48 protein-coding genes (1 of these 48 running past the window's edge) are annotated in these 57,671 nt (G+C 72.1%); 30 read left to right on the top strand and 18 right to left on the bottom strand.

Translation table 11 applies throughout. From position 1 onward, the window contains the following. Positions 1-323: 323 nt before the first annotated feature. Complete coding sequence (locus BCL76_RS37310; protein ID WP_109783956.1) at positions 324-1,316, bottom strand: hypothetical protein; 993 nt, start codon at positions 1,314-1,316, stop codon at positions 324-326. A 256-nt stretch (positions 1,317-1,572) separates the two neighbouring features. Here BCL76_RS37310 and groES point away from each other — a divergent pair, with 256 nt between their 5' ends. Further along, positions 1,573-1,881, top strand: coding sequence for a co-chaperone GroES (gene groES / locus BCL76_RS37315; RefSeq protein WP_030011064.1), 309 nt, complete (start codon positions 1,573-1,575; stop codon positions 1,879-1,881). Positions 1,882-1,993: 112 nt separating this feature from the next. Further along, the gene (gene groL / locus BCL76_RS37320) at positions 1,994-3,622 is read left to right on the top strand and encodes a chaperonin GroEL (RefSeq protein WP_109783957.1); all 1,629 of its coding nucleotides are present in this window, start codon (positions 1,994-1,996) and stop codon (positions 3,620-3,622) included. A gap of 106 nt (positions 3,623-3,728) precedes the next feature. On the opposite strand, the gene BCL76_RS37325 is transcribed toward groL, so the two are convergent. From BCL76_RS37325 to BCL76_RS37335, 3 genes are all read right to left on the bottom strand, one after another. Further along, entirely contained in the window at positions 3,729-4,439 is a 711-nt protein-coding gene (locus tag BCL76_RS37325) for an ester cyclase (RefSeq protein ID WP_109783958.1), read from the bottom strand. Between the two features lie 96 nt (positions 4,440-4,535). Next, a complete protein-coding gene (locus BCL76_RS37330) occupies positions 4,536-5,309 on the bottom strand; it encodes an SDR family NAD(P)-dependent oxidoreductase (protein ID WP_109783959.1) in 774 nt (257 codons plus the stop codon). 31 nt (positions 5,310-5,340) lie between these two features. Next, positions 5,341-6,027, bottom strand: coding sequence for an MOSC domain-containing protein (locus BCL76_RS37335; protein WP_109783994.1), 687 nt, complete (start codon positions 6,025-6,027; stop codon positions 5,341-5,343). Positions 6,028-6,115: 88 nt separating this feature from the next. On the opposite strand from BCL76_RS37335, the gene BCL76_RS37340 reads away from it, so the two are divergent. Then, positions 6,116-7,015: a LysR family transcriptional regulator gene (locus BCL76_RS37340; protein WP_030712844.1), complete on the top strand. Its 900-nt coding sequence runs from the start codon at positions 6,116-6,118 to the stop codon at positions 7,013-7,015. Between the two features lie 144 nt (positions 7,016-7,159). On the opposite strand, the gene BCL76_RS37345 is transcribed toward BCL76_RS37340, so the two are convergent. Further along, positions 7,160-7,486, bottom strand: a complete 327-nt coding sequence (locus tag BCL76_RS37345) for a WhiB family transcriptional regulator (protein ID WP_030011164.1) — start codon at positions 7,484-7,486, stop codon at positions 7,160-7,162. A 380-nt stretch (positions 7,487-7,866) separates the two neighbouring features. Between BCL76_RS37345 and BCL76_RS37350 the strand changes: the two genes are divergently transcribed. From BCL76_RS37350 to BCL76_RS37365, 4 genes are all read left to right on the top strand, one after another. Beyond that, complete coding sequence (locus BCL76_RS37350) at positions 7,867-8,478, top strand: response regulator transcription factor (RefSeq protein WP_003948568.1); 612 nt, start codon at positions 7,867-7,869, stop codon at positions 8,476-8,478. Between the two features lie 360 nt (positions 8,479-8,838). Next, positions 8,839-9,468 (top strand): sigma-70 family RNA polymerase sigma factor, encoded by a 630-nt coding sequence (locus BCL76_RS37355; RefSeq protein WP_109783960.1) that lies wholly within the window; start codon positions 8,839-8,841, stop codon positions 9,466-9,468. A 202-nt stretch (positions 9,469-9,670) separates the two neighbouring features. Continuing rightward, entirely contained in the window at positions 9,671-11,170 is a 1,500-nt protein-coding gene (guaB, locus tag BCL76_RS37360; RefSeq protein ID WP_030767408.1) for an IMP dehydrogenase, read from the top strand. Between the two features lie 161 nt (positions 11,171-11,331). Beyond that, a complete protein-coding gene (locus tag BCL76_RS37365; protein ID WP_030767410.1) occupies positions 11,332-12,456 on the top strand; it encodes a GuaB3 family IMP dehydrogenase-related protein in 1,125 nt (374 codons plus the stop codon). 101 nt (positions 12,457-12,557) lie between these two features. Here BCL76_RS37365 and BCL76_RS37370 read toward each other — a convergent pair whose 3' ends face one another. Further along, positions 12,558-13,028: a hypothetical protein gene (locus BCL76_RS37370; protein WP_109783961.1), complete on the bottom strand. Its 471-nt coding sequence runs from the start codon at positions 13,026-13,028 to the stop codon at positions 12,558-12,560. A 112-nt stretch (positions 13,029-13,140) separates the two neighbouring features. Continuing rightward, a complete protein-coding gene (locus BCL76_RS37375; protein WP_109783962.1) occupies positions 13,141-14,370 on the bottom strand; it encodes a nucleotide sugar dehydrogenase in 1,230 nt (409 codons plus the stop codon). Positions 14,371-14,600: 230 nt separating this feature from the next. Here BCL76_RS37375 and BCL76_RS37380 point away from each other — a divergent pair, with 230 nt between their 5' ends. From BCL76_RS37380 to BCL76_RS37410, 7 genes are all read left to right on the top strand, one after another. Continuing rightward, entirely contained in the window at positions 14,601-16,307 is a 1,707-nt protein-coding gene (locus BCL76_RS37380; protein WP_109783963.1) for a glycerol-3-phosphate dehydrogenase/oxidase, read from the top strand. A 161-nt stretch (positions 16,308-16,468) separates the two neighbouring features. After that, positions 16,469-19,048, top strand: coding sequence for a serine/threonine protein kinase (locus BCL76_RS37385; protein WP_146228513.1), 2,580 nt, complete (start codon positions 16,469-16,471; stop codon positions 19,046-19,048). A 78-nt stretch (positions 19,049-19,126) separates the two neighbouring features. Continuing rightward, positions 19,127-21,700, top strand: coding sequence for a protein kinase (locus BCL76_RS37390; protein WP_109783964.1), 2,574 nt, complete (start codon positions 19,127-19,129; stop codon positions 21,698-21,700). 125 nt (positions 21,701-21,825) lie between these two features. Further along, complete coding sequence (locus BCL76_RS37395; RefSeq protein WP_109783965.1) at positions 21,826-23,454, top strand: serine/threonine-protein kinase; 1,629 nt, start codon at positions 21,826-21,828, stop codon at positions 23,452-23,454. A gap of 103 nt (positions 23,455-23,557) precedes the next feature. Beyond that, positions 23,558-25,189, top strand: coding sequence for a succinic semialdehyde dehydrogenase (locus tag BCL76_RS37400; protein ID WP_109783966.1), 1,632 nt, complete (start codon positions 23,558-23,560; stop codon positions 25,187-25,189). 11 nt (positions 25,190-25,200) lie between these two features. Beyond that, complete coding sequence (locus tag BCL76_RS37405; RefSeq protein ID WP_109783967.1) at positions 25,201-27,006, top strand: GMC oxidoreductase; 1,806 nt, start codon at positions 25,201-25,203, stop codon at positions 27,004-27,006. A gap of 166 nt (positions 27,007-27,172) precedes the next feature. Continuing rightward, positions 27,173-28,846, top strand: coding sequence for an LPXTG cell wall anchor domain-containing protein (locus tag BCL76_RS37410; RefSeq protein ID WP_146228514.1), 1,674 nt, complete (start codon positions 27,173-27,175; stop codon positions 28,844-28,846). 277 nt (positions 28,847-29,123) lie between these two features. On the opposite strand, the gene BCL76_RS37415 is transcribed toward BCL76_RS37410, so the two are convergent. The 3 genes from BCL76_RS37415 to BCL76_RS37425 all read right to left on the bottom strand — a co-directional run bounded on the left by BCL76_RS37415 (position 29,124) and on the right by BCL76_RS37425 (position 30,041). Next, a complete protein-coding gene (locus BCL76_RS37415; RefSeq protein ID WP_030763088.1) occupies positions 29,124-29,387 on the bottom strand; it encodes a chorismate mutase in 264 nt (87 codons plus the stop codon). Positions 29,388-29,568: 181 nt separating this feature from the next. Continuing rightward, complete coding sequence (locus BCL76_RS37420) at positions 29,569-29,820, bottom strand: DUF7848 domain-containing protein (RefSeq protein WP_258310140.1); 252 nt, start codon at positions 29,818-29,820, stop codon at positions 29,569-29,571. Positions 29,821-29,843: 23 nt separating this feature from the next. Beyond that, the gene (locus tag BCL76_RS37425; RefSeq protein ID WP_146228515.1) at positions 29,844-30,041 is read right to left on the bottom strand and encodes a hypothetical protein; all 198 of its coding nucleotides are present in this window, start codon (positions 30,039-30,041) and stop codon (positions 29,844-29,846) included. Positions 30,042-30,186: 145 nt separating this feature from the next. Here BCL76_RS37425 and BCL76_RS37430 point away from each other — a divergent pair, with 145 nt between their 5' ends. From BCL76_RS37430 to BCL76_RS37455, 6 genes are all read left to right on the top strand, one after another. Further along, a complete protein-coding gene (locus tag BCL76_RS37430) occupies positions 30,187-30,945 on the top strand; it encodes a DUF6879 family protein (RefSeq protein ID WP_109783970.1) in 759 nt (252 codons plus the stop codon). Next, positions 30,942-31,790, top strand: coding sequence for a helix-turn-helix domain-containing protein (locus tag BCL76_RS37435; RefSeq protein WP_109783971.1), 849 nt, complete (start codon positions 30,942-30,944; stop codon positions 31,788-31,790). The genes BCL76_RS37430 and BCL76_RS37435 overlap by 4 nt, the downstream gene beginning before the upstream one ends. Before the next feature lie 116 nt (positions 31,791-31,906). After that, positions 31,907-33,493, top strand: coding sequence for a glutamine-hydrolyzing GMP synthase (guaA, locus tag BCL76_RS37440; RefSeq protein WP_030763091.1), 1,587 nt, complete (start codon positions 31,907-31,909; stop codon positions 33,491-33,493). Between the two features lie 128 nt (positions 33,494-33,621). Next, positions 33,622-34,383: a class II aldolase/adducin family protein gene (locus BCL76_RS37445; RefSeq protein ID WP_109783972.1), complete on the top strand. Its 762-nt coding sequence runs from the start codon at positions 33,622-33,624 to the stop codon at positions 34,381-34,383. A gap of 101 nt (positions 34,384-34,484) precedes the next feature. Further along, positions 34,485-35,741, top strand: a complete 1,257-nt coding sequence (locus tag BCL76_RS37450; RefSeq protein WP_109783973.1) for a hypothetical protein — start codon at positions 34,485-34,487, stop codon at positions 35,739-35,741. 18 nt (positions 35,742-35,759) lie between these two features. Next, positions 35,760-36,275 carry a TQO small subunit DoxD gene (locus tag BCL76_RS37455; protein WP_109783974.1) on the top strand — a complete coding sequence of 172 codons (516 nt, stop codon included), beginning with the start codon at positions 35,760-35,762 and terminating at the stop codon, positions 36,273-36,275. Here BCL76_RS37455 and BCL76_RS37460 read toward each other — a convergent pair. After that, positions 36,221-36,445: a hypothetical protein gene (locus tag BCL76_RS37460; RefSeq protein WP_030763106.1), complete on the bottom strand. Its 225-nt coding sequence runs from the start codon at positions 36,443-36,445 to the stop codon at positions 36,221-36,223. The two genes, BCL76_RS37455 and BCL76_RS37460, sit on opposite strands and share 55 nt — an antisense overlap. After that, positions 36,432-37,757: a PspC domain-containing protein gene (locus BCL76_RS37465; RefSeq protein ID WP_109783975.1), complete on the bottom strand. Its 1,326-nt coding sequence runs from the start codon at positions 37,755-37,757 to the stop codon at positions 36,432-36,434. The genes BCL76_RS37460 and BCL76_RS37465 overlap by 14 nt, the downstream gene beginning before the upstream one ends. 131 nt (positions 37,758-37,888) lie before the next feature. On the opposite strand from BCL76_RS37465, the gene BCL76_RS37470 reads away from it, so the two are divergent. The 4 genes from BCL76_RS37470 (at position 37,889) to BCL76_RS37485 (ending at position 42,328) form a co-directional block, all read left to right on the top strand. Continuing rightward, positions 37,889-39,184, top strand: a complete 1,296-nt coding sequence (locus tag BCL76_RS37470) for an ATP-binding protein (RefSeq protein ID WP_109783976.1) — start codon at positions 37,889-37,891, stop codon at positions 39,182-39,184. Next, positions 39,181-39,879: a LuxR C-terminal-related transcriptional regulator gene (locus BCL76_RS37475; protein WP_109783977.1), complete on the top strand. Its 699-nt coding sequence runs from the start codon at positions 39,181-39,183 to the stop codon at positions 39,877-39,879. Before BCL76_RS37470 ends, BCL76_RS37475 begins: the two co-directional genes overlap by 4 nt. Before the next feature lie 92 nt (positions 39,880-39,971). After that, positions 39,972-41,075 (top strand): alpha/beta hydrolase, encoded by a 1,104-nt coding sequence (locus BCL76_RS37480; RefSeq protein ID WP_109783978.1) that lies wholly within the window; start codon positions 39,972-39,974, stop codon positions 41,073-41,075. 152 nt (positions 41,076-41,227) lie between these two features. Continuing rightward, positions 41,228-42,328: a hypothetical protein gene (locus BCL76_RS37485; RefSeq protein ID WP_109783979.1), complete on the top strand. Its 1,101-nt coding sequence runs from the start codon at positions 41,228-41,230 to the stop codon at positions 42,326-42,328. A 4-nt stretch (positions 42,329-42,332) separates the two neighbouring features. On the opposite strand, the gene BCL76_RS37490 is transcribed toward BCL76_RS37485, so the two are convergent. Further along, positions 42,333-43,403 (bottom strand): C40 family peptidase, encoded by a 1,071-nt coding sequence (locus BCL76_RS37490; RefSeq protein WP_109783980.1) that lies wholly within the window; start codon positions 43,401-43,403, stop codon positions 42,333-42,335. Between the two features lie 143 nt (positions 43,404-43,546). Beyond that, positions 43,547-43,900: a hypothetical protein gene (locus BCL76_RS37495; protein ID WP_030763123.1), complete on the bottom strand. Its 354-nt coding sequence runs from the start codon at positions 43,898-43,900 to the stop codon at positions 43,547-43,549. A gap of 255 nt (positions 43,901-44,155) precedes the next feature. Here BCL76_RS37495 and BCL76_RS37500 point away from each other — a divergent pair, with 255 nt between their 5' ends. Continuing rightward, positions 44,156-44,506, top strand: a complete 351-nt coding sequence (locus BCL76_RS37500; RefSeq protein ID WP_037883516.1) for an ArsR/SmtB family transcription factor — start codon at positions 44,156-44,158, stop codon at positions 44,504-44,506. Then, positions 44,490-47,012, top strand: a complete 2,523-nt coding sequence (gene pcrA / locus BCL76_RS37505; RefSeq protein ID WP_109783981.1) for a DNA helicase PcrA — start codon at positions 44,490-44,492, stop codon at positions 47,010-47,012. The genes BCL76_RS37500 and pcrA overlap by 17 nt, the downstream gene beginning before the upstream one ends. 74 nt (positions 47,013-47,086) lie before the next feature. Here the strand turns inward: pcrA and BCL76_RS37510 are convergent, their stop codons facing one another. Then, complete coding sequence (locus BCL76_RS37510) at positions 47,087-48,697, bottom strand: M23 family metallopeptidase (protein WP_258310141.1); 1,611 nt, start codon at positions 48,695-48,697, stop codon at positions 47,087-47,089. 221 nt (positions 48,698-48,918) lie between these two features. Next, positions 48,919-49,698 carry an esterase/lipase family protein gene (locus BCL76_RS37515; RefSeq protein ID WP_109783982.1) on the bottom strand — a complete coding sequence of 260 codons (780 nt, stop codon included), beginning with the start codon at positions 49,696-49,698 and terminating at the stop codon, positions 48,919-48,921. A gap of 174 nt (positions 49,699-49,872) precedes the next feature. On the opposite strand from BCL76_RS37515, the gene BCL76_RS37520 reads away from it, so the two are divergent. Beyond that, the gene (locus BCL76_RS37520; protein ID WP_030712743.1) at positions 49,873-50,274 is read left to right on the top strand and encodes a cobalamin B12-binding domain-containing protein; all 402 of its coding nucleotides are present in this window, start codon (positions 49,873-49,875) and stop codon (positions 50,272-50,274) included. A gap of 347 nt (positions 50,275-50,621) precedes the next feature. Here the strand turns inward: BCL76_RS37520 and BCL76_RS37525 are convergent, their stop codons facing one another. Continuing rightward, a complete protein-coding gene (locus tag BCL76_RS37525) occupies positions 50,622-52,205 on the bottom strand; it encodes a DUF5691 domain-containing protein (protein WP_109783983.1) in 1,584 nt (527 codons plus the stop codon). Between the two features lie 275 nt (positions 52,206-52,480). Next, positions 52,481-53,824, bottom strand: a complete 1,344-nt coding sequence (locus tag BCL76_RS37530) for an SWIM zinc finger family protein (protein WP_109783984.1) — start codon at positions 53,822-53,824, stop codon at positions 52,481-52,483. A gap of 134 nt (positions 53,825-53,958) precedes the next feature. Here BCL76_RS37530 and BCL76_RS37535 point away from each other — a divergent pair, with 134 nt between their 5' ends. The 3 genes from BCL76_RS37535 to BCL76_RS37545 all read left to right on the top strand — a co-directional run. After that, positions 53,959-55,065 carry an ATP-binding protein gene (locus BCL76_RS37535; RefSeq protein ID WP_030712728.1) on the top strand — a complete coding sequence of 369 codons (1,107 nt, stop codon included), beginning with the start codon at positions 53,959-53,961 and terminating at the stop codon, positions 55,063-55,065. Continuing rightward, on the top strand, positions 55,062-57,332 hold the full coding sequence (locus BCL76_RS37540; protein WP_109783985.1) for a DUF5682 family protein: 2,271 nt from the start codon (positions 55,062-55,064) through the stop codon (positions 57,330-57,332). The genes BCL76_RS37535 and BCL76_RS37540 overlap by 4 nt, the downstream gene beginning before the upstream one ends. Positions 57,333-57,513: 181 nt before the next feature. Beyond that, a protein-coding gene (locus BCL76_RS37545) for a VWA domain-containing protein (RefSeq protein ID WP_109783998.1) crosses the window boundary here: on the top strand, positions 57,514-57,671 show its start. It continues 955 nt past the right edge of the window; the window shows 158 of its 1,113 coding nt (coding positions 1-158); its start codon is at positions 57,514-57,516; the stop codon falls past the right edge of the window.

Consider the following 57,671-nt stretch of genomic DNA (forward strand, 5'->3'; position numbering starts at 1 on the left):
CCTCGGGCCGTCGCTGTCGTAGCCCTGCCGTGGGGCGGGGACACGGAGGAGGGTCCCCGCAGGACGAGGCGCGACCATGGCCGTCTTGCCGTGACAGGCCAGCACGCGCCGAGCCGAGGAGATCCTCCTGCGGGGCCCCGCCCCACACCACCAGCCCCGCCGGCGTTTGAGGCGGCCGCCCAGCAGGGGCACCCTGCACCGCACACCGCCGACTACCCCGCAGGGGCACGGCAGCCCGAGCAGTACCGCACACCGCCGAGCACCCCGCAGGGACACCGCCGAGCACCCCGCAGGGACACCGCAGGGACACCGCAGGGACACCGTCAACGCGACGGCAACGGGCCCCATGAGTTGGGGTCGGTGGGGCCGTTGTCCGCCGGGGCGGTTCGGCGGCGGGCGAGGGCGTCGCGGGTGGCCGCCGTCAGGGCCCAGGCCGGGAACGCGAAGGCGGTCAGCCCCAGGCCTATCGGCGCGAGCGAGCCGGCGATGTCCATCTGCACCGCGTGTTCGGCCGACGGGCCGCTGACGCGGCTCCGCACCGGCTCCTTCGGTCGGTCGTCGAACGAGCCGTCGATCTTGATCCCGCCGAGGGTGAACGAGCCGTCGGAGGCGGTGAAGTCCCCCGTGCACTTCATCGTCCGGTCCCCGTCGGAATCGGGCTCCCCCCATACACAGCGCTCGGCGCGGAAGGTGCCCTCGACCCCGGTCAGTTGGGTGATCAGCCGCGGTACGGCCACATGGCACATGAAGATCCCGCCGGCGATGCTGACGGCGATCGGGACGGCGTGGATCCAGCGCACCCCGGAGTTCGTCCTCGTCGTACCCGGGACGGCGGCGGGCACCGCGGGGCTCGCGGCCGGCGTCGTATCGGCCCCCCGGCGGCGTCTTCGGCGGGCCAGGAGGTCTCGGGTGACCGCGAACAGGACCCACAGGGGGTACGCGAAGCCGATCAGGCCGATGCCCAGCAGGGTTGCCAACGACATGAGACCCGGCCGCACGGCCTCGTCGGCCGACGGTCCGTCGACCCGGGAGGCCACCGGCCCGGCCGGATCGGTCTCGAACAGGCCCTCGGCCGCGATCGGGTAAATGGTGAACGACCCGTCGGCGGCGGTGAAGGAACCGGCGCACGCCCGTTTCCGGACCCCGTCCCAGTCCTCCTGCCCCTCGCACCGCTCCGCGCGGAAGCTGCCCTCCACCCCCGTCAGCTTGGTCATCAGCCGGGGTGCGGCCAACGAGAACGCGGAGATCCCGATCGCCAGGCCCAGGGTGATCGATATGAGGTCGCGCCAGCGGAGCTGTGCGTTTCGCCAGGTCATGGGCTGGAGACTAGCGATCCGCGACGTCTCTGAGCCTCGTCGGGTGGCGTTGCGAAGCCGGTCCGCGCAACGCGGGATGGCAAGAATTGGCACTCCGCTTGACCGAGTGCTAATCGCCGGAATAGTCTCGCACCTGGCACTCACCCCTGGTGAGTGCCAACACAGCGACAGGCAGATCCGGCACCCGCGACGACGGATCGACCTGGTCGCCACCTCAGACAGTTAACCCCGGATCTCCGAAGGGGGAGGTCGGATCGTGACGACCGCCAGCTCCAAGGTTGCCATCAAGCCGCTTGAGGACCGCATTGTGGTCCAGCCGCTCGACGCCGAGCAGACCACGGCCTCCGGCCTGGTCATCCCGGACACCGCGAAGGAGAAGCCCCAGGAGGGCGTCGTCCTCGCGGTGGGCCCGGGTCGCTTCGAGGACGGCCAGCGTCTCCCGCTGGACGTCACCGTCGGCGACATCGTGCTCTACAGCAAGTACGGCGGCACCGAAGTGAAGTACAGCGGCGAGGAGTACCTCGTCCTCTCGGCTCGCGACGTGCTCGCGATCGTCGAGAAGTAATTCTCTTCATCAGTACTGCTTTGAGCTGCGCCCCTGGTCACCCCGCTGATTGCCGGGCGGCGAGGGGCGTAGCTCGTTAAACCCGAGTTTTCGAGAGGGCTGAACCGCTCCCATGGCGAAGATCCTGAAGTTCGACGAGGACGCCCGTCGCGCCCTCGAGCGCGGCGTCAACAAGCTTGCCGACACGGTCAAGGTGACGATCGGCCCCAAGGGCCGCAACGTCGTCATCGACAAGAAGTTCGGCGCCCCCACCATCACCAACGACGGTGTCACCATCGCCCGCGAGGTCGAGCTGGACGACCCGTACGAGAACCTGGGCGCGCAGCTCGTGAAGGAGGTGGCGACCAAGACCAACGACATCGCGGGTGACGGCACCACCACCGCCACCGTGCTGGCCCAGGCGCTGGTCCGCGAGGGTTTGCGCAACGTCGCCGCGGGTGCTTCCCCGGCCGCCCTGAAGAAGGGCATCGACGCCGCGGTCAAGGCCGTGTCCGAGGAGCTCCTCGCGACCGCCCGCCCGATCGAGGACAAGTCCGACATCGCCGCCGTGGCCGCGCTCTCCGCGCAGGACCAGCAGGTCGGCGAGCTCATCGCCGAGGCGATGGACAAGGTCGGCAAGGACGGTGTCATCACCGTCGAGGAGTCCAACACCTTCGGCCTGGAGCTGGAGTTCACCGAGGGCATGGCCTTCGACAAGGGCTACCTCTCGCCGTACATGGTCTCCGACCAGGAGCGTATGGAGGCCGTTCTCGACGACCCGTACATCCTGATCAACCAGGGCAAGATCGCCTCGATCCAGGACCTCCTGCCGCTGCTGGAGAAGGTCATCCAGGCCGGCGCCTCCAAGCCGCTGCTGATCATCGCCGAGGACGTCGAGGGCGAGGCGCTCTCCACCCTCGTCGTCAACAAGATCCGCGGCACCTTCAACGCGGTCGCCGTCAAGGCCCCGGGCTTCGGCGACCGTCGCAAGGCGATGCTCCAGGACATGGCCACCCTCACCGGTGCCACCGTCATCGCCGAAGAGGTCGGCCTCAAGCTCGACCAGGCCGGTCTGGACGTGCTGGGCACCGCGCGCCGCGTGACCATCTCCAAGGACGACACCACCATCGTCGACGGTGGCGGCTCCTCCGAAGAGGTCCTCGGTCGCGTCAACCAGATCAAGGCCGAGATCGAGTCGACCGACTCGGACTGGGACCGCGAGAAGCTGCAGGAGCGCCTGGCGAAGCTCGCCGGTGGCGTCTGCGTCATCAAGGTCGGCGCCGCCACCGAGGTGGAGCTCAAGGAGAAGAAGCACCGTCTCGAGGACGCCATCTCGGCGACCCGCGCCGCGGTCGAGGAGGGCATCGTCTCCGGCGGTGGCTCCGCTCTCGTCCACGCGGTGAAGGTCCTCGAGGGCAACCTCGGCCTGTCGGGCGACGAGGCCACCGGTGTCGCGGTCGTGCGCCGCGCCGCCGTCGAGCCGCTGCGCTGGATCGCCGAGAACGCCGGTCTCGAGGGTTACGTCATCACCTCGAAGGTCGCCGAGCTCGACAAGGGCCAGGGCTTCAACGCCGCCACCGGCGAGTACGGCGACCTGGTCAAGGCCGGCGTCATCGACCCGGTGAAGGTCACCCGCTCCGCGCTGGAGAACGCCGCTTCCATCGCCTCGCTGCTGCTCACGACCGAGACCCTGGTCGTCGAGAAGCCGGCCGAGGACGAGGGCGACGCCGGTCACGGCCACGGTCACGGCCACAGCCACTGATCGCACGCACCACGCGAGGAAGGCCCCGTTCCGCAACTGCGGAACGGGGCCTTCCCGTTGGCTTCGCCGTGGTCGGCCTTCCCGGGTGTCGTCCCGTGGCGGGGCCTCAGGTCCCGTACGGCCGACCCGTTCCGCCCATCTGCTGCTGCAGGGCACCGGGGTTGTAGTGCCACCAGCCCTCGACGATCTCTCCGTCCAGGCACCGGAAGGTGGTGCTCCCGGACATCTCGTACGTCTTCCCGGTCGGTGCGACCCCCATGAACGGGCCCTTGTGGGTGCCGCGCCAGTTCCACACCGTCGTCACCATGTCGCCCTCGGCCAGCTGGGCCGTCGGCTCGAAGGACATGTCGAAGGCGGCGCGCCACGTCTCCATGTCCGACCGCATGGCATCGCGTCCGATGACGGTGGACTCCGCCTTGCTGACGTCGTGGTCGATGTAGTTCGTCGCGAAGCACTCGTCGAGGACGCCCATCTTCCCGCCCATGGCCGCTTCTTCGAACACCCGCCGGGCGAGCTGCTTGTTGAGGTGCTCGTCGCGGACCACGTCGAGGTTCATGAACTTCGGCATGCCTTCGCAGAGTGCCACCATCTCCTGGAACATCCGGTCCGTCTCGGGGAGCCCGGAGTTCTTCATGGCCTCCTCGTACGAGGCGAACTCCACCATGTCGACGTAGTGGTTCCGGGCCTCGCGGTCCTGGCCGATCATCGTGTGCGTGGCGGTGCGCCTACCGCTGGTCTGCTCCGCCCAGCGGTCGATGAGCGCGTTCATCTCGTCGAACCGCCTGGTCTCGTAATCGATCACTTGTACGAATGTCATCGCGTCGCCTCCCGCGCTGGATGGGACAGGTCCAGTTTAGGGAGATTTCACCCGCTCGGCCGCTTGGTTCGGGGCCCGCCGGGGTACCCTGCGGCGCTACTGGGGACCGTACTTGCGGCCCGTGCGCGAGGACATCCCGCCCAGCAGCCCGCGCGGCGTCAGCTTCACCACGCCCATCAGCGCCTTGTACCGCGGGTCCGGGATCGACACCGTCTTCCCGCGGGCCAGGTCGGCCAGGGCCGTGGCCACCAGCTTGTCGGCGTCCAGCCACATCCAGCCGGGGATGTTGTCCGTACCCATGCCGGCCCGCTGGTGGAACTCCGTCCTGACGAAGCCGGGGCACAGCGCCATCAGCCGTACCCCGGATCCGCTCAGGTCCCGCGCCGCGCCCTGGGTGAACTGCACGACCCAGGCCTTGCTCGCCCCGTAGGTGCCGCGCGGTACGAAGGCGGCCACCGAGGCCACGTTGATCACGCCGCCGCGGCCGCGTGAGCGCATCGACTCCGTGGCCGCCGAGGTCAGCCGCAGGACCGCCTCGATGTGCACCTTCAGCATGGTCAGCTCGTCGGCCATGGAGACCTCGAGGTAGCGGCCCTTGTTGCCGAAGCCCGCGTTGTTGACCAGCAGGTCCACCGGGTGGGTGCGGTCGCCGAGGCGCTGCTCGACCGCCGTGATGCCCGCCTCCGTGGAGAGGTCGGCGACCAGTACGTCGGCCTCGATGCCGTGTCGGTCGTGCAGTTCGGTGGCCTGCTCGCCGAGCCGTTTCGTATCGCGTGCCACCAGCACGAGATTGTGTCCTTGGGCGGCCAGCCGCCGGGCGAAGGCGGCGCCGATGCCCGCCGTGGATCCCGTGATCAACGCAGTCGTCATAGGCGCAACCTAGCTTCCCCCGATGACGGCGCTACCTCACCCCGGCCCCCGCCCCGTACTTCTCCACGTACAGGCGCACCCGCTCGTGGGCCTCCGGCTCCATCGCCTCGCCCGCGGCCGAGGTGAGCGGCAGCAGGGTCCGTTCGGTGGTGAAGGCGCGGAACCACAGCTGCACCGTCACCTCGTGGTCCGGCCGGTGGATGATCTCGATCGGGTCGCCGGGGGAGATCGAACCCTCCTCGATCACCCGCAGGTACGCGCCCGGCCGGGCCTCCTGCGTGAACCGCTTGACCCAGCCGGTCTCGCCCATGGCTCCCTGGAAGGTCCGGCACGGGATGCGGGCCGAGGCCACTTCGAGGACGAGGTCCGCCCCGACCCGCCAGCGGTCGCCGATCCGCGCGGTGTTCAGGTCGATGCCGGTGGTGGTGAGGTTCTCGCCGAAGAGTCCGCCGGGCAGCTCGCGACCCAGCACGTGCTCCCACAGGTCCAGGTCCTCGCGGGCGTACGCGTAGACGGCCTGGTGGTCTCCGCCGTGGTGGCGCCGGTCGCAGACGGCGTCGCCCTCCAGGCCGCTACCGAGGCCGGTGGCCTTGGAGCCGGGGGCGAGGACGTGGACCGGTCCGGGGACGGGGCGCTTGCCGATGCCCGTCACCCCGCCCTCCGCGTCCGTGTAGTCGACGGCCGTGGCGCGGCCGAGGTTCACAGAGATCAAGTGCATGGAGCCCATGGGACCACGCTAACCGAGCCACCCCAAAGTGACATCGGGAGATTTTCCCGGAAATCAAAGTAGGGCTTATGCTCGAAGGGTGATCGAAGCACGCCATCTCCGGGTTCTGCGCGCCGTCGCCGGGACCGGGTCCTTCTCCGCCGCCGCCCGTGAGCTCGGCTGCACCCAGCCCGCCGTCTCCCAGCAGATGAAGGCGCTGGAGCAGTCGGCCGGTACCCCGCTGCTCATCCGCACCGGCCGCGAGATGCGCCTGACCCAGGCGGGCGAGGCCCTGGTGCGCCATGCCGCGGGGATCCTGGCCGGGCTGACCGCCGCCGAGGAGGAGGTCGCGGCCATCGCCGGGCTGCGCGCGGGCCGGGTCCGGCTCGTGTCCTTCCCCAGTGGCAGCTCGACGCTGGTGCCGACCGCGCTCGCGGCGATGCGCGCCGAGCACCCGGGGACCCGTATCTCGCTGGTCGAGGCGGAGCCGCCGCGGTCGGTGGAGATGCTGCGCGAGGGCGACTGCGACCTGGCGCTGGCCTTCCGCTACGGCGGCGCGTCCCATTCCGCCGCGGAGTGGGACGACCTCGTGGTGCGGCCGCTGTTGACCGACCGGCTCGTCGGGCTGGTCCCGGAGGGGCACCGGCTGGCCGGGGCGGAGCGCGTGGGCATGGCGGAGCTGGCGGACGAGCCGTGGATCGCGGGCTGTCCGCGCTGCCGCCGCCATCTGGTGGAGGTGTGCGAGGGCGTGGGCTTCACCCCGCGCATCGACTTCGCCACCGACGACTACCCGGCCGTGGTCGGCCTGGTCGGCGCGGGGCTGGGCGTGGCGGTGCTGCCGGAGCTCGCGGTGGAGTCCGTACGGGCCAAGGGCGTGAGCACGGTGGCGGTCGAGCCGGCCGTCGAGCGGGAGGTCGTGGCGCTGACCCTGCCCGACCTGGCCCGGGTGCCGGCCGTGGCCGCGACCTTGGCCGAGTTGGAGCGGGCGGCCGCGCGCTGACCCGCGTCCGCCCCCGGCGGCGGCCGGGGGCGTACACGTCGGACGACCGGATACGGCCGAACGGGTGAAACGCGGGCCGGGCGGCGACACGCCCGGGCGTGCTGGTGATTCGAAGAAACGTTCCTTCGGACGCTTCGTCGGCTCTCAGTTCGGCGCGATCGGTCCGATCGCACTCGACGCGGGGATCAGGCGGTGCCGGGCGCGGCCCATCAGTTCCTCGCGCTCGTCCTCGGTGAGGCCGCCCCACACCCCGTAGGGCTCTCGGACGGCGAGTGCGTGCGCGGCGCATTCCGAACGCACCGGGCATCTCATGCAGACCTCTTTAGCCGAGGCCTCGCGCGCGCTCCTGGCCGCGCCCCGCTCGCCTTCCGGGTGGAAGAAGAGGGAGCTGTCGACCCCACGGCAGGCGGCTAGCAGCTGCCAGTCCCAGAGGTCGGCGTTCGGTCCGGGGAGGCGGGAGAAATCTGCCATTGGTAGTCCCTCTTGGTGCCGGTACTGAGGCGGATACGGTCCATGTCTCCACACCTACTGTCGGAGTAGATGTAAATATGACTCATTGGGAATCTAGCCTCAGACACGTGCCAAACGGAAGGAAAGCCGCCAAATAGGGCATAGCTCCAGATGGAGGACAGGCGACTCGCGCCTCCGACGCCGTGATCGCTTCCTCACGTAGAGTGCTGAAGGTGTCCGTCCGACCCGTAACTCTTTCGAGTGACCATCGTTGAGAGTGCGAAGGCGGTTGAACCAATAAGTTCTCGGACAGGTGTCCGGGAGCATCGACCGCACAGGTGACGATACGTACCAGCCTGGAGGCTCAAGGTGACGCGCATCAGCAGCTGCGGAGGGCGGTCATGACATCCGTCCTCGTCTGCGACGACTCCCCGCTTGCCCGAGAGGCGCTCCGTCGCGCGGTTGCCACCGTGCCCGGCGTCGAGCGTGTGACGACGGCTGCCAACGGCGAGGAAGTCCTCCGCCGCTGGGGCGCCGACCGCTCCGACCTGATTCTGATGGATGTACGGATGCCCGGGCTGGGCGGTGTGGAGACGGTCCGTCGACTGCTCTCGGCCGACCCCGGCGCCCGCATCATCATGCTGACGGTGGCCGAGGACCTGGACGGCGTGGCCCTCGCGGTCGCCGCCGGCGCCCGTGGGTACCTGCACAAGGACGCCTCGCGCGCCGAACTGCGGGCCACGGTCACCCAGGCCCTCGCCGACCCGACCTGGCGACTGGCCCCGCGCCGGCTCCGCTCGGCCGAGATGGGCGCCGCGCCCACGCTCACCGCGCGCGAGATCCAGGTGCTGGAGGGCATGAGTCACGGCCGGTCCAACGCGGAGATCGGGCGCGAGCTCTTCCTCTCCGAGGACACGGTCAAGACGCACGCCCGCCGACTGTTCAAGAAGCTCGGCGCCTCGGACCGGGCGCACGCCGTGGCCCTCGGTTTCCGCTGGGGTCTGGTTCGCTGACCTCCCGGTCGTGGCCGGGCCCGGCCCGGTCCGCCGCAGGCCGCGGATCGTCGAGAGCGGTCCCGTCCGCCACCCGCGGACGGGGCGGCGCGTCGCCCTCGACGGCCCTTGCTGTCGAGGGCATCCCTGCCCCCGCCGTACCCGGTGCGCACCCGGGGATTGGCGGGGCACAATCCGGGGGACGTCTCGCTTCGTGCGCGATGCCGCATCCTTGAGGGTGTGGAGTCTCTCGGGGACTATTCGGCCGAGCGGGAGGGGAGGGCGCAGATGATGAGTTCCGGCGCACCTGCTCATAACGCTTCGATGCACAACAAGGGCCATGGCGGCGCGGATGCTCCGGCGCCAAGGCACCATGGATTGATGCGCGACGACGAGGCCCTGGGGTCCCCCGCGGCCACAGGCCAGACCGGCACCGCCAAAAGCGGCAGTGCCGCGGGCGTCAGCGCGCTCGTACGCAGGGCGGTGGAGGGTGACGAGCAGGCCACGCACGACCTGCTCGCCTTCGTGCACCCCCTCGCGATCCGTTACTGCCGCACCCGGCTCTCGCGATTGCCGGGTGACGCTCGTCACTTCGTGGAGGACCTGGCGCAGGAGGTCTGCGTCGCCGTCCTGATGGCGCTGCCGCGCTACCGGGACACCGGGCGGCCCTTCGAGGCCTTCGTCTTCGCGATCGCCGCGCACAAGGTCGCCGACCTGCAACGGGCCGCCATGCGGCACCCGGGCAGCACGGCCGTGCCCTCCGACGAGATGCCGGAGCGGCCCGACGACTCGCTGGGGCCGGAGGAGCGCGCACTGCTCAGCAGTGACGCCGCCTGGGCCAAGAAGCTGCTGGCCAACCTTCCGGAGAACCAGCGCGAGCTCCTCGTCCTGCGCGTGGCCGTCGGGCTGACCGCGGAGGAGACCGGGCAGATGCTCGGGATGTCTCCGGGTGCCGTGCGCGTGGCCCAGCACCGTGCGCTCAGCCGGCTGCGGGCCCTCGCCGAGCAGTAGGCGGCCGTGCGGGCCTCACGGCTCGCGCGGTCCCACCGCCGTCCGGTGCGTCCGTTCGGGCGGCTCGATCGTGAGCCTCGGCCGCCGGCCGCAGTCGTAGGAAACGACGAAACTTCTGCTTGGCCTTGGTCGTGGAATGAGACGCGTCGGGATCCCGTTAGCATGGACATCCGCGCTGAGCAAGACCATTTGGGAAGGTGTCATGACCGCCGACGGAGTGCCCGACAAATTCGCCACGCTCGGACTGACCTACGACGACGTGCTGCTGCTGCCGGGCGCGTCGGACATGTCGCCTGACGCGATCGACACCTCTTCCCTCATCTCGCGGAACGTCCGTGTGAACGTCCCGCTGCTGTCCGCCGCCATGGACAAGGTCACCGAGGCCCGCATGGCCATCGCCATGGCCCGTCAGGGTGGCGTCGGCGTACTGCACCGCAATCTCTCCATCGCCGACCAGGCCAACCAGGTCGACCTGGTCAAGCGCTCCGAGTCCGGCATGGTCACCGACCCGATCACGGTGCACCCGGACGCGACGCTTCGCGAGGCCGACGAGCTCTGCGCGAAGTTCCGCATCTCCGGCGTCCCGGTCACCGACCCGGCGGGCAAGCTCCTCGGCATCGTCACCAACCGCGACATGGCGTTCGAGTCGGACCGCAGCCGCCAGGTGCGCGAGGTCATGACCCCGATGCCGCTGGTCACGGGCAAGGTCGGCATCTCGGGCGTGGACGCCATGGAGCTGCTGCGCCGCCACAAGATCGAGAAGCTTCCGCTGGTCGACGACGCGGGCATCCTCAAGGGCCTCATCACGGTCAAGGACTTCGTCAAGGCCGAGAAGTACCCGAACGCCGCCAAGGACAAGGGCGGTCGGCTGCTGGTCGGCGCGGCCGTCGGCGTCGCCGGCGACGCGTACGAGCGTGCCCAGGCCCTGATCGAGGCGGGCGCCGACTTCATCGTCGTCGACACCGCGCACGGTCACTCCCGGCTGGTCGGCGACATGGTCGCCAAGATCAAGTCGAACTCCACCGTCGACGTCATCGGCGGCAACGTCGCCACGCGTGACGGCGCCCAGGCGCTGATCGACGCCGGCTGCGACGGCATCAAGGTCGGCGTCGGCCCCGGCTCCATCTGCACCACCCGCGTCGTCGCCGGCATCGGCGTCCCGCAGGTCACCGCGATCTACGAGGCCTCGCTCGCCGCCAAGGCGGCCGGCGTCCCGGTCATCGGCGACGGCGGTCTCCAGTACTCCGGCGACATCGCCAAGGCCCTGGTCGCGGGCGCCGACACGGTGATGCTCGGCTCGCTGCTCGCGGGCTGCGAGGAGTCCCCGGGCGAGCTGCTGTTCATCAACGGCAAGCAGTTCAAGTCGTACCGCGGCATGGGTTCGCTCGGCGCGATGCAGTCCCGCGGCGACCAGCGCTCCTTCTCCAAGGACCGCTACTTCCAGGAGGGTGTGGGCGGCGACGACAAGCTCATCCCCGAGGGCATCGAGGGCCAGGTTCCCTACCGCGGCCCGCTCTCCGCGGTCGTGCACCAGCTCGTCGGCGGCCTGCGCCAGTCGATGTTCTACGTCGGCGGCCGCACGGTCCCCGAGCTGCAGGACCGCGGCCGTTTCGTCCGCATCACCTCGGCGGGCCTCAAGGAGAGCCACCCGCACGACATCCAGATGACGGTCGAAGCGCCGAACTACTCCCGCAAGGGCTGAACGACATGAGCTGAGGGGGCGGGTCCATCGGGCCCGCCCCTTCGCCGTGTCCGCGCGGCGTCCTTACCCGCGCGCGGCCGTCCGTACAGCGGTCACCGGAACGCGGGCCCCCGGCGTTCGGGGATACTGGAGCGGCAGACCCAGAGGAAAGGCCACCACACGTGACTGAGATCGAGATCGGGCGCGGCAAGCGCGGCCGCAGGGCGTACGCGTTCGACGACATCGCCATCGTCCCGAGCCGGCGTACCCGGGACCCGAAGGAGGTCTCGATCGCCTGGCAGATCGACGCGTACCGCTTCGAGCTCCCCTTCCTGGCCGCCCCCATGGACTCGGTCGTCTCCCCGCAGACCGCCATCCGCATCGGTGAGCTCGGCGGCCTCGGCGTGCTGAACCTCGAAGGCCTGTGGACCCGGTACGAGGACCCGCAGCCGCTCCTCGACGAGATCACGGAGCTGGACGAGGAGGCGGCCACCCGCCGTCTGCAGGAGATCTACTCCGCGCCGATCCAGGCGGACCTGATCCGGCAGCGGATCAAGGAGGTGCGCGACTCCGGCGTCGTCACCGCCGCCGCCCTCTCCCCGCAGCGCACGGCCGAGTTCTCCAAGGCCGTCGTCGACGCGGGCGTGGACATCTTCGTGATCCGCGGCACCACCGTGTCCGCCGAGCACGTGTCGGGCGCCGCCGAGCCGCTGAACCTCAAGCAGTTCATCTACGAGCTCGACGTCCCGGTCATCGTCGGCGGCTGCGCCACGTACACCGCGGCCCTGCACCTGATGCGTACCGGCGCGGCGGGTGTCCTCGTCGGCTTCGGCGGCGGCGCCGCCCACACCACGCGCAACGTCCTCGGCATCCAGGTCCCGATGGCCACCGCCGTCGCGGACGTGGCCGCGGCCCGCCGCGACTACATGGACGAGTCCGGCGGCCGCTACGTGCACGTCATCGCCGACGGCGGCGTGGGCTGGTCCGGTGACATCCCGAAGGCCGTCGCCTGTGGCGCGGACGCCGTGATGATGGGCTCCCCGCTGGCCCGTGCCACCGACGCGCCCGGCAAGGGCAACCACTGGGGCATGGAGGCCGTCCACGAGGACGTGCCGCGCGGCAAGAAGGTCGACCTGGGCACCGTGGGCACCACCGAGGAGATCCTCACCGGTCCCTCGCACACCCCGGACGGCTCGATGAACATCTTCGGCGCGCTGCGCCGCTCGATGGCCACCACCGGCTACAGCGAGCTCAAGGAGTTCCAGCGGGTCGAGGTCACGATCGCGGACTCGCAGCACAGCCGCTGATCGCTTCGCCGTACGCCGGAGGGCCGGCACCCCGCTGGGGGTGCCGGCCCTCCGGCGTGTCCGGGGCGCCTGCTCAGTGCCTCGGTGGGACGGCCGGTGTGTCAGCTGGCGGTCTTGCGTGCCGTCTGGAAGGCGGCGTAGGCCCCGATCGCGTAGAAGAGGATCGAGATCGGGTCGATGTTGTCCACGTAGTACTGGTTCAGGTTCGCGAAATCGGTGGTGAGCAGCTCGCTGACCGGGATCCCCTCGTGCTTCTCGACGCTGATGGCCGAGGCCAGGAGGTAGCCGCCGTAGACACCGCCGAGCGTCAGTGCGGCGCTCAGGACCGGGAGGATCGGGTTGCGGCCGCCGAGGCGGACGGCGACGAGGGCGACGAGGAAGCCGACGCCGGCCGCCAGGTAGCCGATCTGGTACTCGATCGCGCCCATGATGCCGCCGTACGCGGCGCCCGCGACCAGGGCGGTGGCCGCTGCCCCGAGGATCGCCAGGCCGACGTTGCCGCTGCGGGCCGGAGCCGGGGCGGGGGCCGCCGTGTAGGAGTCGGGCGCGGGCGGCGTGAAGTTCTGGCTCATGGAAGATCCCCCCAGGGATGCGCGCACCACTGTCCCAGGGACGTATGTGCGAGATAAGTGACGCCGCAGGCTAGCAGCAGCCTCGGACATCCGAAGGGGGATTTCCCGGAGGTCAGAGTCGGTGGGCCGCGCCCACCGGGCTGGCGCCGCGCGTGTCCAGGAGCAGCTGGGCCTTCACCGCGAGTCCTTGCAGGTCGTAGGTGCGGTGGTGCTGGAGCAGGATGGTCAGGTCCGCGTTCGCGGCGGCCTCGTACAGCGACTCGGCCCGGGGGACCGGCCGGTCCCGGACCCGCCAGCCCGTGATGTACGGGTCGTGGTAGCTGATCAGCGCGCCCAGGTCGATCAGGCGGCTGGCGATCTCGCGGGCCGGTGAGCCCTCCTGGTCGGCCAGGTCGGGCTTGTAGGTGACGCCGAGGAGCAGGACGCGGGCTCCGCGGGCGGATTTGCCGTGCTCGTTCAGCAGGGTGGCCGAGCGCTGGATGACGTACTGCGGCATCCGGTTGTTGATCTCCTGCGCCAGTCCGACCATGCGCAGGGGGTGACCGGGGGTGCGGGTGGTGTGGGGGAGGTAGTTCGGGTCGAGCGGGACGCCGTGGCCGCCCACGCCGGGACCGGGGCGGAAGGCCTGGAACCCGTACGGCTTGGTCTCGGCGCAGCGGATGACGTCCCACAGGTCGACGCCGAGGTCGTGGCAGAGCACCGCCATCTCGTTCATGAGGGCGATGTTGACGTGCCGGTAGTTCGTTTCGAGGAGCTGTACGGTCTCGGCCTCGCGCAGGCCGCGGGCGCGGACCACCTTCTCGGTGAGGCGGGCGTAGAAGGCGTGCGCGGACTCGGTGCACGCCGGGGTGAGGCCGCCGATCACCTTGGGGGTGTTGGAGATGCCGTGGGTGCGGTTGCCCGGGTCGAGGCGGCTGGGGGAGTAGGCGAGGTGGAAGTCCCGGCCCGCCCGCAGTCCGGAGCCGGATTCGAGGATCGGGCGCAGGTAGTCCTCGGTGACGCCCGGGTGGGCGGCGGATTCGAGGATCACGGTGGTGTGGGGGCGCAGCCGGGCGGCGAGCGCGCGGCCGGCCTCGCCGACGGCGGAGAGGTCCAGCGCGCGGTCCGCCCCGAGCTGGGTGGGGGCGCAGATGACGGCCGTGCGGACCCGGCCGAGCTCGGCGGGGTTGGTGGTGACCCGGAAGCCGGCCGCCGACATGCGGCGGATCTCGGCGGCGGTGAGGGTGGAGTCCGTGACCGGACCGCTGTCGTAGCCGACCGTCTCGATTCCGGCGGCGACGGCCGCCTGGGCGAGTGGGAGGCCGAGATGGCCGAGTCCGATGACGGCGAGATCTGCGGGCATGGGGGTGCCGTCCCTTCCCTGACATGAGGGGGCTGCCGCGCAAGTTCTCCGGGGGGCAGGGGAGCTGGCGCAATGTCAGACTAGGCGTATATATGACAGATATGTCGCATTCTGGAGTGAACGCCACCGTTGTGTTGTCCACAGGCGGTGGCTGATGTGGGTGCGGGCGGTCAGAATCGTGGAACGGGGCATGTGAGCGGGATCTCATCCGTACCCAACGGGAGGCAGCCGTGAGGACAGCGACACTGGGGCCGACGCAGCGGGCCGAGGCCCTCGGCCGGATGGCCGAGCGGGAACTGGACGTGCTGGTGGTGGGCGCGGGCGTGGTGGGCGCCGGTACCGCGCTCGACGCCGTGACGCGGGGCCTGTCGACCGGCCTGGTGGAGGCCCGGGACTGGGCCTCGGGCACCTCCAGTCGCTCCAGCAAGCTGATCCACGGCGGCCTGCGGTATCTGGAGATGCTCGACTTCGCCCTCGTCCGCGAGGCGCTGAAGGAGCGCGGCCTGCTCCTGGAGCGCCTCGCCCCGCACCTGGTGAAGCCCGTGCCCTTCCTGTACCCGTTGCAGCACCGGGGCTGGGAGCGGCTCTACGCCGGCTCGGGCGTCGCGCTGTACGACGCGATGTCGGTCTCCAGCGGCCACGGGCGCGGGCTGCCCGTGCACCGGCACCTGTCGCGAGCGCGGGCGCTGCGGGTGGCACCGGCGCTCCGCAAGGACGCGCTGGTGGGGGCCCTGCAGTATTACGACGCCCAGATGGACGACGCGCGCTACGTCGCCACGCTCGTGCGGACGGCCGCCGCGTACGGGGCGCACTGCGCCAATCGGGCGAGGGTCGTCGGCTTCCTGCGTGAGGGCGAACGGGTGGTCGGCGCGCGGGTGCGTGACGTGGAGGGCGGAGGCGAGTACGAGATCCGCGCGAAGCAGGTCGTGAACGCGACGGGGGTGTGGACGGACGACACCCAGGCGCTGATCGGGGAGCGCGGCCAGTTCCACGTGCGGGCCTCGAAGGGCATCCATCTGGTCGTACCGAAGGATCGGATCCATTCGAGCACCGGGCTGATCCTGCGGACCGAGAAGTCGGTGCTGTTCGTCATCCCGTGGGGCCGGCACTGGATCGTGGGGACCACGGACACCGACTGGGACCTGGACAAGGCACACCCGGCGGCGTCGAGCGCGGACATCGACTACCTGCTGGAGCACGTGAACTCGGTGCTGGCCGTGCCGCTCACGCGTGACGACGTCCAAGGTGTGTACGCGGGCCTGCGGCCGCTGCTGGCGGGGGAGTCGGACGCGACGAGCAAACTCTCGCGCGAGCACACGGTGGCGCACCCGGTGCCGGGCCTCGTGGTGGTCGCCGGCGGCAAGTACACGACGTACCGGGTCATGGCGAAGGACGCGGTCGACGAGGCGGTGCACGGCCTGGACCAGCGGGTGGCCGAATGCGTGACGGAGGACGTGCCGCTGGTGGGGGCGGAGGGATACCGGGCGCTGTGGAACGGTCGGGCGCGGATCGCGGCCCGGACGGGGCTTCATGTGGTGCGGGTGGAGCACCTGTTGAACCGCTTCGGGTCGCTGACGGAGGAACTGCTGGACCTGATGGCCGCCGACCCGGGGCTGCGGGAGCCGTTGTCCGGGGCGGACGACTACCTGCGGGCGGAAATCGTGTACGCGGCCTCGCACGAGGGAGCCCGACACCTGGACGACGTCCTGACGCGGCGGACCCGGATCTCCATCGAGACCTTCGACCGGGGGACGCGGTCGGCTCGGGAGTGCGCGGAGTTGATGGCGCCGGTCCTGGGGTGGGACAAGCAGCAGATCGAGAAGGAAGTGGAGCACTACGAGAAGCGGGTCCAGGCGGAACGGGAATCGCAGCGTCAGCCGGACGACCAGGCGGCGGACGCGGCCCGGCTGGGGGCGCCGGACATCGTTCCGTTGTAACTCCGGGATGTGGAGGGGGGAACCGTAGACCCGGGGCGCCCGTCCGTTGCGGAGTGAGGAAGAATGAGGGTTCTGCCGGGGCGGGTTATCGCGAGCCCCGGCCGCCGGGTCGCTCAGCCGCTGGGGCAGGCGGAGCAGCGGCACGATCGCAGAGGGGACGCATGTCGAAGCCGGAGCACACCGAGTCGCCTGCGGCGCAGCCTGACAGTGCAAAGTCTTCGGCTGGCCGCGTGCCTTCCGGGACGGGCTCGCCTGCCGAATCGCCTGCGGCGACGCCCGGCAAGGAGAAGTCCGCGGCCGGCACCGCGCCTTCGCCTGTGGCGAAGCCCGCGGATGCCGATGCGGCTGCGGCGGCGAAGCCGGAGCCGAGGCGGGCGGCCGAGCCGGACGCCGAGGCGCGCGCCGCTGACGCCACGGCGGACGCCGAGCCTGCGGGGTCGCCTGCGGCGAAGCCTGCGACGGGCAAGACGGCCGGGGCGTCCTCGGGGAAGCCCGCGGACACGAAGCCGGGGCCGGGCGAGGCCGCGGACGCGAAGGCTGCTGACGCGAAGTCGGGGCTGGGTGAGCCTGCTGACGCGAAGCCTGGGGATGTGCAGTCCGGGCCGGGTAAGCCCGCTGACGTGCAGTCGGGGCTGAGCGAGCCCGCTGACGCGAAGCCTGACGACGTGAAGGTCGATGCCGAGGTGGCTTCGGTCGAGTCGGGGTCGGGCAGGGCGGCCGCGCCGGCGGCCAAGCCCGCGGCGAAAGCGAATCCCGTCGTCGAGAAGGCCGATGCCATGGCCGCCGCCGTCAAGGCGGCCGCCGCCAAGGCCGCCGAGGGCGGGCAGGACGAGGGACGGCTGCTGGCCGGGCGGTACCGGCTGAGCGCCGTGCTCGGCAAGGGCGGGATGGGTACCGTCTGGCGGGCCCAGGACGAGACCCTGGGCCGGACCGTCGCCGTCAAGGAACTCCGCTTCAGCACCGGGGTCGACGAGGACGAGAAGCGACGCCTCATCACCCGTACCCTCCGCGAGGCCAAGGCCATCGCCCGGATCCGCAGCGGCGGCGCCGTCACGGTCTACGACGTCGTCGACGAGGACGGCCGGCCGTGGATCGTCATGGAGCTCATCGAGGGCCCCTCGCTCGCCGAGTTCATACGGGAGAACGGCCCCCTGACCCCGCACCGCGCGGCCGAGGTCGGCCTCGCGGTGCTCGACGTGCTGCGCGCCGCGCACGGCCAGGGCATCCTGCACCGCGACGTGAAGCCGTCCAACGTCCTCATCGCCGGCAACGGCCGTGTCGTCCTCACCGACTTCGGCATCGCCCAGGTCGAGGGCGACCCCTCCGTCACCTCCACCGGCATGCTCGTCGGCGCGCCCTCCTACATCTCCCCCGAGCGCGCCCGTGGCCACAAGCCCGGCCCGCCCGCCGACATGTGGTCGCTCGGCGGCCTGCTGTACGCCTCCGTCGAGGGAGTGCCCCCGTACGACAAGGGGTCCGCGCTCGCCACCCTCACCGCGGTGATGACCGAGCCCGTCGAACCGCCGAAGAACGCGGGCCCGCTGACCGAGGTCATCTACGGTCTCCTCGCCAAGGACCCGATCCACCGGCTCGACGACGCCCGCGCCCGGGCGATGCTGGGCGCCGTCCTCGCCGCGCCCGAGCCCGTACCGGCCCCCGTGGTGACTCCGGCGGCCGAGGAGACCCGGCAGATCTCGCTGGCCGACGCCAAGGAGGCCGTGGAGAAGGCCGCCGCGGACAAGGCGGAGAAGGCGGCCGAGCGCGCGGCGAAGAAGGAACGCGAGCGGCGCGAGCGCGAGCAGCGCGAACGTGCCCGCGCCGCACTGAAGGCCGCCCGCAAGGCGGCGACGGCCGCGGCCGCCACCACGGCCGTCACCGCCGCGGAGCCGCCGACGTCCAAGCCGTCCCCCGTCAAGGCCCCGCTCACGGACGTCATGCAGCGGCGCACCATCGTGCTCGCGGCGGTGGCCCTGGTCGTGGTGCTGGCGGTCGTCGGCTCCCTCATCGCCTACGCCCTCGGCGACGACGACACGAAGACCAAGGACGAGAGCAAGGGCGGCAACGGCAAGCCCACTCCGGCGGCTTCGGCCCCGAAGGACCCGGGCAACGGCAGTGGCGGGACCGGCCAGACCTCCCCGAAGCCCTCGGAGAACACCGGTGAGGCGGCCGGTGGCGGCAGTGCCGGTACGGGTACGGCCACCGGTGGTCAGCCGGGCCAGGGCCAGCAGACCCCGGCCGCGAGCCAGGGCCAGGGTGCCACTTCCGGTGGTGCGGGCGGCGCGGTCCCGGCGGGCTTCGCCCTGGTGCAGGACTTCGGCTTCCACTTCTCGATGGCGATGCCCGAGGGCTTCAAGAAGACGGCCACGGCGGGTGAGAACTCCGGCGGCATATACAGCCGTGACGGCGGATTCCCGCGGATCCAGGTCGACTACACGGGCAAGCCGGGTGACGACGCCCGCCTCGCCTGGCTCAAGGCGGTCCCCGGAGTGGCGAGCGACAGCAAGGGATACCGCCAGATCCGCATCGACGTGGTCGACTACCGGGGCTATCCGACGGTCGCCGACTGGGAGTTCGAGCGGGAGCAGAAGGGCATCAGGGTCCGCGTGCTCAACCGCGGGTTCAAGCTGGACGCGACGCACGGCTACGCGATCATGATCAGCTGCGCCGCCGACCAGTGGGACGCCCCCGAGTGCACCCAGATGCGCAACGTCGCCTTCGAGACCTTCCAGCCGCTGGGCTGACCTCGGGACGCGGGCGGCCCTGGCGACGTATCGTGTCAGAGGGGCCATGGGGAGCCCGCCGCACTCGGGGGAGGCGATGTGGAGGAGTACGCGGGCCGGATCCTGGCCGGCCGCTACCGCCTGCCCGTGCCGCCGTCCGACGAGTACGAACTGATAGAGACCCGCGCCTTTGACACCCGCAGCGGGCAGGAAGTCCTGGTCCGGCAGGTGCCGTTGCCGGAGGTCGTGGACGCCGAGCTGCTGGACGGGCCGCGGGCCGTCCCGGCCGCGCGCCGTTCGCCCGCCGATCTGCCAGCCGTGCGCCGTGCCATCGAGGCGGCGCAGGCGGCGGCCTCGATCCCGGACCATCCCCGGCTGGACCAGGTCTTCGACGTGTTCGCCGAGGGCGACTCGCTGTGGATAGTGAGCGAACTGGTCCCGGCCAGGCCGCTGGCCGCGCTGATAGCCGATGAACCGCTGAGCCCCTACCGGGCCGCCGAGGTGGCGTCGGACGTGCTGACCGCGTTGCGGGTGCTGCACGCGCACGGCTGGACGCACCGGAACATCACCGTCCGGACGGTATTGGTGTGCGAGGACGGTCGCGTCGTACTGACGGGCCTCGCGGCGGGCGCGGCGGAGGAGGCCCTGTGCGGGTACGACCCCGTCCCGAGCGCGGAGGACACCGGCGGCGGAGCGGGCTGGGGTACCGCCCCCGTCCCCGCCCCTGCCCCCACCACGGCCCCGGTCCCGACCTCGGCCCCTGACACCGTTCCCGTGCCGGTCCCGACCCCGCGTCCCGCCCCGGACCCGTTCCCGGACCCGACTCCGGCCGCCGCCGGACCGGTGGAGGTCACGTACGCACCGCTCGTGGCCCCGGGTTACGACACCGGGCCGCGGTACACCGATCACATCACCCCCGATCGCTCGCAGGACCGCCCCGAGCTCCAGGCGGCCGCGCGGGCCGGGGTCGTCGCCGCCTACCGGGCCGGGGCGCGGGCGGCCGCCGCCCGGGTGATCGAGGAGCGCAGGGCCGGGACGGCCGGCGAGGTCGAGTCCGGCGGCTCCTCGGAGCGCCGGCCCGAGGGGTCGACCCTGCCGCACGGGTACGCGTACCCGTACGGCGGCCCGGACACCGAAGCCGCCGCTCCCTGGCACGGCGCGACCCCGCGCCGGGCGGAACTCCCCACGGGCGGGCCCGAGCCGGAGCCGGAGCGGGAGCCGGAACCGCGGCCGGACCCCGAGCCCCTGCCGCCCTACCCCGCACGCCGGCAGTACCCCGACCCCGACCCGGACCCGGGCTCGTACGGGTACGCGGACCCGTACCCGGAGCCCGAGCAGGCGCAGCCCGAGCGCCCCGCCCTGCCCGCCCGACTCGCCCTGCCCCAGGGCTACCGGCAGGCCGAGGTACCGCTCCAGGCCGGCCCCGACCGGCCGCAGCCCACCGGCCCCGGTACCGGCTCCGGCTCCGGCCCCGGTTGGTCCGGCCCCCGGACCGGTCTGGACGCCGAGCGCGCACGGCAGACCCGGATGGCCGTCGTCGGCGCCGTCACCGAGCGGTGGGCCCCCGAGCAGGCCGGTCCCGTGCACGGGCATTGGCAGCTCGCGGCCCCCGTCGGGCCCGCCACCGACCTGTGGGCGCTCGGCGCGCTGCTCTACCGCGCCGTGCAGGGACATGCCCCGTACCCGGAGGACAGCGTCGCCGAGCTGGTCGAGATGGTCTGCGCGGAGCCGCCCGCCTTCGCCGAGGAGTGCGGGGCGCTGCGTCCGGTGGTGGAGTCGCTGCTGCGCCAGGACCCCACCGAACGGCCCGACTTCGAGGAGCTGCGCGGCTGGCTGCGCTCGCTCGTACGCTCTGCGCCCGAGCCGGACGCCGGGTTCGGGACGCTTCCGATGCCGGAGCCGGATCCCGCGCGGCTGCCCGTCGTACGCCGCCGCGGTGAGGTCCACGGGCGGCACCGCAACCCCGCGGCCCCGCGTAAGCCGCGCGCCCTCGGCCGGATCCTGCTCGTCGGGATCCTGGCCCTCCTCGCCGGCGGGGTGGCGTACGCGATGCTGTTCCTGCCGCGGGCGGCCGACCAGGAGCCCGCGGGCGATGCCCGGGGCAGCACCGCGCAGGCGCCGGCGAAGCCGAGTCCCTCCCAGGTGCCGTCCGCCGCGCCCGAGTCCAAGCCCGCCCCGCAGGCGACCGCGCCCGCCGAGTCGCAGGCCGCCCCGGCCCCCGCCCCGGCCGGTTACACCAGCCAGCAGGATCCGGAGCACTTCGAGATCGCCGTGCCCAACGGCTGGGAACGTCGCGGAATCAACGAGTCCGGTCAGGTCCGCTACACCGACGGGCAGTTCGTGCTGACCGTCGTCCCCGGGCGCGACAAGGTCCAGGGCAATCCGGATCCGGCGGCCTACCAGAAGGACAAGGAGCCGGAACTGACCCCGTACCGGACCTCCACCTGGTCGACCGTCGGCGATGTGAAGACCACCAAGGTGGGTCAGCAACTGCGGGCGACGGGCCGGTACACGTGGATCGACGGGACCGGCCGCAACGTCTTCGCCCGCAACTACGTCGTGGCGCTGGGCGGCAGCTACCACGTCGTCCTCGTCACCGGTCCGGAGGACGAACAGAGCAAGGTCACCGAAGTCTTCGAAAAGGCCACGGCGAGTTACAAGGCGGGCGGTTGAACGCATACTGACGACTGATCAGTACGGCGATTGCGTCACAGTGCCGTCTTTCGGCGCCCGGGCGGTTCCGGCAGCCCCTCCGGGCTCCGTAATCTGGCCTGAAGTGCAGAGAGCGGCGGGGTTTCGTGGAACAGCAGACAGGTGGGGGCGATGTGCTGGCGGGCCGGTACCGGCTCGTCGAGCCGATCGGCCGAGGCGGCATGGGCAAGGTGTGGCGCGCGCATGACGAGCTGCTCCACAGGACCGTCGCCGTCAAGGAACTGACGGCGGGTCTGTACGTGGCCCAGGCCGACCGGGACGTCATGCACGCCCGGACGCAGAAGGAGGCCCGGGCCGCGGCCCGGATCCAGCACCCGGCGGTGGTCACCGTCCACGACGTCCTGGAGCACGACGACCGGCCGTGGATCGTCATGGAGTACATCGACGGGCCCTCCCTCGCGGACGCGGCCAAGGCCGCCGGGCGGATCGAGCCCCGGGAGGCGGCGCGGATCGGGCTCCACGTGCTGGGCGCGCTGCGCGCCGCGCACGCGGTCGGCGTACTGCACCGCGACGTGAAGCCGGGCAACGTGCTGCTGGCCAAGGACGGCCGGGTGTTGCTCACGGACTTCGGGATCGCCGCGATCGAGGGCGACTCCTCCATCACGCGCACCGGTGAGATCGTCGGCTCGATCGACTACCTCGCTCCCGAGCGGGTCACCGGCGGCATCCCCGACCCGTCCTCCGACCTGTGGTCGCTGGGCGCCACCCTCTACACGGCGGTGGAGGCCCGTTCCCCGTTCCGCCGCACCTCGCCCATCTCCAGCCTGCAGGCCGTGGTCAACGACGAGCCGCCGGCGCTGCGCTCGGCCGGGGCGCTGGGGCCGGTGATCACCTCCCTGCTGCGCAAGGATCCGACGGAGCGCCCCTCGGCCGCGGAGGCCGAGCGGATGCTGCTGGAGGCGATGGAGGGCCGGCAACCGAAGGCCGCGCAGGCGTACGTGCCCACCCGTGCGGTGTCCTCGGAGGAGCTGGCCCCCGCGCAGGAACGGTTCGATGCGCCGGCCCCGCCGGTCGCCCCGCCGGTGGAGAACGGGTCGACGACCGCGCTCCCGGAGCCGGTGGTACCCGCGGCGACCACCACGACCACCACCGCCGCCGACCCGGCCCGGGGCTGGCGTGGGCGGGCCGTGGTCGTGGCCCTGGTCGCGGCGCTGCTCGGTGGCGGTGGCGTGTTCGGGGTACTCAAGTACACCGGGGACACCGGGGACACCGGGGTCGACGACCGCCCCGACGAGGTGGTCACCACGGCGGGCCCCCCGGCGGGCTGGAGCAAGGTCACCGACCCTCTCGCCGGCTTCACCCTGTACGTCCCGGAGGGTTGGACGCGCAAGGCGAACGGCGACCAGATCGACTACACCCCGGACGACGGGAAGCACTTCATCCGGATCGCCTCGGACACCACCCCGGACTACAAGGACCCGTACACGCACCTGCTCGACCTGGAGGGGCAGGTGGCGAAGCGGACCGACTACAAGAAGGTGCGGCTGAACCAGAACACCTTCCGGGACAGCACCCGCGCCGCGCTCTGGGACTTCACCTGGACGGAGAAGCAGAACCACCCGGGCCCGCGCCGGGCCAAGGAGCAGATGTACATCGCCCCGGACGGCACGGAGTACGCGATCTACATGTCGAGCCCGATCGCCGACTGGGCCACGACGGAGCAGCAGTTCGACATCGTGCTCAGCGGCTGGGAGCCGCCCGCCAAGAAGCCCTGACCGGCGCCGATCCGGGCATCGCGCCAGCGATCGCTGGCAGAAATGGCAAAATCCGGTTACCGGCGGGTACCCAAAGGCTGTCGGGCGCAATACGCTCACCGGCATGACGGACTCGCAGGCCCCCGCCGCCCCCCTCCGGACCGCACCGGAGCCCACCAACCCGGTCGCCCCGGCCCCGGCCGGTGCCCGCACCGCCGCCGATGTGGTGACCCCCGACCTGGTCGCCCGGCTGACCCGCGGAGTGCTCGGATCCGGTCGCACCGCCAACCACACCCCCTTCACCGGGGACCGGCTGGCGGAGCTCCCGGAGGCCACTCCCGAGGACGTGGCCGAGGCCTTCGACCGGGCCCGCGCGGCCCAGCCCGCCTGGGCGGCGGTCCCCGTCCGCCGCCGCGCGGCGGTCCTGCTGCGCTTCCACGACCTGGTCCTCGCCCGGCAGGCCGAGATCCTCGACCTGATCCAGCTGGAGACCGGCAAGGCCCGGCTGCACGCCCACGAGGAGGTCCAGGCGGTGGCCGTCTCGGCCCGCCACTACGGGCGCAAGGCCCCCTGGTACCTGCGCCCCAAGGGCCACACCGGCGCCATGCCCACCCTCACCAAGGTCACCGAGCTGCGTCAGCCGCGCGGGGTCGTCGGTCAGATCGCCCCCTGGAACTACCCCCTCGAGCTGTCGGTCGGCGACGCCCTGCCCGCCTTCGTCTCCGGCAACGCGCTCGTCATGAAGCCCGACACCGAGACCGCGCTGACCGCCCTGTGGGCCCGGGACCTGCTGATCGAGGCCGGACTGCCCGCCGAGGTGTTCCAGATCGTGCTCGGCGAGGGCCCCGTCGTCGGCCCCGAGGTGGTCCGGCACGCGGACTACGTCTCCTTCACCGGCTCCACCCGCACCGGCCGCGAGGTCGCCCGCGGCGCGGCCGACCGCCTCGTCGGGGTCTCCCTCGAACTCGGCGGCAAGAACGCCATGCTCGTGCTGCACGACGCCGACATCGAGAAGGCCGCCGCCGGCGCCGTCCGCGCCTGCTTCTCCTCCGCCGGACAGCTCTGCATCTCCATCGAGCGGCTCTACGTCCACGCCTCGATCGCCGACGCCTTCGTCGAGCGGTTCGCCGCCCGGACGAAGGCCATGCGGCTCGGCGCCTCCCTCGCGTACGGCGCCGACATGGGCTCGCTGGTCGGCGAGCGCCAGCTGGAGACCGTACAGCGGCACGTGGACGAAGCCGTGGCCAAGGGCGCCACCCTCGTCGCCGGTGGCACCGCCCGTCCCGACATCGGCCCGCTCTTCTACGAGCCCACCATCCTCGACGGCGTCGAGGCGCCCATGGCGGTGTGCGGCGAGGAGACCTTCGGCCCGGTCGTCTCCATCTACCGCTTCACCGACGAGGACCGGGCGATCGCCGAGGCCAATGCCACCGCCTACGGCCTGAACTCCAGCGTCTGGACCAAGGACTCCCGCCGCGGTCACGCCGTCGCCGCCCGCCTGCGCACCGGCACCGTCAACATCAACGAGGGCTACGCCCCCGCCTACGGCAGCGCCCAGGCACCCATGGGCGGCATGAAGGACTCCGGCCTCGGCCGCCGCCACGGCTCCGAGGGCATCCTCAAGTACACCGAGGCCCAGACCGTCGCCCACCAGCGGCTGCTCCCGATGGCCCCCTCCCTGGGCATGGACGACGAGAAGTACGCGGCGTTCATGACCCGCAGCCTCCAGGTCATGAAGGCCCTCCGACTCCGCTAAGGGGCAGCACCGTGTCTGAGTCTGAGTCGTACGACTACGACGTCATCGTCATCGGATCGGGGTTCGGCGGATCGGTCTCGGCGCTGCGCCTGACCGAGAAGGGCTACCGGGTCGGCGTCCTGGAGGCAGGACGCCGCTTCACCCGCGAGAGCCTGCCGAAGAACAGCTGGGACCTGCGCAACTACCTGTGGGCCCCGGCCCTCGGGCTGTACGGGATCCAGCGGATCCACCTGCTCGGCAACGTGATGGTGCTCGCGGGCGCCGGCGTCGGCGGCGGCTCCCTCAACTACGCCAACACCCTGTACGTGCCGCCCACCGCCTTCTTCGAGGACCGGCAGTGGGCCTCCATCACCGACTGGCAGGGCGAGCTCGCCCCCTACTACGAGCAGGCCAAGCGGATGCTCGGGGTGCGCCTCAACCCGACCATGACCCCCTCCGACGTCCACCTCAAGGCGGCCGCCGAGAAGATGGGCGTCGCGGACTCCTTCCACATGGCCCCGGTCGGCGTCTTCTTCGGGGACGGCGACGACGCCGACGGGCAGCCGAAGGTCCGGCCCGGGGACGAGGTCCCCGACCCCTACTTCGGCGGCGCCGGCCCCGCCCGCAAGGCCTGCACGGAGTGCGGCGAGTGCATGACCGGCTGCCGGCACGGCGCGAAGAACACCCTGAACGAGAACTACCTGCACCTCGCCGAGCGCGCCGGCGCCGTCATCCACCCGATGACCACCGTCACCGCGCTCTCCGACCACCCCGAAGGCGGCCACCGCGTCCGCACCGTCCCCACCGACGGCCGCAGGCGGGGCCGGGCGAAGGTGCTGCGCGCCCGGTACGTGGTCGTCGCGGCGGGCACGTACGGCACGCAGACCCTGCTGCACACGATGAAGGACCGCGGGGAGCTGCCCGGGATCTCGCCGCGCCTCGGCGACCTGACCCGGACCAACTCGGAAGGCATCATCGGCGCCCAGACCGACGACCGCCGCTACCGCAAGCTGCACGGAGGCGACCGCCGGGCCGACTTCACCCGGGGCGTGGCGATCACCTCCTCCGTGCACCCCAACGCCGACACCCACATCGAGCCCGTCCGCTACGGCAAGGGCTCCAACGCCATGGGGTTCATGACCGTCCTCCAGGTCCCGCACAGCGCGCACCGGGTCCGTGCCTGGCTGGGCCGGACGGTGCGGCACCCGGTGCAGCTGGCGCGCTCGCTGTCCAACCGGCGCTGGTCGGAGCGGACCATCATCGGCCTGGTCATGCAGTCGCTGGACAACTCGCTGACCACGTACCGCAAGCCCGGCGGGATCGGGAAGGGCCTGCTCACCGCCCGCCAGGGCCACGGCGCCCCGAACCCGGTCCAGATCGCGGAGGCCACGCAGGCCGCGACCCTGCTCGCCGAGGAGATCAACGGCTTCCCGGGCAGCAACATCGGTGAGCTGATGGGGACCCCGCTGACCGCGCACTTCCTGGGTGGCTGTCCGATCGGCGCCTCGCCCGAGGAGGGGGTGGTGGACCCGTACCACCGGCTCTACGGGCACCCGGGCATCTCGGTGGTGGACGGCGCGGCCGTCTCCGCGAACCTGGGGGTGAACCCGTCGCTGACGATCACCGCGCAGGCGGAACGGGCGATGTCGTACTGGCCGAACGTGGGGGAGCGGGACCCGCGGCCCGAGCAGGGGGCCGGCTACGTGCGGCTGGACGCGGTGGAGCCGGTCCGTCCGGCGGTCCCCAAGGAGGCCTTCGGTGCACTGCGGCTGCCGTTCATGGCGGTCCCGGAGGTTCCGCCGCGCCGGCCGGTGAGTGATTCGGAACCGACGATGTGACAGCGGTGGGTACCGCGCTCCCCCTCCGAGCGCGGTACCCACCGCGGTACATACGTGACAGATGTTCAGCCTTGATGGTTGTACCGGAATCCGTCCTACCGAGCTGTGGTGTCGATCACACAGTGAAGTGTGCAACTGCGACTGATGTTCGACAGTCAATCGCTGCATGAGAAAGCGCATCTCGTTGCTGACCGCCGGCGCCCTCGTGGCGCTGGGAGCGGCCATCACGCCCGCACACGCCGCGGACCCCGTGTTCACCCTGGCCGGACCGGCCGGGATCGGCCTGCGCCCGCACCCCGGGCAGAGCGGTGAACCGCAGAAGACCTCGGTGGAGTTCCGGATCGTCAACGACTCCACGACGACGTTCGACCGCCAGAGCACCTTCACGATCGACCTGGGCGCCCTCAAGGGCGTCGCCGACGTGACGCTCGCCAAGAACCAGGGCGCGGACTGCAAGCTCACGGCCGCGGCCGTGACCTGCAAGAGCTGGGCCCTGTGGACGGGCGAGAGCACCGTCGTGGACCTGGACCTCAGCGCGGCCAAGGACAGCAAGGTCGGCGCGACCGCGGACCTGACGGTCACCGGCGCGGCGGAGGGCGCCACCTTCAAGGCCGCCACCACCAAGGTGCGCGTCGGCGGCCCCGACCTGGTGCTGGAGCGGGCCAGGCTGAAGGCGGAGCAGAAGCCGGGCGACAAGCAGAACCTGTCGATCGTCTTCGCCAACGAGGGCACGGACCCCGTCGACGGCGTGGTGCTCGAAATGCGCACCACGCACGGCATCGACCTGGTCGAGCAGTACGACAACTGCTCCTACTCCGACGACACCCGCCCGGGTCAGCCGTGGAACACCGGCTGGAGCACGGTCCAGTGTCTGCTGGAGGGCGAGTACGAGCCGGGCGCGGTCTACGGCGTCGACGGCCCGCTGACCCTCAAGGCCGCGCCGCACGCCTTCATCGACGGCCTGACCTACGCGGTGTACGCGGCCGGCGACCAGCCGAAGGCGGCGAAGAACCGCACCTTCGCGAGCGCCGGCAAGCCGGCGGCCGGCAACAAGCTGGCCGCGGCGAAGCAGGCCCCCAAGGCCGCGGCCCGCTCCGCCCAGCCGGCGGCGGACCTCGACCCGTGGAACAACATGCAGGAGTTCGACTTCGCGACGCGGAACACCGCCGACCTGGTCGCCACCGGCGTGTCCCTCAAGGGCAAGGCGGGCGAGACGGTCGACGCCTCCTTCGGCTTCCACAACAACGGCCCCGCGTGGGTCGCGTACCTGCGTTCCGGTGAGGACGTCGCCCGCACCGACATCGTGATCCCGGCGGGTGCGAAGGTCACGAAGGTCCCGGCCGGCTGCACGGGCGTCAACGCCGACGGCACCCACCGCGAGCAGACCCTGGGCGCACCGCGCTACTTCTGCTCCACCGGTCATGTCGTGGGGGAGAAGGAGACCTTCTCCTACCCGTTCCAGCTGAAGATCGAGAAGGTCGTCGCCGACGCCAAGGGCTCGATCGCGGTGGGCCAGTGGACGCCGGAGGGCACCACGGGCCAGCGCTGGGACCCGAACCACGCCAACGACAAGGCGGCCTTCGTGATCAACGCGAAGGACGCCGGACCGGCCCCGACCACCTCCACCTCGGCCACGCCGAGCCCGACGCCGACCGGCTCCGCGACCGCCACCGCGACGCCGAGCGCCTCGGCCACCGGTGCGGGTGTCACGACCAACGGCGGCGGACTCGCCTCCACCGGCAGCTCCGCCCAGCTGATCGCGCTCGGCGGCGCGGTGCTCCTGGCCGTCGGCGGTGGGCTGTTCCTGGCGTTCCGCCGCAAGGCGGGCGCCCACGCGTAACGGCGTACGCCGCGTACTCCACGCGACAACGCAGAACGGCCGGCCCGGGGCGTCCCCCGGGCCGGCCGTCCTCATACGGGGTGACCGGGCTGCTGTCCCCTGCCGTCCGGTCACGCGAAGGAGCGAGGTCCCACGACGCACGCTCCACGGGGCGTGCGTCTCATCGCTCCAGCGGATCCACGCGTGGTGTTGCGGTTCCGCGGCTGGCTGACGCGGACATCCTCACCAACGAAGGGCCCCAAGGCCGGTCACGGTCCGGACGGGTGACGAACAGCCGTCACACGCGCCCCCGGCACAGCTCCAGCAGGGTCATGGCGAGGGCGGTGCCGGGCTTTCCGAGCGCGTCGCTCCAGTGCGAGAGCACCTCCATCTCGCGCGACAGGTGCACCCGTCGCCCGCCGGACGCGATCCGGGCGTCCTGGATGACCGTCGAGACGGCCATCCGCTCCTGGATCAGGCCGATGATCCGGTCGTCGAGGGCGTCGATGCGCGTGCGGGAGTCGGCGATCAGCTGCTCGGGGGTGGTGGTGATCGTGGTCATGGTCTCTCCTGATGGTGTCGTGCCGGCAGGAGCGGGAACGCGGAAGCGCCCCGGTCCTGTCGGACCGGGGCGCTTCCGGGAAGTCAGTGGCTCAAGCGAGCATCACGAGGACCCATGGCGACCGGACCGACCGGTGCCATAGGTAAAGAGGAAGCTCAGCTGCTTGCGCATGCCGCGGATACTACCTTCCGTCCCCTTCTGGGCCAATCACGTTCGGATACTGAGACAGCTCGGCGGTGGGCGTCGCGCGGGCGTGGTCGGTGTACACGCGCCGGAAGAGGACGTGGCCGGTCCGCCCCGTGTGCCGCAGCGCCCAGTCCTGGGCCGCTCCTTGCTCGTCCAGCGGCCCTGACTGGGCCCCGCAGAGGTACGCCGTGCAGAAGGCCTCGTAGGTGACTCCGCCCTCCGGCGCGTGCCGGATGGTGTGTTCCACGTACCTGAGCACAGCGCGACGGTTCAGCATCGGGTGCGCCCTCGATGAGCGACGATCTCCACATTGCAGTCCGAAACCGCCGAGTGGTCGCCCCGCCGGTAGGCGTCCGAGCGCTGCTGAGCAAGCGCCGCGCACACGTCACAGCCTGCGGCCGGCCTGGGAATCACGCCGGGCAGCGACAGGTGGGCCGCCGGGCTCATGATGGTCTGCTGCGAGGTCATGAACTGGACGCTAGGGACGGCCGGTTGAGACGAACAGAGACTATTCTCGATTATTCGCGCACCCTGGTCCGTCATGCATCGACATGCATGCCTGGCCGCCGACATCCTGTAGACCACGGCTCTCCCGCAGTGAAGGGCAGGACCAATGGCACGCAGGTTGCGCTTCAACGGAACAGGCAGCGGCGAAGGTGGCTGTCCCGCTGTGCACGAGGATCTGGACAGCGGAGAAATGATCGTCCACGGAGCGCCGCTCACAGATCCCGAGGACGTTGCCCAGCTTCGGCACTTTTCGCAGGGTGAGGTGGCGATTGTGGTTCCGCGTGAACTGCTCGTCGGCTTCGGACCCAAGGAGGTCGTCCGCCGCCCCCGCATCATCGGCCTCGAAGCCTTCGGGCTGCTGTTCGAGAAATTCGAGCACACGGCGTGGCGACTGGAGACGCGGCGCCGGTACGTCTCCGACGAGGCCACCGACACCTATGCCCAGTTCCTGCGGGGTGAGAGCCCGTCGTGGGATCTGGGAACGGCGTGGAGCACGGTCATCCGAGAAAAGACGGCGGGCGGGGCGATGGTCGGTCGCGTACGCGTGGTCGATGACCCCGTGACCCTGGGGCAGCTCTACCTGATGGCGCACACGGTGAAGAACTCCGCGCTCGGCGAGAACATCCGCATTCTTCGGCGTGGAGAAGCCGAGCGGATCCATCTGCCTGCCGAGGATTTTTGGATCTTCGATTCCCGGCTCGTCGCCGTGCTCAATTTTGATGACGGAGACAACCTGGTCGATGTGGAGCTGATCACCGAACCAGCTGTGGTCAATCGATATGCGCAGGTGCGGGACGCCGCCTGGCATCGCGCCGTTCCGTCCTCGACATTCGCCGAACACCTGGCAGCGGCCGAGCAACAGTGACCACGGACTACCAGCAGGCAAGATCGGCCCTGGGGGCCAGACTGCGGGAGCTGCGCGAATCCTGCCCCGGCAACCGGCTCACCGGTGCCGCGCTCGCAGCACGTCTCGGCTGGACCCAGTCGAAGGTCAGCAAGCTGGAGACGGGACGGCAGACGGCGACGGCCGACGACCTGACGGCGTGGGCGGCAGGGGTTGAGCAACCGGAGGCAGCGGAGGAGCTGCTCTCCCGGTTGCGTGGGCTGGAGTCCCGCATCCGCTCGTGGCGCCGGCAGCTGGCCGCGGGACTTCGACCCGTGCAGGACGTGCACAACGAGGCCCAGGCCGGTGCGACAGTGCTGCGGGCCTGGGAATCGGCCTGGATCGTCGGCGTGCTCCAGACCCCGGACTACGCACGTGCGATCTTGAGTCGGTTCGCCGAGCTGCACCGCGCCCCCCGGGACGTCGAAGAAGCGGTGCGTTCCCGGATGAAGCGGCAGGAGGGACTGTACGACTCGGGCAAGCACTACCGGATCCTGCTCTGGGAGGCGGTGCTCCACGCCCGGATCTGCCCACCCTCCGTGCTCGCCGCCCAGCTCGACCGCCTTCAGGGCGTGATCGGTCTCGACACCGTGGAGCTGGGGATCGTGCCGCTCGACGCAGCGTTGAAGATCCCCCCGGGTCTGGGGTTCTGGCTCTACGACGACCGGCAGGTGATCGTGGAGACCTGGCACGCGGAACTCTGGCTGGACGATCCGGACAGCATCGCCACTCACCTCCAGGTCTGGCATGCGCTTCGTGCGTCCGCCGCTTTCGGGGCAGACGCGCAACGGTTGATCGGCCGTGCCCAGCGGGCCACCGGCGCCTGAACCTGCCCCGCCGGAGCGCCCGCGTGGCGTCGGACTCGGATGGTGAGACGAAGAGGGCCCGGCGGCCCCCGTTAGAATCGACAAAACAGCCACCTCTTCCGCCGGAAGGCCGCCCCGTGCCAGAAGCACCCTCCGCCGCCCACGACAGCGCCCCGGACACGGTTCTCGTCGTCGACTTCGGCGCCCAGTACGCCCAGCTCATCGCCCGCCGCGTCCGCGAGGCACGGGTCTACAGCGAGATCGTGCCGAGCTCGATGCCCGTCGACGAGATGCTGGCCAAGAACCCGAAGGCGATCATCCTCTCCGGCGGCCCGTCCTCCGTGTACGAGGAGGGTGCCCCCCAGCTCGACCGCGCGATCTTCGAGGCCGGGATCCCCGTCTTCGGCATGTGCTACGGCTTCCAGCTGATGGCCGTCACCCTCGGCGGTCAGGTCGACAACACCGGCGCCCGCGAGTACGGCCGCACCCCGCTGGCCGTCTCCAAGGTCGGCTCCACCCTCTTCGAGGGCACCCCCGAGAACCAGTCGGTGTGGATGTCCCACGGCGACGCCTGCTCCGCCGCCCCCGAGGGCTTCACCGTCACCGCGTCGACGAACGTTGTCCCGGTCGCGGCCTTCGAGAACGACGAGAAGAAGCTGTACGGCGTGCAGTACCACCCCGAGGTGATGCACTCCACGCACGGCCAGCAGATCCTGGAGCACTTCCTCTACCGCGGCGCCGGCCTCGCCCCCACCTGGACCACCGGCAACATCGTCGAGGAGCAGATCGCGGCGATCCGCGAGCAGGTCGGCGACAAGCGCGCCATCTGCGGCCTCTCCGGCGGCGTGGACTCCGCGGTCGCCGCGGCCCTCGTGCAGAAGGCCATCGGCTCGCAGCTGACCTGCGTCTACGTCGACCACGGCCTGATGCGCAAGGGCGAGACCGAGCAGGTCGAGAAGGACTTCGTCGCCGCGACCGGCGTGCAGCTGAAGGTCGTCGACGCGCAGGAGCGCTTCCTGACCGCGCTGGCCGGAGTCTCCGACCCGGAGACCAAGCGGAAGATCATCGGCCGCGAGTTCATCCGCGTCTTCGAGCAGGCCCAGCTGGAGATCCTCCAGGAGGACGGCCCCGCGGTCGCCTTCCTCGTGCAGGGCACCCTGTACCCGGACGTCGTCGAGTCCGGCGGCGGCACCGGTACCGCCAACATCAAGTCCCACCACAACGTGGGCGGCCTCCCCGACGACATCGAGTTCGAGCTCGTCGAGCCGCTGCGCCAGCTGTTCAAGGACGAGGTCCGGATGGTCGGCCAGGAGCTCGGCCTGCCCGACGAGATCGTCCAGCGCCAGCCCTTCCCGGGCCCCGGCCTCGGCATCCGCATCGTCGGCGAGGTCACCAAGGAGCGCCTGGACCTGCTCCGCGAGGCCGACGCCATCGCCCGCCACGAGCTCACCGCCGCCGGCCTGGACCGCGAGATCTGGCAGTGCCCGGTCGTCCTGCTCGCGGACGTCCGCAGCGTCGGCGTCCAGGGCGACGGCCGCACCTACGGCCACCCGATCGTGCTGCGCCCCGTCTCCTCCGAGGACGCGATGACCGCGGACTGGACGCGCATGCCGTACGAGGTCCTCGCCCGGATCTCGACCCGCATCACCAACGAGGTGCCGGACGTGAACCGGGTGGTCCTCGACTGCACGAGCAAGCCCCCGGGCACCATCGAGTGGGAGTAGTCCCACCGAGATCGCCATGACGAGGCCGCCGTCCCGCACCCGCGGGCGGCGGCTTCGCCGTTCCTCTGGCCAGTTGGCAGGGGCCCGGGTACCTTGCGCGGCGAGCCGAGCCGTTCGAAGGAGCGCCCATGCCGGACCAGCCCGTACCCGTGCCCGTGGAGCGGCTGGGCTTCGAGATGCCGCCCGTGCACGACACCGTCGAAGCCGCCCGCGCCCACCGCAAGGAACGGCTCGCCGAGGCACTGCGGCTGCTGGGGCGCCTCGGGTACGAGGACGGGGTGGCGGGGCAGATAACCGTGCGGGACCCGGAGTTCGAGGACTGCTACTGGGTGAACCCCTTCGGCCGGGCCTTCACCGCGCTCACCGCCGACGACCTGCTGCTGGTCGACGGGGACGGCCGGGTGGTCACGGGCGGGCGCCGGGTCAACCAGCTGGCCTTCGCCGTGCACGCGGCCGTCCACCGCCGGCGCCCCGAGGTGGTCGCCGTCGTCCGCGCGCGGGCCCCGTACGGCCGGGCCCTCGCCGCCCTGGGCGAGCTGCTCGCCCCGATCACCGAGGAGGCCTGCGCCTTCTACGAGGACAACGCGCTCCTCGACGAGTACTCCGGGGCCGACGAGCCGCAACGGACCGCGCTCGCGCTGGGCCCCTACAAGGCGCTGGTCCTGCGCAACCGGGGGCTGCTCACGGTGGGGGACTCCGTGGACGCCGCGGTCTGGTGGTTCATCGAGGCGGAACGGGCCGCGCAGGTGCAGTTGATCGCCCGGGCCGCGGGGAAACCGGTGCTCATCGACCATCGGGCCGCGGTGCTGACGCGCGAGCGGTTCGGGTCCGATCTGGCGGCCTGGGTGAGCTACCAACCCCTCCGGGAGCTGGTGGCGTCAACATCATGAACCGTTAATCACCTGCTCTGACATCGTGCGCAATCCGGAGCACTGCCGCAGTGGTGCACAATTCGCTGGCATTGCACCGTAGTTCAGAGAGGCGGCACGCAGTGGCTGTCCAAGAGATGTCCCGAGGTACCCACACCACCGCCTGTGCCTGCGACGAGTGCGCACGGGAGGGCCATCGCCGCGCGGTCGCGGCGTTCCTGGAGAAGCGCGACGAGTTCGCCTCCGGGCAGGGCGTGCCGGCCGCCGTCGCCCACTCGCTCGGCGCCTCCCGCCAGTGGGTCTCCGACGAGCTGACCCTGTCCGCCCGCACCGTCGCCGACCGGGGCCGGGAGGCCGGGAACTCCTGGCTGTACCTGTTCTCCCGGCGGGCCGTCCTCGCCGTCTGGATCGCCGCCGGGGTCCTGCTGCTGGTGCAGGTCGCCGCCGCGCTCGGCACCGGCTGGTCCACGGCGCGCACCGCCGGGCTGCTGGCCGCCCTGGTGCTGGCCGGGCTGCTCACCGTCGCCGCCCGCGCCCAGTCCGTGCGGGGCGGGCTGCTGGCGCCGCTGGTCGGCGAGGACAACCGGCTGTCCACCTCGAAGGCCGTGCCCAGCGCCTGGGTGGTGCTGACGGCCTTCGCCACGCTGCTGCTCGCGCTGCGGCTGGCCACCTCGGCGCCCGGGCCGCAGCGGCAGGCGCTCTACACGGGACTCGCGCTGGACCGGGCGCTGCCGCTGCTGGCGGTGGTCTCGCTGACCTCGGCCGTGGCGGTGCTGGTGCGCCGGGTGGTCTCCGTACGGATCATGGGTCAGCGGCTGCAGAAGCTGCCGGCCGACCGGCCGCGCGGGGTGGACCTGCTGACGGACGACGCGGGACGCGGGAGCTTCCCCGACGCCCAGTACGTCCTCGTCTCGACCGTGGTGCTCTGCTACGCCGCGGCCTCGCTGGCGCGCTTCCCGGCCCGGCTGCCGCAGCTGCCCTGGGCGCTGGCCCTGCTGGTGGCGCTGTCCGCCGCGGTGTACCTGGCGGCGAAGTACGCGGAGGGCAGCCGTCCGCTGGTGCTGTCGGTGGTGCGCAGACGGGAGCCCGGGGATCTGGACGCGGCCGTCCGCCCCGGGGACGACATCGAGATCCGGGGCGTGGGCTTCGTGCCGCCGGGGGCGCAGACGCCGGAGATGCTGGCCCGTCTGGTCGTACGGATCGGGGCGGTGCACGTGCACGTGCCGCTGGTCCCGGTGGCGGGCGGATTCACCAATCCCTCCGACGCCGTGCTGACCGTGCCGGTCCCGGCGGAGGTGGAGCCGGGGCGCGTCGAGATCCAGGTGGTCACCGCCGCCGGGGTGGAATCCAACCGCTGCACCATCGATGTTGCCGAGTGATCGGGGTACACATGTCCCGTGAACCGAACCGATGTTCTTGAAACCGACGCCCCCCGCACCGCGGTAGGCCTGCGTGAGCTGGCCTCCCGGCACGCGCTGCTGCCCCTGCGGCTCTTCCTCGGCGTGACCTTCGTGTACGCGGGGATCGACAAACTGACCGACCCGGCGTTCCTGTCCGCCTCCGGTGACGGCTCCATCGGCGACCTGATGCGCGGGGTGCGCGACACCTCCGCGATCCCCGCCATGGTCGACATGGCGCTGCATTCGCCGGTCGGCTTCGCCGTGGTCCTGGCCATCGGGGAGATCCTGGTCGGGCTCGGCGCCCTGGTCGGCCTGCTGACCCGCGTCGCGGCCGTCGGCGGAGCGCTGATCGCGCTCAGCCTGTGGCTCACGGTGTCGTGGGCGGTGACCCCGTACTACTACGGCAACGACCTGATCTACATGATCGCGTGGACCCCGCTGATCCTCGCCGGGGCGCCCTACCTGTCGCTGGACTCGGTGATCCGGTCGCGCCTGTCCCGGCGTACGGCATAGGTCACCAGCCCGACCAGCGCGGCGAGGGTGAGCCCGCCCATGGTGATCGGGATGACCGCGAACCAGGGCAGGTCCGCCTCGCCGGTGTTGCCGACGAGGTAGAGCACGCCCGCCACCACCAGGGCCAGCCCCGCGATCAGCCGTCCCGGCTGGAACTCATGACGCCGCACGGGCCACCTCCACCTGTCCGAAGTCCGCACCGAGGTGCAGCTCGATCGTCCCGCCGGCCTCGGTGCCGGCAGCCGGCGCGAGGGTCTCCGTACGGTGCTGCTCGCCGATCTCCTCGATCCGGTCCGCGCGGTCCCCGGGCATCTGTACGTCACCCGCACGCCGGATGGTGACATCGGCCCGGGCCGTGACCTCCCGCGGCAGGACCACCTTGAGCCGGCCCGCCTCGATGGAGGCCTCGACGGCCACGGTGGTGCCCTTCGGCACGTCCAGCCGGCTCAGGTCCAAGGTGGCGAGCCCGGTGCCCGCCTCGTACACGGGCTTCACATCGGCCACCGCGGCCGGCCGCCACTCCACCCGCTGCCAGTCCGTGCCGATCTCCCGGGGCAGTACGGCCGCGCCGGCGAGCAGACCCGAGGTGAACACCGCCAGCACGATCGTGCCGAACCCGGTACGTCCCATGAGGGAGCTGACCGCGAGACCCAGACCGAAGACGATCAGCGCGGCGGCCAGCCCGTTCTGCAGGGCCTCGCCGAGCGGGTTGCCCTCCCAGGAGGCGGCGGTCCCCGCGATCCCGGCCAGCAGCGCCAGTACGAAGACGCGGCCGCCGATGCCGCCGCGCGGGCGGGCCGGGGCGACGGGCGCCTTCGCGGCCGCCTCCGGGGTCCGACGGCCGACCACCGCCGGGTCGGCGGTGTCGTCGGGCCCCCACAGATATCCCGTCCCACCGACCGGGCCGGTCGTACCGTCCTTGACCAGCGGGTCCCGCCACCAGGACGGCCCGCCGGGGGTCGGCGGAGCCTGCGTCTCCGGCGGGGCCGGCGAGTGCGCGGCGCGGGCGGCGCCGCCCGCCGGGTCGGGCGCCTGCGCCTCGGGCGAGGCGTGCCGCTTGCGCTGGGACCAGTACGAGGCCCCGCCCAACGCCAGGACGACCAGCACCGAGAAGGCCGCCAGCCCGCCGTTGTCCAGCATCGACAGGAACAGCGCGCAGCCCACCAGCGCGGCGAACACGGCCGCCAGAGTGGCCCCCTCCACCCGCCCGGTGAGCAGCTTCTTCGCCTCGCTGTCCTCCTCGCCCTCCTGCGGGAGCAGCAGCCACGCGAAGCCGTAGAAGATCAGACCGACGCCGCCGGTGACCGCGAGGACACCGAGGACGATGCGGAAGACCACCGGGTCCAGGTCGAAGTACCGGCCGAGGCCGCCGCACACGCCCGCGAGGACCTTGTCGCGCTTGCTGCGATGCAGGGGTGGCCTGGCGTCGGCGGCCCGCGGGGCCCCGGGCCCGGCCGGCGGGGCGTCGTGTACTTCGGTCATGGGTCCATGGTGACGGCCCACGGAAGCGAGCGGCATCCGGCCCTACCCTGGTGCAACCCTGATATCCCCCCGGTGGATGTGGGGGGATGCCCTGATGCCCGGCGCCCACCGGGCGTGTGACCCTTGGTGACATGCCCGTAGCCGCCGCTCCCCGTACCCCGCACGCACCGGACGCCGACGAGGTCCCGCAGCGCAAGCTCTACCGCAGCGCCGACGGCCGGATGCTCGGCGGAGTCGCGCGCGGTCTCGCCGGGCACCTCGGGCTGCCGGTGGGCTGGGTCCGCCTGGCGTTCCTCCTGCTGTTCATGTGGGGCGACGGGCTGGGCGTGCTGCTGTACGCCGCGTTCTGGGTCTTCGTACCGCTCGGCGTCGGCGGCCGGACCGGCCACCGCTCCTACTTCGAGACCCTCCCCGACGGCACCCGGCGGCTGCGCAAACCCGACCGCGGGCAGATCACCGCGCTGATCGCCCTGTTCATCGGCGCGGGCATCTTCATCTCCAAGGTCCAGGCCGGCGGCGCGTCCGGCCGGTACGTGTGGCCGACGCTGCTGGTCGGGGCGGGGGTCGTGCTCGTATGGCGGCAGGCCGACAACGCCCGCCGCGCCCACTGGTCGACGGCCGCCGGACGGCACGGACGGCTCTTCCAGGTGGCGCGGGCGCTGGCCGGCGTCGCCCTGGTCGGGGTGGGCCTGACCGTCTTCATCGTCGTACGGGGCTCCGCCGCACAGCTCGGCAACGTCCTGACCGCCACCCTCGCCGTCCTCGTCGGTGTGGCCCTGCTCGCCGGACCCTGGCTGATCAGGATGACCCAGGACCTGTCCGAGGAACGCCTGATGCGCATCCGCGCCCAGGAGCGCGCCGAGGTCGCCGCCCACGTGCACGACTCGGTGCTGCACACCCTCACCCTGATCCAGCGCAACGCGGAGGACGTCTCCGAGGTACGCCGCCTGGCGCGGGCGCAGGAACGCGAGCTGCGGAACTGGCTCTACAAGCCGGAGGGCACCGGCAAGGACGAGGCGGAGGAGCCGGCCACCCTCGCGGAGGCCGTCAAGAAGACCGCCGCCGAGGTCGAGGACCACCACGGCGTCCCGATCGAGGTCGTGGTCGTCGGGGACTGCCCGCTCGACGAGCGGCTGGCGGCACAGATACAGGCCGCGCGCGAGGCGATGGTCAACGCCGCCAAGTACGGTGGCGAGGGCGGGCCCGTACAGGTGTACGCGGAGGTCGAGGGGCAGACGGTGTTCGTGTCCGTACGGGACCGTGGACCGGGCTTCGACATCGACGCGGTACCCGGGGACCGCATGGGCGTACGAGAATCGATCATCGGCCGGATGCAGCGCAACGGCGGGACCGCACGGCTGCGGTCCGCGCCCGACGGCGGCACGGAAGTCGAGCTGGAGATGGAGAGGGCGGCGAACACAGCATGACCGAGGCGGGAGAGAGCGCAGGCGTGGGGGAGACCAGGCGTGTCCGGGTGGTGCTCGTCGACGACCACAGGATGTTCCGTACGGGAGTGCAGGCCGAGATCGGCGAGACCGACCGGACGGGCGTCGAGGTCGTCGGCGAGGCGGCCGACGTGGACCAGGCCGTCACGGTCATCACCGCCACCCGGCCCGAGGTGGTCCTGCTCGACGTGCACCTGCCCGGCGGCGGCGGCGTCGAGGTACTGCGGCGCTGCGCTCCGCTGATGGCGGCGGCCGAGAACCCGGTGCGGTTCCTGGCGCTGTCGGTGTCGGACGCGGCCGAGGACGTCATCGGGGTCATCCGGGGCGGTGCCCGTGGGTACGTCACCAAGACCATCACCGGCACCGACCTGGTGGACTCGGTCTTCCGGGTGCAGGACGGGGACGCGGTGTTCTCGCCGCGGCTGGCGGGCTTCGTGCTCGACGCGTTCGCCTCGACGGACGCGCCGCCGGTCGACGAGGACCTGGACCGGCTCACGCAGCGCGAGCGCGAGGTGCTGCGGCTGATCGCCCGCGGGTACGCGTACAAGGAGATCGCCAAGCAGCTCTTCATCTCCGTGAAGACGGTCGAGTCGCACGTCTCGGCCGTCCTGCGCAAGCTCCAGCTCTCCAACCGGCACGAGCTGACCCGCTGGGCGACGGCCCGCCGCCTGGTCTGAGTCCGGCGTCCGGCCTCTGACCTGCGGTGTGACCCACGCCGCAGGTCGACCTGGCAACCGGGAGCACGTACGCCGCCCTCTAGGCTGGCGTGATGAGCTTGACCGGTACACCCTTCTTCGCGACGGTGATCGCCCTGACGGCGATAGCCGTCGTCCTTCCGCTTGCCGTCTGGAGCAAGGTGCGCGGCCCGGCCGCCGTACGTACGGTGCTGCGCGCGCTGATGGTGGTCTTCGCCCAGGTCACGGCCGTCGCCGTGGTGTTCGTCGCGGTCAACCGGGCCGAGCACTTCTACGCCTCCTGGAGCGACCTGCTCGGCACCGGCTCCTACGTCACGGCCGCCCCCGACCTCGGTCCGGACGGGCTCGGCGGCAAGAAGGTGGAAGAGGCGCCGAAGGTCCGCCAGCAGTTCCAGCCGGTGGAAGGGGTCGGCGGGCGGGTCCGGAAGACCGAGCTCGACGGCAAGATCTCCGGGGTCAAGGGCGACGTCATGGTCTGGCTGCCGCCGCAGTACGACGACCCGGCCTACAAGGACAAGAAGTTCCCGGTGGTCGAGCTGATACCGGGCATACCGGGGACGGGGAAGTCCTGGTTCCAGGGACTCAAGGCGCACGAGGTGCTGGAGCCGCTGATGAAGAGCGGCAAGGTCCAGCCGTTCATCCTGGTCTCGCCGCGCGCCATGCTGCTCGGCAACGGCGACACCGGCTGCGCCAACCTCCCCGGCAAGGTCAACGCGGACAGTTGGTTCAGTGTCGACGTCCGCAAGATGGTCGTCGACAACTTCCGGGTCTCGGACGAGGCTCGCAGCTGGGGCGTGGCCGGCTACTCGGCCGGCGCGTACTGCGCCGCCAAGCTCGCCATCGCCCACCCCGACCGCTACAGCGCGGCCGTCTCCCTGTCCGGCTACAACGACCCAGGGCAGGAGCCCTCGTCGCTGGTCGCCAAGGACCCCGAACTGCGCCGCACGCACAACCTGAAGAACCTGCTCCAGGCCGCGCCCACCCCGCCGCCGGTGGCGCTGTGGATGTCGGGGGCCGAGCAGGACGGCTACCTGTCGGGCACGGACCTCAAGGCGATCGCCAAGAGCCCGACCACGGTGCACGCGGAGAAGGTCGTCGGCGGGCACAACCTCGAATCGTGGTCCAAGCAACTGCCGCAGACCTTCGGCTGGCTGAGCGGTCTGGTCAAGGCGCCCTAGGCCGGGCGGCCCGAACGCCCGGCCCCCTGCGTCCGCCGATCGGCGGACGTCCGCGCCCCCGGCCGCCGCGGATCTCTGCCGAACGGTCGATGTGCCCGCCACCCGCAGGCCGGGAGGCTGGTCCCCACGACGAATCGAGGGGGATCAGGGTCATGGCACACGCGGTGAGCAGCAGGAACGAGCAGGACCAGGTGGTGGCGGCGCGCCGTCGGTGGTGGTCGGGCTGGCCCCGCCGGGCTCCGTACGCGGCGGCCGCGTGGTCCCTCGCCTACGGACTGGCCGGCCTGTACTGGGCCCTGGGCGGCGGCGGTTACCCCTTCGGGCCGGTCCCCAAGGACCGCTCGACCGGCTCGATCCTCGAACCGAGCCAGGCCGCGGTCGTCGGCCCGCTCATCGCCGCGATCGGTCTCGCGGGGGCGGTCTGCGGGGTACTCATGGCACGCCGCCCGGCGGGCACCGTGGCCGCCCGGCGGTTCCTGCTCGGCTTCGGCTGGGCCCAGGCCCTCGCGCTCACGGTGGTTCTGCAGGACTACACGCTGATCGCCGTGGTCGCCTTCGCGCCGCTCCTGGTGGTGTTCGCCTTCACCGGGGTGCCCGGCCCGCAGGACGGGGTCGGCGACATCCTCTACTGGCACCGGGACAACCTGCTCGTCCTGTTCCTGGGCGGTGTCCTGTGGACCCTGGCCGTGCTGGCGTACCAGCGGCGCACCCGCGGACTGTGCGCGCACTGCGGGCGCGGCGGACGGGCCGCGGCCTGGACCGCGCCGGAGTCGGCGGCCCGCTGGGGGCGCAGGGCCGTACTGATCGCCGTACTGTCGAGCATCCCGTACGACGTGACCCGGGTGGCCTGGTTCCTCGGCTACCCGCTGGGCATCACCGACGCGTTCCTCAAGGACATGCAGGACACCCCCGGCATGCTCGGCATCGGGCTGGGCCTCGCGATCGCGTCGACGGTCGGCGGGGTGCTGACCCACGGGCTGGTCGCACGCTGGGGCGAGGTCTGGCCGCGGTGGGTGCCGTTCAAGGCGGGCAAGCCGGTCGCCCTCGCCACCGCGATCGTCCCGGCGCTGCTCGTGGCCGTCGTGCTCATCCCCGGCGGCCTCCAGATGATCCGCGGCGGGGACCAGCCCTTCGGCTGGGGGACCAACTACCCGGCGATGCTCTGGGTGGTGTGGGGAGCCGCACTCGGCGCCGCCACCCTCGGCTACTACCTCCGCCGGCGCGGGACCTGCGAGTACTGCGCCCGGGGCTGAGGGGTCACGCGGGGCGGGAGGCGCCGGCCCAGGGCATCGAGTCGATCGGCGCCAACCGGACCGTCGATCCCGGGCGCGGGGCGTGGATCATCTGACCGTTGCCGATGTAGAGGCCGACGTGGGTCACCCCGGAGTAGAAGAACACCAGGTCGCCGGGGGCCAGCTGGTCGCGGGACACGCGCCGGCCGGCGTTGATCTGGGTGTAGGTGGTGCGGGGCAGCGAGACCCCGGCCGAGCGCCAGGCCGCCTGGGTCAGGCCGGAGCAGTCGAAGGAGCCCGGGCCGGTCGCACCCCAGACGTACGGCTTGCCGATCGCACTGTAGGCGAAGGCCACGGCGCGGGCCGCGCGCGAACCGTCGGACGGCGGCGGGGGCGTGCCGCCCTGGGACGGGACCGATCCGGCGGATCCGGCGGGTGCGGTGGCAGATCCGCCGGGCGACCCGGCCTCGTAGGCGGCGCGCTCCTCGGCGGTGAGCCGGGCCAGCAGGTTCTTGGCGGCGGCGAGCTTCTCCTCGATCACGGTCTTGTGCCCGGCGAGTTCCGCCTGCCGGGAGCGGAGGTCGGCGAGCCGCCCGGAGGCCTGCTCGCGGAGCTTGCCGACCTCGTCGAGCCGGCGGCGCACGGTGGTGATCCCGGCGGCGTTGCGGTCCCCGGCGCGGGCGATGAACGCGGCCTGGGAGAGGTACTCCTGCGGGTCGGAGGCCAGCGCGAGCTGGACGGCGGTGCCCAGGGACCCGCTGCGGTACTGGGAGGCGGCGAGCGTTCCGAGCGCGCTGCGGGCGGTGTTGAGCTGGTCGGTCTTGCGGGCGGTCTCCTCGCGCAGTCCGGTCAGCGCGCGTTCGGCCTCGTCCGCCTGTTCCTTCGCCCCGTTGTACTGCTCGGTCGCCGCCTCGGCCTCCTCGTAGAGCCGGTCCACCTCCGACTTGACCTGGGCAGGGGTGGACCGGGGGTCGGCCTGTGAGGTGCCTTCGAGGGCGGTGGCGGTGGCAGCGCCCGCGAGGGCGAGGGTGGCGGCGGTCGTCCGTACCGGGCCGCCGGAGAGCGGGCGCTGCCTGGGCTTTCGATGACTGGCCACGCGGGCCTCACGTCCTTCCTCTGTCGGTGCTTGGAGGAGGACGCTAGACCCGAAGGTAACGGGCGGATGACGAGATGATCGTAAGTGGCTCGATACGACCGGAGTCGGCCTTCGAGGACCGGAGCGGATCGTTGTGGAGTGGGTCAGTGCCAGAGAAGGGCGATGAAGATGTTGATCACGGTCAGCCCGCCGACCGCCCCGAACATCGCCTTGTCCACGTGCTCCTCGTCGCGCTTGACGTAGACGAGGCAGAGGATCACGAAGAGGAGCGCGAGCTTCACGCCGACCTTGACGTTGTTGACGGGGGTCCCGTCCATCTGGTTGAAGCCGACCAGGAGGACGCCGGTGACGAGCATGGTGAGCGCACCGTGCAGCATGGCGGGCGTGAAACGGGCGGTGCCCGCGCTCATCGCCTTCATCTGGGTCAGGAAGCCACCGAGGAGCGCGGCGATCCCGATGATGTGCAGGCCGACGAAGACACTGATGAGTACGTCCATGGCGTCGAGCGTACGAGGCGGCCCGGTCGGCCCGGGGGGCGGGTCGGCCCCGGCCCTGACGGCCGCCGGCCCTGACGGCCGCCGGCCCTGACGGCCGCCGGCCCTGACGGCCGCCGGCCCTGACGGCCGCCGGCCCTGACGGCCGCCGGCCGTGACGACCTCCGGCCGCTCTCGAAGCGCCGGGACGCGTTCGGACGGTACGAGATCTTCGAACGGTCGGGCGGTGTCCGTACGAGATCTGCGTACAGTGGGGTCATGCCTGCTGCCGCCGCCGAGCCGATCCACCCCGCCGCAGACCGCATCGAGCTGGTCGACGTGCTGGCGGCGCTCGGACACCCCGTCCGGCTGGAGATCGTCCGCAAGCTGGCCTCCGGCGAGGAGGCGTTCTGCGGCGAGGTCGTCCCCGACCTGCCCCGATCCAGCGTCACGCACCACCTCAAGACGCTGCGCGAGAGCGGGCTCATCTGTCAGCGCCCCCAGGGCCGCAAGCTCTTCCTCGCGCTGCGCCGCGAGGACCTGGAGCTCCGTTTTCCCGGTCTGCTCGAACTCGTGCTGGCCTGTCGGTCCCGCCCCCTAGACTCGGAATGCGATGAGCAGCCTCTTTGACGACAGTTTCCTGACGGACCTCACCCCCTCCGACGAGGTCCCGCCGCCGCCCGAGGACCACGCCGCCCCCGAAGCGGGCGCGGACGATCTCTTCGGGGGGCAGTTCGACGTACCCATGAGCGGGGACGCGTACTACCGGGACGGCGCCCCCAGGCCCGTCATCGACCCGGCGACGCTCCTGGACGGACTCAACGAGGAGCAGCGCGCGGCCGTGGTCCACGCCGGCTCCCCGCTGCTCATCGTGGCCGGCGCCGGCTCCGGCAAGACCCGCGTGCTGACCCACCGCATCGGACACCTGCTGTCCGCGCGCAACGTCCACCCCGGCCAGATCCTGGCGATCACCTTCACCAACAAGGCCGCCGGTGAGATGAAGGAGCGCGTCGAGGGCCTGGTCGGCCCGCGCGCGAACGCCATGTGGGTCTCCACCTTCCACAGCGCGTGCGTACGCATCCTGCGCCGCGAGTCCAAGCGGCTCGGCTTCACGTCCTCGTTCTCGATCTACGACGCGGCCGACTCGAAGCGCCTGATGGCGCTCGTCTGCCGCGACCTGGACCTGGACCCGAAGAAGTTCCCGCCGAAGGCCTTCAACGCCAAGGTCTCGAACCTGAAGAACGAGCTGATCGACGACGAAGCCTTCGCCGACCAGGCCGTGGACGGCTTCGAGAAGACCCTGGCCCAGGCGTACGCGATGTACCAGGGGCGGCTGCGCGAGGCCAACGCCCTCGACTTCGACGACATCATCATGACCACGGTCCACCTGCTCCAGGCGTTCCCGGACGTCGCCGAGCACTACCGGCGCCGCTTCCGGCACGTCCTGGTCGACGAGTACCAGGACACCAACCACGCGCAGTACACGCTGGTGCGCGAGCTGGTCGGCACCGGCTATCCGGACCTGCCCCCGGCCGAGCTGTGCGTCGTGGGTGACGCCGACCAGTCGATCTACGCCTTCCGCGGCGCGACCATCCGCAACATCCTCCAGTTCGAGGAGGACTACAAGGACGCGACGACGATCCTGCTGGAGCAGAACTACCGCTCCACGCAGACGATCCTCTCCGCGGCCAACGCGGTCATCGAGCGCAACGAGAACCGCCGCGCCAAGAACCTGTGGACCCAGGCCGGCACCGGCGCCGTCATCACCGGCTACGTCGCGGACACCGAGCACGACGAGGCCCAGTTCGTCGCCGACGAGATCGACCGGCTGACGGACGCGGGCGACGCCAAGGCCGGCGACGTGGCGATCTTCTACCGGACCAACGCGCAGTCCCGCGTGTTCGAGGAGATCTTCATCCGGGTCGGACTGCCGTACAAGGTCGTCGGCGGCGTCCGCTTCTACGAGCGCAAGGAGGTCCGCGACGTCCTCGCGTACCTGCGCGTCCTGGCGAACCCCGAGGACAACGTCCCGCTGCGGCGCATCCTGAACGTGCCCAAGCGCGGCATCGGCGAACGCGCCGAGGCGATGATCGACGCCCTCGCGATGCGCGAGAAGATCACCTTCCCGCAGGCCCTGCGCCGCGTGGACGAGGCCTTCGGCATGGCCGCCCGCTCCACCAACGCGGTGAAGCGGTTCAACGTGCTGATGGAGGAGCTGCGCACGATCGTCGACTCGGGCGCGGGCCCGGCGGTGGTACTGGAAGCGGTGCTGGAGCGGACGGGCTACCTCGCCGAACTGCAGGCCTCGACCGACCCGCAGGACGAGACGCGCATCGAGAACCTGCAGGAGCTCGCGGCCGTGGCGCTGGAGTTCGAGCAGGCGCGGGAGGCCGCGGCCGCCGAAGCCGCCGAGACCGGCGCCCCGGCTCCCGGGTCCGGCACCCTGGCCGAGTTCCTGGAGCAGGTCGCGCTCGTCGCCGACTCCGACCAGATCCCGGACGAGGACACCGAGGGCACGGGCGTCATCACGCTGATGACCCTGCACACCGCCAAGGGCCTCGAATTCCCGGTGGTCTTCCTGACCGGCATGGAGGACGGGGTCTTCCCGCACATGCGGGCGCTGGGCCAGACCAAGGAGCTGGAGGAGGAGCGCCGCCTCGCCTACGTGGGCATCACCCGGGCGCGGGAGCGGCTGTACCTGACGCGCTCCAGCATGCGCAGCGCGTGGGGCACGCCCTCGTACAACCCGCCGTCACGGTTCCTGGAGGAGATCCCGGCCGAGTACCTCCAGTGGAAGCGGACGGGCGCGACGCAGAAGCCGGCGGGTCCGATGCGGAGCTCGGGATACGGATCGTCGTCGTCCGGATCGGGCAAGGCGACGTTCGGCACCTCGCCCGAGGCGTTCCTGTCCTCGTCGCGTACGAAGTCGGGGCCGTCCGGCTTCGCGACGCGGCGGGCCGCCGACAAGCCGGTCATCGCCCTGGTGGTCGGGGACCGGGTCACGCACGACCAGTTCGGACTCGGCACCGTCATGGAGGTCAAGGGCGCGGGCGCGGACGCGCAGGCCACCATCGACTTCGGGGACGACAAGCCCAAGCGGCTGCTGCTGCGCTACGCGCCGGTGCAGAAGCTCTAGGACGCTGCAGGACGACGAACGCCGCGCGGCCTTCGGGCCGCGCGGCGCTCGGATCAGGTGCTGGGGTACGGGAGTTACGTCGGGTCCAGACCGTGGCTGCGCAGCCAGGGCAGGGGGTCGATCGCGGACCCGCCGCCGGGCCGGACCTCGAAGTGCAGGTGCGGGCCGGTGGAGTTGCCCGAGTTGCCCGAGTAGGCGATGACGTCGCCCGCCTTGACCTTGCCGCCGCGGATCTTGGTGGAGCTGAGGTGGCAGTACCAGGTCTCGGTGCCGTCGGGCGCGGTCACTATCGCCATGTTCCCGTAAGCGCTGTTGTACTGGGTGCGCACGGTGCCGTCGGTGGCCGACATGACCGGGGTGCCGTAGGAGACCGGGAAGTCGATGCCGGTGTGCACCGACATCCACATGCCGCCGGCCTGACCGAAGTTGGCGCTCAGACCGTGCTGCTCGACCGGGATGGCGAACTTCGGGCGGGCGGCCTCCTTGGCCGCGGCCTCCTCCGCCTTCTTCTTCTTTTCCTCTTCCTGGCGCTCGCGCAGGTCGATGCGCTCCTGCGTACGGCTCGCGCGGTCCGCGAAGTCGCCCGCGTCGGCGCTGAGCGCGACCAGTTGGGTGTCGAGCTTGGTGTTCGCCGCGACCGGTTTCACCGAGGCCGGGTCGGGCGCGGCCAGCGTGGTGGGCGCCTCGGCGGGCCGATCCGTGTCGGTGAGGCCGCCGACGGAGGCGGCCGCGACGCCCGCGACACCCATCACGCAGGCGGAGGGCACGGCCACGGTCAGCAGGGCGGAACGCTTCGCCGGGTTGCGGCGACGGCTGTTGCCACTGCTGCCCGCGCCGCCACCGCTCGCCTTGGCGGCGGCGCCGGCCTTGCCGTTGCCCTTGGCGCCCGTCCGGCGCGCGGAGCGCGGGGTCGAGGTCACGGGCATGGTCTGGGTGGGGAGGTCGTGGACCTCGGGCAGGTCGTGGGCGTCGGGCAGTTCGAACGCCTCGGGCGCCTCGTGCGCTTGGTGTGCGTCGTGGACCTGCGGCGTGTCCTCGGAGAGCACCTCGAAGACGGCGGTCTCGCTGTAGGCGGCGGACCCGGCGTCGAAACCGGTGTCGAAGCCGGTCTCGAAGTTGCCTTGGTGGCCGGCGTCGACGACCACGGCCTGGGTGGCCTCGTAGGCGTAGCCGACGGTGGTCGCCTGGTACGTGTACTCCTGCTGCGCGGGTTCCGGCGCGGGCTGGTACTCGTACCCGTAGGCGACCTCGGGCTGGGCCGGGGCCTCGGCGACGGTGTTCCAGGCGGTGGCGTCGTAGGCGCCGGTCTCGGTGCCGGTGGTGCCGTAGCCCGGCATCGCCCAGTGCCCGGTGTGCTCGCCGGAGGTGTCGTAGCCGAAGGAGGGCTGTTGGTACTGCGTGTAACCGGAGTGGTCCGCGCTCGGCGTGCTCCAGGCGCTCGCGTCCCAGCTCCCGGTGGTGTCCTCGGGGGCGGCCTGGGTCGGGATCGTGGACAGGTAACTGTCCTGCGAGGCCCACGCGGTGGCGTCGTACGCGCCCGTTTCGTAAGAACCGTAGGCGGCGTAGTTGACTCCCTGACCCTGCGTTTCATAGGCAGGGTAGGTGGAATCACCAGCGAAAGCGGTGGTGGAAAGGCCGTCGTACCCGGGATCCGGATACTGGCCCGACGTGGGGCGGTCGTTCACCAACTTCTCTTTCGCCTCGGCAGTGGGGGCCTGGGTGGCCGGGAACGCAAGGTTCACCGGAGGAGAGCAGTGGCGTGACTGTACCCGGCGGTTACTCGCCACGACAATCTTCGCCGGGTCCCCAGATCTCCGGAACCGGGCATTCGGCCGTCTTTCGGTCGCCGAAATGCGGACCCTTGGCCTTGAGTTCGAAATTAGTTCGACTGCCGGTCGCTCGTCGGCTAGGCGACGGAGGCGGCGTCGGCGCCCGTGACGGCGACCAGACCGGGCCCGTCGAGGGCGCGCCGGACCGCCGCGATGACGGCGGGATGGACGGCCAGCGCAAGATGTCCGATACCGGTGACCTGCACGTTCTCCACACACAGATCCGGGTGCTCGATCCGCGCGGTCCCGACCGGAGTCATGATGGCGTCGAACTCGCTCCAGAACGCCACGCACCGGGTGGTGCAGCCGGGAGCGGGTGAGGCGAGCTCGGCCAGCACCTCGGAGTCCGGGCGTATCTGGCGGATCAGCGGGTGCGCGTCCATGAAGGGGGCGACCCGGGTGCCGGAGTGCGGGGTGCCGAGGGTGACGAGGGTCCGGACGCGGCTGTCGCCGCCGAGTCGCTGCACGTAGTACCGGCCGACCAGTCCGCCCAGGCTGTGCCCGACCAGATCCACCCGCTCCTGGCCGGTGCGTTCGCACAGCTCCTCGACACGCCGGGCGAGATGGCGGGCGGTGACGCGCAGGTCGAGGGTGAAGGGCGAGTAGTTGTACGCCTCCACGTGCCGGCCTCCCGCCCCGAGGGCGCGGCGCAGCAGGACGAAGACCGACCGGTTGTCGGTGAATCCGTGGAGGAGGAGGACCGGCGGCCGTGTCGCGGGCGGGCGGGCGGTGACCTTTTCCTGGCACACTCCGGTGGGATACAGCAGGATGTGCCCGCCGAACACCATCACCTCGAGTGCGCCGGCCCGCAGCGCGGCGCCGGACAAGGGCATGGACATGGGTATGGACAGCCCCATCGACGGCCTCCCCTGAGCCTCAGCGGGACCGCGGCGGTCGCACCACCGTGCCGTGCGGCTGTCGGCACGGTGGCGCAATGCCGTCCCACGTGTGATTTCCCCCTCGTGGTCGACCGCGAAACGGCGGCGTGCGCGATGCTGTACTTAACGTTCGTTCACTCGGGAGGCAGTGCGATGGGTGTGACCGGTCCGATCCGTGTGGTGGTGGCCAAGCCGGGTCTCGACGGCCACGACCGCGGGGCCAAGGTGATCGCGCGAGCGCTGCGGGACGCGGGCATGGAGGTCATCTACACCGGCCTCCACCAGACCCCCGAGCAGATCGTGGACACCGCCATCCAGGAGGACGCCGACGCGATCGGCCTCTCGATCCTCTCCGGCGCCCACAACACGCTGTTCGCGCGCGTGCTGGAACTCCTCAAGGAGCGCGACGCGGAGGACATCAAGGTCTTCGGCGGCGGCATCATCCCCGAGGACGACATCGCCCCTCTGAAGGAGAAGGGCGTGGCCGAGATCTTCACGCCGGGCGCGACGACGACCGCCATCGTGGAGTGGGTCAACGCCCACGTCCGCCAGTAGCCTTCGGCGGTTCGGCAGGAACCGGGCGGCGCCAGGCAGCGCCGGGCGGCGTCGGGCAGCGCCCGCGCGGCCCGGCGAGCCGTTGCGGCTCGGACGGCTCGGACGGCTCGGACGGCTCGGACGGCTCGGTGGAGCACCGGACTTCGGGCCGCGCGGCCCCGCGACGCCCGCATTCGGCCTCGGCGACGTTCGAGGCGCGGGCCTCGGGGCGGGTCCAGGTGCGTGGCCCGGCGCGCTCCGGCCCAGGTCGTCCCTGTCGGATCGTGCCGCGCCCTCGCTGCCCGGCACCGAACGACGCGGGCCCGGCGACAAGATCGGCAAGAGGCGGCCGAGCTTCCCCGCAGGGGCTACGCCGGCGTCAGTTCGGCCAGCATCGTCGCGCGCAGGCGAAGGGTCGAGACGAGCCGCTGGAATGCCTCCGCCCAGTACGCGGCCGCGCCGGGTGTCCCGTCCGGGAGCTCCTCCGCGGCCGTGGTCAGGGCCTCCAGGCGGCCCGCTTCCGCAGGATCGAGGCAACGCTCCGCCAGGCCCATCACCCCGCTGAAGCTCCACGGGTAGCTGCCCGCGTCCCGGGCCGTGTCCAACGCGTCCACGACCGCCCGGCCCAGCGCCCCCGCCCACGGCACCACGCACACCCCGAGCAGCTGGAACGCCTCCGACAGCCCGTGGGCCCGTATGAACTCCGCGACCCACTCCGCCCGCTCCGCGTGCGGGAGGGTCTCCAGCAACTTGGCCCGTTCCGCGAGCGAGGCCGTGCCCGGTCCCGCCGCGGGCGGCGCGGACGGCGGGCCGAGCAGGGCCCGCGACCACGGCGCGTCGCGCTGACGCACGGCGGCCCGGCACCACGCCGCGTGCAACTCCTCCGTCCAGCCGTCGCCCGCGGCCACCGGCAGCGCCACTGTCTCCGCCGGGTCGAGCCCCCCGAACCGCTCCCGCCAACACGACAGCGGCGCCGCCTCCACCAACTGGCCGAGCCACCAGGCCCGCTCCCCGCGGCCGGCGGGCGGCCGCTTGACCACCCCGTCACGGAGCATCCCCGCGTCGCACTCGGCCGGCGGAGTCACCCCCTCGGGTCCTACGCAGGCCAGTGCGCGCTCCGCCATCCGCCCCGCCAGCGCCGAGGTCGGCAGCGCCGAGAGCAACTCGGCGGCCGTGGCACGGACATTGCGGCTACGGTCACCCAACGCCGCCTCCAGGAAGGGCTCGTCCTCCATCGACAGCCCCACCCTCAGGGAATCGAGGAACATCAGCCGGTCCTCGGCCCGTTCGGTGGCCCAGGTCGTCGTCAACAGCCGCGGCGCGGCCGCCGCCTCATGGGCGCGGACGGCCCCGAGCAGGGCGACCCGCTCCGCGAACAGCCCTTCCTGCCACAGTCGTTCCACCGCTGCCCGGTCCGTCACCGCGGGCAGCTCCCCGGCGCCGCCCGAACCCCCGCGCAGGGCGAACCGCCAGTCCGGATTCATCCGCGCCAGCCACAACCCCCGCGTCCCGGCCAGGGCCAAGGCCTGAGGCCGAAGGTCCGTACGGGCTCGGGCGGCGTCCAGCAACGCCGGTACGAGCGCGGCCGGTGACCGGAAGCCGTGCCGCGCGGCCGCGGCCAGCCACTGCGGCAACAGCTCCGTCAGGTCCGGAGCGCTCCCGCGCCGCCCGCCGCCGGCCACCGGACCGCTCCGCCCGGCCAGCAACTGCGCCAACCTGCGGCCGGCCGCCTCCGGTGGCGCCGGCCGGGGGTCGTGGGGCGCGGGATCTGGGCGCGGCCCGGCCTCGGCCGGTCGCAGCCCGGCCCGGCGCCGTACGGCATGTACGGCCGCCGCGTCCAGCAGCGCCTCCGGCGAGCCCGCCGGGCCCCCGCCCCGGCGCCGCTCGGTGCCCAGCAGCGCGGTGGCGACCAGCTCCTCCCACTCCCCGTACCCCTCGTCACCCTGGTCCATCGGGCCCCTCCCTCGTCGCTCGTCGCTCGTCGCTCGTCGTCGGTCGTTCGTCGTGTCATGGGCTCCGGTCCCGCCCCCTCCGCGGGACCGGAGCTGTCGATGTCCCCGTCCGCCTGCTCAGCTGGCGTGGTTGTCGTTCATGCAAGCCCCCCGGCTCGTCGTCGTTTCGCGTGCGGCGCCCCCCGGCGCCGTACGTCTTCCTTTGCCGCCGCCCCCTTGTGACGGCACAGGACCCCCCAGGCCCCCTGCGATGTGCTTCTTTCTTCCGGCCCTGATCAGGACAGGGCGACGGGCTCGGTCGAGTCCGGCTGCCAGGCCGTCAGGGGGGTGAAGCCACGGTGGCCGCATTCGCCGAACACCGTCACCGGGCCCCCGCCCGACAACGCCGCCAGCTGCCACAGCCCCCCGCGGGAGCGGCCACCACCCCCGGTCAGGGGCACCGGCAGTGCGCAGGTGCCCTCCGCGTCCGCCAGCTGCCAGCCGAGCTCTCCCGGTATCGGAACCACCGGACCGAGCACCACCGGCCAGGACTCCAGCCACGGGTCCTGCCGCAGCGCCGCCCCGTACGCCTCCAGCGCCGCCCCCGTGCTCACCCCGGCCGGCACCTCCGCGCACGGCACGGCTGCCGCGAACCTCTCACCGAGGTCCGCCCGCAACCCCGCAGACCCGGGCCGGAAGCGCATCTCCGCCTCCAGCGCCAGCCCCATCGGAAGCGCCGGCCCCGGTGGCCGCCCGGGCGGTCCGAAGTCCAGCACCAGCGCCGGTCGCCCGCCCGCCAGCCCGCGCAGCCATGTCCGGCGGGTGGTGAGCCGACCGTCCGGCGACACCGTGTCGTACCGGGCGAGCACCAGCCACCGGTCCCGTACGGCCTCCCCCTCCCCGGAGGCCGGCAGTCCCACGCGGCTGCGCACCGTTGCCGCCAACTCTCCCGGCAGCCCGGCCACCCCCAACCACGCCCGGTCGAGCAGGTGCAGCAGCGCCGCCTCCTCCAGCATCCGGGCGGGCCAGCCGGGGCCGCAACTGGGTATCGTCCCCAACTCCCTTACCCGCCCGGCCAGTCCGGGAGCCTGGGCGTCGACCATGCGGGCCGCCGTCTCCTCCCACCCCGCGTATCCGACCTGCTCCTGGCCCGCAAGGCCGCCCCGCAGCAGATCGGCGAGCCGCTGTTCCAGCTCGATGACGCCCGCCCCCACGCGCGCCGCCCGCCGCTCGGCCCGTTTCCGAGCGCCCTCCTCGTCGACCGGGGCGGCCCTCCCACCGGGCGGCCGCGCCGCCTTGGCCGCCCGGTCCGCCAGCCACGGTGCGGCCCACTCCGGAGCCTCGCCCGGCTCGCCCACCCCCTCGGCCGACCAGAGCAGCAGCAACCCCAGCGCGTGCTTGCAGGGGAACTTCCGGCTCGGGCAGGAGCACTTGTACGCGGGGCCCGTCAGGTCCACGACCGTGCGGTACGGCTTGCTGCCGCTGCCCTTGCACAACCCCCACACAGAACCGGAAGCGGAACCTCCGATCTGCAACCACGGCCCTGCCCCGCCGAGTCTGCCCCCCGCCTTGCGTGAGGCGTCGTCAGGAGCCAGATCCAGTACCTGTTCCGCTGTCCAGCGGTCCCCCTGATCAGTCATGTGAACCACCGTAGAGACCCCCACTGACAATCGCTCTGACCAGCAACAACGCTGTCACCCGGGGTCGTTGTCAGTGGCGTGGTGCACCGTGGGGTCAGCAGTCGGGAGCGGCTGCCGAGCTTTGGAGGGGGACCATGACCATGCCCGAGAACGAGCAGCGAGCAGAGGCTCTGCGACCGCACGCCGAAGACGCCTTCGCACACGAACTGAAAGCCCTGGCGGCCGCCGACGACCGGCCCCGCCCGACCCGCTGGAAGCTCTCCCCGTGGGCCGTCGCCACCTACCTGCTCGGCGGCACCCTCGACGACGGCACGGTGATCACACCCAAGTACGTGGGGCCGCGCCGCATCGTCGAGGTCGCCGTCACCACCCTGGCCACCGACCGCGCCCTCCTCCTGCTGGGCGTCCCCGGCACCGCCAAGACCTGGGTCTCCGAACACCTCGCGGCGGCCGTGAGCGCAGACTCCACCCTCCTCGTCCAGGGCACCGCCGGCACCCCCGAGGAAGCCATCCGCTACGGCTGGAACTACGCCCGGCTGCTCGCCCACGGCCCCAGCCGCGAGGCGCTCGTCCCCAGCCCCGTCATGCGGGCCATGGCCGAGGGCATGACCGCCCGCGTCGAGGAACTGACCCGCATCCCCGCCGACGTCCAGGACACCCTCATCACCGTCCTGTCCGAGAAGACCCTGCCGATACCGGAACTCGGCGAAGAGGTGCAGGCCGTGCGCGGCTTCAACCTCATCGCCACCGCCAACGACCGGGACCGCGGGGTGAACGAACTGTCCAGCGCGCTGCGCCGCCGCTTCAACACCGTGGTGCTGCCCCTGCCCGCCACCGCCGACGCCGAGGTCGACATCGTCGCCCGCCGCGTCGACCAGATGGGCCGCGCCCTCGACCTGCCGGCCGCGCCCGAGGGCCTGGAGGAGATCCGCCGCGTCGTCACCGTCTTCCGCGAGCTGCGCGACGGGGTCACCGACGACGGCCGCACGAAGGTGAAGTCGCCCAGCGGCACGCTGTCCACCGCCGAGGCCATCTCCGTCGTCACCGGCGGCCTGGCCCTGGCCGCCCACTTCGGGGACGGCGTGCTGCGCCCCTCCGACGTGGCCGCCGGGATCCTCGGCGCCGTCGTCCGCGACCCCGCGGCCGACAAGGTGGTCTGGCAGGAGTACCTGGAGGCCGTGGTCCGTGAGCGCGACGGCTGGAAGGACTTCTACCGGGCCTGCCGGGAGGTGACGGTATGAGCCCGAGCCCGTCGCAGGGCCCGCTGCTGCTCGGCGTACGGCACCACGGACCCGGCTCGGCCCGCGCCGTCCGCGCGGCCCTGGAGGCGGCCCGGCCCGAGGCGGTACTGATCGAGGGTCCGCCCGAGGGGGACGCGCTGCTGCCGCTCGCCGCCGAGAAGGGGATGCGACCGCCGGTCGCGCTCCTCGCGCACGCCGCGGACGATCCGGGCCGGGCCGCGTTCTGGCCGCTGGCCGGTTTCTCGCCCGAGTGGGTGGCCATCCGCTGGGCCCAGGAGCACGACGTCCCGGTCCGGTTCATCGACCTCCCGGCGGCGCACTCGCTCGCCACCGGAGCGGACGGGCCGGAAGGGGACGCGTCCGACACCGTCCGGCTGGACCCGCTCGCCGTGCTCGCCGAGACCGCCGGGTACGACGATCCCGAGCGCTGGTGGGAGGACGTGGTCGAGCACCGCGGCGCACGGGGCGCGGGGCAGGACGTACTCGGCGCCTTCGAGGCGCTCGGGGACGCCATGGGCGCCCTGCGCGAGGCGTACGGCGACGGGGGCCACCGGCGCGACCTGGTGCGCGAGGCGTACATGCGGCAGCGGATGCGGGCCGCCCGCCGGGAGTTCGGCGACGCCTACGCCGTGGTGTGCGGGGCCTGGCACGTGCCCGCACTGCGGGCCAGAACCACCGTGGCCGCCGACAAGGCCCTGCTGAGCGGCCTGCCGAAGGTCAAGGTGGAGACCACCTGGGTGCCCTGGACCCACCGCAGGCTCGCCCGGGCCGGCGGATACGGCGCGGGAATCACCTCCCCCGGCTGGTACGCCCACCTCTTCACCGCCCGGGACCGGCCCGTCGAGCGGTGGCTGACCAAGGTCGCCGGACTGCTGCGCGAGGAGGACCGGCAGGTCTCCTCGGCACACGTCATCGAGGCGGTCCGGCTGGCCGAGACCCTCGCCGCGATGCGCGGCCGGCCGCTGCCGGGCCTGACGGAGACCCTGGAAGCGGTCCGGGCGGTGATGTGCGACGGCTCCGACATACCGCTCGCACTGATCGAGGACCGGCTCGTCGTCGGCGACGTGCTCGGCGAGGTCCCCGACGGAGCCCCCGTCGTACCCCTCCACCGCGACCTGACACGACAGCAGCGCACGCTGCGACTCAAGGCCGAGGCGCAGGACCGCGAGCTGGAACTGGACCTGCGCAAGGACACCGACACGGCGAAGTCCCTGCTGCTGCACCGGCTGCGGATGCTCGGCATCGGCTGGGGCACCCCCACCGCGTCCCGGGCCGGCACCGGAACCTTCCGGGAGACCTGGCGGCTGCGGTGGGAGCCGGAGCTGTCGGTGCGGATCGCCGAGGCCGGCATCTGGGGGACCACCGTCCTCGGCGCGGCCACCGCCAAGGCCGAGGCGGACGCCGCCGGGGCCGAGGAGCTGGGCGAGGTGACGGCCCTGGCCGAGCAGTGCCTGCTGGCCGGGCTCGCGCAGGCGCTGCCCGCCGTACTGCGGGCCCTCGCGGACCGGGCCGCGCTGGACACCGACGTGGCGCGGCTCGCCAAGGCGCTGCCGGCCCTGGCCCGTTCGCTGCGGTACGGGGACGTCCGCGGCACCGACGCGACGGCGCTCGGCGCCGTGGCGGCCGGGCTCGCCGAGCGGATATGCGTGGCGCTGCCCTCGGCCTGCACGGCCGGACTGGACGCCGACGCGGCGGCGGAGATGCGCGGCCACGTGGACGGGGTGCACGGGGCGATCGGGCTGCTGGCGGACACCGACGAGGGGCTGCGGGAGCGCTGGTCCGCGGTGCTCACGGTGCTGGCCGACCGGGACACCGTGCCCGGCGTGATCCGCGGCCGGGCGGCCCGGCTGCTCCTCGACGACGGGCGGCTGCCGGCCGAGGAGACGGCCCGGCTGATGGGGCTCGCCCTGTCCCCGGTGTCCTCCCCGGCCGACGCGGCGGGCTGGATCGAGGGCTTCGCGGGGGGCAGCTCCGGCGGGGGCACGCTGCTGGTCCACGACGACCGGCTGCTGGGCCTGATCGACACCTGGCTGGTCGGGGTGCCGGAGCGGGCGTTCACCGATGTGCTTCCGCTGTTGCGGCGGACGTTCGGGGCGTACGAGCCGGGTGTGAAGCGGACCTTGGGCGAGTTGGTGCGACGCGGTCCCGGCGGGGCGGTGGCGGCGGGTTCGGCATCCGCCGCCCCTGCGGGCTTCGCCCCGGAGCTGGACCCGGAGCGGGCGGATGCGGTGGTGGGGCTGGTGCGGATGCTGCTCGCGGCGGCCTGAGGGGGCGTGCGGCGCCGTTGCGGGGGCGCTGCCCCCGGGCCCCCGCGCCTCAAACGCCGGCGGGGCTGAAAGGGAGGTACGACGAGTGCAGGGGGACAGGGACGTGAACGGTACGGACGTGAGTGCGGGAGAGCAGCACACCGGCGACCTCGTCGGAGGCGAGCGGTTGCGGCGGTGGCGGATGGTGCTCGGCGGGGGTGAGGCGGACGGCACCGGGTGCGCGCTGACCGGGCGGGACGCGGCGATGGACGCCGCGCTCGGCGCGCTGTACGGCGGGGGCGGCGAATCGGGGTCCCGCAGGACGTCGGGGGCTCGGTCGGCCGGGCTCGGCGGGTCCGC

The sequence above is a fragment of the Streptomyces sp. CG 926 genome (genome assembly GCF_003148825.1).
In the GTDB taxonomy this organism is placed as follows: domain Bacteria; phylum Actinomycetota; class Actinomycetes; order Streptomycetales; family Streptomycetaceae; genus Streptomyces.

Coding starts and splice junctions, on each gene's coding strand:
- BCL76_RS37530 (WP_109783984.1), bottom strand. CDS start 53,824: ATGACTGATCAGGGGGACCGCTGGACAGCGGAACAGGTACTGGATCTG.
- BCL76_RS37540 (WP_109783985.1), top strand. CDS start 55,062: ATGAGCCCGAGCCCGTCGCAGGGCCCGCTGCTGCTCGGCGTACGGCAC.
- BCL76_RS37445 (WP_109783972.1), top strand. CDS start 33,622: ATGCCGGACCAGCCCGTACCCGTGCCCGTGGAGCGGCTGGGCTTCGAG.
- guaB (WP_030767408.1), top strand. CDS start 9,671: ATGACCGCCGACGGAGTGCCCGACAAATTCGCCACGCTCGGACTGACC.
- BCL76_RS37520 (WP_030712743.1), top strand. CDS start 49,873: ATGGGTGTGACCGGTCCGATCCGTGTGGTGGTGGCCAAGCCGGGTCTC.
- BCL76_RS37515 (WP_109783982.1), bottom strand. CDS start 49,698: ATGGGGCTGTCCATACCCATGTCCATGCCCTTGTCCGGCGCCGCGCTG.
- BCL76_RS37325 (WP_109783958.1), bottom strand. CDS start 4,439: ATGACATTCGTACAAGTGATCGATTACGAGACCAGGCGGTTCGACGAG.
- BCL76_RS37495 (WP_030763123.1), bottom strand. CDS start 43,900: ATGGACGTACTCATCAGTGTCTTCGTCGGCCTGCACATCATCGGGATC.
- BCL76_RS37470 (WP_109783976.1), top strand. CDS start 37,889: ATGCCCGTAGCCGCCGCTCCCCGTACCCCGCACGCACCGGACGCCGAC.
- BCL76_RS37465 (WP_109783975.1), bottom strand. CDS start 37,757: ATGACCGAAGTACACGACGCCCCGCCGGCCGGGCCCGGGGCCCCGCGG.
- BCL76_RS37375 (WP_109783962.1), bottom strand. CDS start 14,370: ATGCCCGCAGATCTCGCCGTCATCGGACTCGGCCATCTCGGCCTCCCA.
- BCL76_RS37355 (WP_109783960.1), top strand. CDS start 8,839: ATGCGCGACGACGAGGCCCTGGGGTCCCCCGCGGCCACAGGCCAGACC.
- BCL76_RS37330 (WP_109783959.1), bottom strand. CDS start 5,309: ATGACGACTGCGTTGATCACGGGATCCACGGCGGGCATCGGCGCCGCC.
- groL (WP_109783957.1), top strand. CDS start 1,994: ATGGCGAAGATCCTGAAGTTCGACGAGGACGCCCGTCGCGCCCTCGAG.
- BCL76_RS37500 (WP_037883516.1), top strand. CDS start 44,156: ATGCCTGCTGCCGCCGCCGAGCCGATCCACCCCGCCGCAGACCGCATC.
- BCL76_RS37350 (WP_003948568.1), top strand. CDS start 7,867: ATGACATCCGTCCTCGTCTGCGACGACTCCCCGCTTGCCCGAGAGGCG.
- BCL76_RS37525 (WP_109783983.1), bottom strand. CDS start 52,205: ATGGACCAGGGTGACGAGGGGTACGGGGAGTGGGAGGAGCTGGTCGCC.
- BCL76_RS37410 (WP_146228514.1), top strand. CDS start 27,173: ATGAGAAAGCGCATCTCGTTGCTGACCGCCGGCGCCCTCGTGGCGCTG.
- BCL76_RS37345 (WP_030011164.1), bottom strand. CDS start 7,486: ATGGCAGATTTCTCCCGCCTCCCCGGACCGAACGCCGACCTCTGGGAC.
- BCL76_RS37480 (WP_109783978.1), top strand. CDS start 39,972: ATGAGCTTGACCGGTACACCCTTCTTCGCGACGGTGATCGCCCTGACG.
- BCL76_RS37415 (WP_030763088.1), bottom strand. CDS start 29,387: ATGACCACGATCACCACCACCCCCGAGCAGCTGATCGCCGACTCCCGC.
- BCL76_RS37385 (WP_146228513.1), top strand. CDS start 16,469: ATGTCGAAGCCGGAGCACACCGAGTCGCCTGCGGCGCAGCCTGACAGT.
- BCL76_RS37535 (WP_030712728.1), top strand. CDS start 53,959: ATGACCATGCCCGAGAACGAGCAGCGAGCAGAGGCTCTGCGACCGCAC.
- BCL76_RS37370 (WP_109783961.1), bottom strand. CDS start 13,028: ATGAGCCAGAACTTCACGCCGCCCGCGCCCGACTCCTACACGGCGGCC.
- BCL76_RS37310 (WP_109783956.1), bottom strand. CDS start 1,316: ATGACCTGGCGAAACGCACAGCTCCGCTGGCGCGACCTCATATCGATC.
- BCL76_RS37425 (WP_146228515.1), bottom strand. CDS start 30,041: ATGACCTCGCAGCAGACCATCATGAGCCCGGCGGCCCACCTGTCGCTG.
- BCL76_RS37485 (WP_109783979.1), top strand. CDS start 41,228: ATGGCACACGCGGTGAGCAGCAGGAACGAGCAGGACCAGGTGGTGGCG.
- BCL76_RS37475 (WP_109783977.1), top strand. CDS start 39,181: ATGACCGAGGCGGGAGAGAGCGCAGGCGTGGGGGAGACCAGGCGTGTC.
- pcrA (WP_109783981.1), top strand. CDS start 44,490: ATGAGCAGCCTCTTTGACGACAGTTTCCTGACGGACCTCACCCCCTCC.
- BCL76_RS37335 (WP_109783994.1), bottom strand. CDS start 6,027: ATGCACTTGATCTCTGTGAACCTCGGCCGCGCCACGGCCGTCGACTAC.
- BCL76_RS37400 (WP_109783966.1), top strand. CDS start 23,558: ATGACGGACTCGCAGGCCCCCGCCGCCCCCCTCCGGACCGCACCGGAG.
- BCL76_RS37430 (WP_109783970.1), top strand. CDS start 30,187: ATGGCACGCAGGTTGCGCTTCAACGGAACAGGCAGCGGCGAAGGTGGC.